At 58.4% G+C, this 55345-nt stretch carries 58 protein-coding genes and 3 pseudogenes (1 of these 61 cut by a window edge); 42 read left to right on the forward strand and 19 right to left on the reverse strand.

Translation table 11 applies throughout. From position 1 onward, the window contains the following. Positions 1 to 52 precede the first annotated feature (52 nt). The gene (locus GHO32_RS27215; RefSeq protein WP_153442850.1) at positions 53 to 682 is read right to left on the reverse strand and encodes a TniQ family protein; all 630 of its coding nucleotides are present in this window, start codon (positions 680 to 682) and stop codon (positions 53 to 55) included. 137 nt (positions 683 to 819) lie between these two features. Here GHO32_RS27215 and GHO32_RS13110 point away from each other — a divergent pair, with 137 nt between their 5' ends. The 3 genes from GHO32_RS13110 to GHO32_RS13120 all read left to right on the forward strand — a co-directional run bounded on the left by GHO32_RS13110 (position 820) and on the right by GHO32_RS13120 (position 2136). Beyond that, a complete protein-coding gene (locus tag GHO32_RS13110; protein WP_023048572.1) occupies positions 820 to 1332 on the forward strand; it encodes an antitoxin Xre/MbcA/ParS toxin-binding domain-containing protein in 513 nt (170 codons plus the stop codon). 145 nt (positions 1333 to 1477) lie between these two features. Next, positions 1478 to 1810: a DUF2790 domain-containing protein gene (locus GHO32_RS13115; protein ID WP_012316932.1), complete on the forward strand. Its 333-nt coding sequence runs from the start codon at positions 1478 to 1480 to the stop codon at positions 1808 to 1810. A 137-nt stretch (positions 1811 to 1947) separates the two neighbouring features. Continuing rightward, positions 1948 to 2136, forward strand: coding sequence for an AbrB/MazE/SpoVT family DNA-binding domain-containing protein (locus GHO32_RS13120; protein WP_153442852.1), 189 nt, complete (start codon positions 1948 to 1950; stop codon positions 2134 to 2136). A gap of 105 nt (positions 2137 to 2241) precedes the next feature. Here GHO32_RS13120 and GHO32_RS13125 read toward each other — a convergent pair whose 3' ends face one another. The 6 genes from GHO32_RS13125 to GHO32_RS13150 form a co-directional block, all read right to left on the reverse strand. After that, the gene (locus GHO32_RS13125) at positions 2242 to 2697 is read right to left on the reverse strand and encodes a DUF411 domain-containing protein (RefSeq protein ID WP_023048571.1); all 456 of its coding nucleotides are present in this window, start codon (positions 2695 to 2697) and stop codon (positions 2242 to 2244) included. Next, positions 2687 to 3469: a cytochrome c gene (locus GHO32_RS13130; RefSeq protein WP_012316930.1), complete on the reverse strand. Its 783-nt coding sequence runs from the start codon at positions 3467 to 3469 to the stop codon at positions 2687 to 2689. The genes GHO32_RS13125 and GHO32_RS13130 overlap by 11 nt, the downstream gene beginning before the upstream one ends. A gap of 10 nt (positions 3470 to 3479) precedes the next feature. Next, positions 3480 to 4595 (reverse strand): copper resistance protein B, encoded by a 1116-nt coding sequence (locus GHO32_RS13135; protein WP_012316929.1) that lies wholly within the window; start codon positions 4593 to 4595, stop codon positions 3480 to 3482. Continuing rightward, positions 4585 to 4908, reverse strand: a complete 324-nt coding sequence (locus tag GHO32_RS13140; protein ID WP_012316928.1) for a hypothetical protein — start codon at positions 4906 to 4908, stop codon at positions 4585 to 4587. The genes GHO32_RS13135 and GHO32_RS13140 overlap by 11 nt, the downstream gene beginning before the upstream one ends. A 14-nt stretch (positions 4909 to 4922) precedes the next feature. Next, positions 4923 to 6740 carry a copper resistance system multicopper oxidase gene (locus GHO32_RS13145; protein ID WP_012316927.1) on the reverse strand — a complete coding sequence of 606 codons (1818 nt, stop codon included), beginning with the start codon at positions 6738 to 6740 and terminating at the stop codon, positions 4923 to 4925. Between the two features lie 181 nt (positions 6741 to 6921). Further along, positions 6922 to 7128 carry a co-regulatory protein PtrA N-terminal domain-containing protein gene (locus tag GHO32_RS13150; RefSeq protein ID WP_012316926.1) on the reverse strand — a complete coding sequence of 69 codons (207 nt, stop codon included), beginning with the start codon at positions 7126 to 7128 and terminating at the stop codon, positions 6922 to 6924. Positions 7129 to 7293: 165 nt separating this feature from the next. Here GHO32_RS13150 and GHO32_RS13155 point away from each other — a divergent pair, with 165 nt between their 5' ends. From GHO32_RS13155 to GHO32_RS13175, 4 genes are all read left to right on the forward strand, one after another. After that, positions 7294 to 7971, forward strand: coding sequence for a heavy metal response regulator transcription factor (locus GHO32_RS13155; protein ID WP_012316925.1), 678 nt, complete (start codon positions 7294 to 7296; stop codon positions 7969 to 7971). Then, entirely contained in the window at positions 7971 to 9377 is a 1407-nt protein-coding gene (locus tag GHO32_RS13160) for a heavy metal sensor histidine kinase (protein WP_012316924.1), read from the forward strand. The genes GHO32_RS13155 and GHO32_RS13160 overlap by 1 nt, the downstream gene beginning before the upstream one ends. A 1347-nt stretch (positions 9378 to 10724) precedes the next feature. Next, positions 10725 to 11408: a hypothetical protein gene (locus GHO32_RS13170; protein ID WP_177336881.1), complete on the forward strand. Its 684-nt coding sequence runs from the start codon at positions 10725 to 10727 to the stop codon at positions 11406 to 11408. Between the two features lie 283 nt (positions 11409 to 11691). Then, a complete protein-coding gene (locus tag GHO32_RS13175) occupies positions 11692 to 11823 on the forward strand; it encodes a YHYH domain-containing protein (RefSeq protein WP_016489890.1) in 132 nt (43 codons plus the stop codon). A gap of 72 nt (positions 11824 to 11895) precedes the next feature. Here GHO32_RS13175 and GHO32_RS13180 read toward each other — a convergent pair whose 3' ends face one another. Genes GHO32_RS13180 through GHO32_RS13190 form a run of 3 tightly spaced genes read right to left on the reverse strand, consistent with a single transcriptional unit; the run spans position 11896 to position 13377 of the window. Beyond that, positions 11896 to 12627, reverse strand: a complete 732-nt coding sequence (locus GHO32_RS13180; protein ID WP_012316919.1) for a TraX family protein — start codon at positions 12625 to 12627, stop codon at positions 11896 to 11898. After that, entirely contained in the window at positions 12624 to 13064 is a 441-nt protein-coding gene (locus GHO32_RS13185; protein ID WP_012316918.1) for a YqaA family protein, read from the reverse strand. Before GHO32_RS13185 ends, GHO32_RS13180 begins: the two co-directional genes overlap by 4 nt. Before the next feature lie 4 nt (positions 13065 to 13068). Next, the gene (locus GHO32_RS13190) at positions 13069 to 13377 is read right to left on the reverse strand and encodes a metal-sensing transcriptional repressor (RefSeq protein ID WP_012316917.1); all 309 of its coding nucleotides are present in this window, start codon (positions 13375 to 13377) and stop codon (positions 13069 to 13071) included. A gap of 512 nt (positions 13378 to 13889) precedes the next feature. Here GHO32_RS13190 and GHO32_RS13195 point away from each other — a divergent pair. The 6 genes from GHO32_RS13195 (at position 13890) to GHO32_RS13215 (ending at position 17119) form a co-directional block, all read left to right on the forward strand. Next, the gene (locus GHO32_RS13195) at positions 13890 to 14627 is read left to right on the forward strand and encodes a HupE/UreJ family protein (protein ID WP_012316916.1); all 738 of its coding nucleotides are present in this window, start codon (positions 13890 to 13892) and stop codon (positions 14625 to 14627) included. Between the two features lie 11 nt (positions 14628 to 14638). Beyond that, positions 14639 to 15295 carry a hypothetical protein gene (locus GHO32_RS13200; RefSeq protein ID WP_012316915.1) on the forward strand — a complete coding sequence of 219 codons (657 nt, stop codon included), beginning with the start codon at positions 14639 to 14641 and terminating at the stop codon, positions 15293 to 15295. Positions 15296 to 15369: 74 nt separating this feature from the next. After that, the gene (locus GHO32_RS26870; protein WP_016489889.1) at positions 15370 to 15492 is read left to right on the forward strand and encodes a hypothetical protein; all 123 of its coding nucleotides are present in this window, start codon (positions 15370 to 15372) and stop codon (positions 15490 to 15492) included. A 170-nt stretch (positions 15493 to 15662) separates the two neighbouring features. Beyond that, entirely contained in the window at positions 15663 to 15938 is a 276-nt protein-coding gene (locus tag GHO32_RS13205; RefSeq protein ID WP_012316914.1) for a metal/formaldehyde-sensitive transcriptional repressor, read from the forward strand. Continuing rightward, positions 15935 to 16876, forward strand: coding sequence for a CDF family Co(II)/Ni(II) efflux transporter DmeF (gene dmeF, locus GHO32_RS13210; RefSeq protein WP_012316913.1), 942 nt, complete (start codon positions 15935 to 15937; stop codon positions 16874 to 16876). Before GHO32_RS13205 ends, dmeF begins: the two co-directional genes overlap by 4 nt. Positions 16877 to 16945: 69 nt before the next feature. Further along, a complete protein-coding gene (locus GHO32_RS13215) occupies positions 16946 to 17119 on the forward strand; it encodes a DUF1289 domain-containing protein (protein ID WP_012316912.1) in 174 nt (57 codons plus the stop codon). Between the two features lie 40 nt (positions 17120 to 17159). Here GHO32_RS13215 and GHO32_RS13220 read toward each other — a convergent pair whose 3' ends face one another. Next, positions 17160 to 18464 (reverse strand): MFS transporter, encoded by a 1305-nt coding sequence (locus GHO32_RS13220; protein WP_153442854.1) that lies wholly within the window; start codon positions 18462 to 18464, stop codon positions 17160 to 17162. A 190-nt stretch (positions 18465 to 18654) separates the two neighbouring features. On the opposite strand from GHO32_RS13220, the gene GHO32_RS13225 reads away from it, so the two are divergent. From GHO32_RS13225 to GHO32_RS13235, 3 genes and pseudogenes are all read left to right on the forward strand, one after another. Next, complete coding sequence (locus GHO32_RS13225; protein ID WP_012316910.1) at positions 18655 to 19596, forward strand: chromate resistance protein ChrB domain-containing protein; 942 nt, start codon at positions 18655 to 18657, stop codon at positions 19594 to 19596. Further along, on the forward strand, positions 19589 to 20959 hold the full coding sequence (gene chrA, locus GHO32_RS13230; RefSeq protein WP_043860740.1) for a chromate efflux transporter: 1371 nt from the start codon (positions 19589 to 19591) through the stop codon (positions 20957 to 20959). The genes GHO32_RS13225 and chrA overlap by 8 nt, the downstream gene beginning before the upstream one ends. Positions 20960 to 21028: 69 nt before the next feature. Continuing rightward, a pseudogene (locus GHO32_RS13235) lies at positions 21029 to 21481 on the forward strand (chromate resistance protein ChrB domain-containing protein). A 593-nt stretch (positions 21482 to 22074) separates the two neighbouring features. On the opposite strand, the gene GHO32_RS13240 reads toward GHO32_RS13235, so the two are convergent. After that, positions 22075 to 22986: a bifunctional GNAT family N-acetyltransferase/nucleoside diphosphate kinase regulator gene (locus tag GHO32_RS13240; RefSeq protein WP_153334514.1), complete on the reverse strand. Its 912-nt coding sequence runs from the start codon at positions 22984 to 22986 to the stop codon at positions 22075 to 22077. Between the two features lie 219 nt (positions 22987 to 23205). Here GHO32_RS13240 and GHO32_RS13245 point away from each other — a divergent pair, with 219 nt between their 5' ends. The 15 genes and pseudogenes from GHO32_RS13245 to GHO32_RS13315 all read left to right on the forward strand — a co-directional run bounded on the left by GHO32_RS13245 (position 23206) and on the right by GHO32_RS13315 (position 38029). Beyond that, positions 23206 to 23571, forward strand: coding sequence for a hypothetical protein (locus GHO32_RS13245; protein ID WP_153334512.1), 366 nt, complete (start codon positions 23206 to 23208; stop codon positions 23569 to 23571). Between the two features lie 168 nt (positions 23572 to 23739). Next, positions 23740 to 24240 carry an RNA polymerase sigma factor gene (locus GHO32_RS13250; protein WP_053225304.1) on the forward strand — a complete coding sequence of 167 codons (501 nt, stop codon included), beginning with the start codon at positions 23740 to 23742 and terminating at the stop codon, positions 24238 to 24240. A 62-nt stretch (positions 24241 to 24302) separates the two neighbouring features. Further along, complete coding sequence (locus GHO32_RS13255; RefSeq protein ID WP_123750607.1) at positions 24303 to 25295, forward strand: FecR family protein; 993 nt, start codon at positions 24303 to 24305, stop codon at positions 25293 to 25295. A 92-nt stretch (positions 25296 to 25387) separates the two neighbouring features. Further along, positions 25388 to 26068 (forward strand): class II aldolase/adducin family protein, encoded by a 681-nt coding sequence (locus GHO32_RS13260; protein WP_153334510.1) that lies wholly within the window; start codon positions 25388 to 25390, stop codon positions 26066 to 26068. A gap of 120 nt (positions 26069 to 26188) precedes the next feature. Next, positions 26189 to 28954: a TonB-dependent receptor gene (locus GHO32_RS13265; RefSeq protein WP_153334508.1), complete on the forward strand. Its 2766-nt coding sequence runs from the start codon at positions 26189 to 26191 to the stop codon at positions 28952 to 28954. Positions 28955 to 29013: 59 nt separating this feature from the next. Next, the gene (locus GHO32_RS13270; protein WP_153334506.1) at positions 29014 to 29892 is read left to right on the forward strand and encodes a hypothetical protein; all 879 of its coding nucleotides are present in this window, start codon (positions 29014 to 29016) and stop codon (positions 29890 to 29892) included. 46 nt (positions 29893 to 29938) lie between these two features. Continuing rightward, positions 29939 to 30184, forward strand: a complete 246-nt coding sequence (locus GHO32_RS13275; RefSeq protein ID WP_153442856.1) for a hypothetical protein — start codon at positions 29939 to 29941, stop codon at positions 30182 to 30184. 21 nt (positions 30185 to 30205) lie between these two features. After that, positions 30206 to 30814, forward strand: a pseudogene (locus tag GHO32_RS13280) (transporter substrate-binding domain-containing protein); the annotation flags it as partial. Next, positions 30811 to 31554, forward strand: a complete 744-nt coding sequence (locus tag GHO32_RS13285; RefSeq protein ID WP_048373535.1) for an amino acid ABC transporter permease — start codon at positions 30811 to 30813, stop codon at positions 31552 to 31554. The pseudogene GHO32_RS13280 and the gene GHO32_RS13285, both read left to right, overlap by 4 nt. Beyond that, positions 31551 to 32354, forward strand: coding sequence for an amino acid ABC transporter permease (locus GHO32_RS13290; protein ID WP_153338263.1), 804 nt, complete (start codon positions 31551 to 31553; stop codon positions 32352 to 32354). The genes GHO32_RS13285 and GHO32_RS13290 overlap by 4 nt, the downstream gene beginning before the upstream one ends. Then, the gene (locus tag GHO32_RS13295; RefSeq protein WP_218576898.1) at positions 32336 to 33088 is read left to right on the forward strand and encodes an amino acid ABC transporter ATP-binding protein; all 753 of its coding nucleotides are present in this window, start codon (positions 32336 to 32338) and stop codon (positions 33086 to 33088) included. Before GHO32_RS13290 ends, GHO32_RS13295 begins: the two co-directional genes overlap by 19 nt. 2 nt (positions 33089 to 33090) lie before the next feature. After that, the gene (metC, locus tag GHO32_RS13300) at positions 33091 to 34305 is read left to right on the forward strand and encodes a cystathionine beta-lyase (RefSeq protein ID WP_123750603.1); all 1215 of its coding nucleotides are present in this window, start codon (positions 33091 to 33093) and stop codon (positions 34303 to 34305) included. Between the two features lie 3 nt (positions 34306 to 34308). Further along, positions 34309 to 35367, forward strand: coding sequence for an amidohydrolase family protein (locus GHO32_RS13305; RefSeq protein WP_153334502.1), 1059 nt, complete (start codon positions 34309 to 34311; stop codon positions 35365 to 35367). Positions 35368 to 35397: 30 nt separating this feature from the next. Further along, entirely contained in the window at positions 35398 to 36471 is a 1074-nt protein-coding gene (locus tag GHO32_RS13310) for an ABC transporter substrate-binding protein (protein WP_153334500.1), read from the forward strand. A gap of 220 nt (positions 36472 to 36691) precedes the next feature. After that, positions 36692 to 38029: a serine hydrolase gene (locus tag GHO32_RS13315; RefSeq protein ID WP_153334498.1), complete on the forward strand. Its 1338-nt coding sequence runs from the start codon at positions 36692 to 36694 to the stop codon at positions 38027 to 38029. A 9-nt stretch (positions 38030 to 38038) separates the two neighbouring features. On the opposite strand, the gene GHO32_RS13320 is transcribed toward GHO32_RS13315, so the two are convergent. Continuing rightward, the gene (locus tag GHO32_RS13320; protein WP_178113891.1) at positions 38039 to 38659 is read right to left on the reverse strand and encodes a LysE family translocator; all 621 of its coding nucleotides are present in this window, start codon (positions 38657 to 38659) and stop codon (positions 38039 to 38041) included. A 146-nt stretch (positions 38660 to 38805) separates the two neighbouring features. Between GHO32_RS13320 and GHO32_RS13325 the strand changes: the two genes are divergently transcribed. The 6 genes from GHO32_RS13325 to cfaB all read left to right on the forward strand — a co-directional run bounded on the left by GHO32_RS13325 (position 38806) and on the right by cfaB (position 46657). Then, on the forward strand, positions 38806 to 39279 hold the full coding sequence (locus GHO32_RS13325; protein WP_048388257.1) for an Lrp/AsnC family transcriptional regulator: 474 nt from the start codon (positions 38806 to 38808) through the stop codon (positions 39277 to 39279). A 133-nt stretch (positions 39280 to 39412) separates the two neighbouring features. After that, entirely contained in the window at positions 39413 to 41350 is a 1938-nt protein-coding gene (gene hflK / locus GHO32_RS13330) for a protease modulator HflK (RefSeq protein ID WP_153334494.1), read from the forward strand. Positions 41351 to 41361: 11 nt separating this feature from the next. Beyond that, positions 41362 to 42393 (forward strand): protease modulator HflC, encoded by a 1032-nt coding sequence (gene hflC / locus GHO32_RS13335; protein ID WP_153334492.1) that lies wholly within the window; start codon positions 41362 to 41364, stop codon positions 42391 to 42393. Continuing rightward, positions 42390 to 43448 (forward strand): protease modulator HflK, encoded by a 1059-nt coding sequence (gene hflK / locus GHO32_RS13340; RefSeq protein WP_153334491.1) that lies wholly within the window; start codon positions 42390 to 42392, stop codon positions 43446 to 43448. Before hflC ends, hflK (GHO32_RS13340) begins: the two co-directional genes overlap by 4 nt. Continuing rightward, on the forward strand, positions 43445 to 45358 hold the full coding sequence (locus GHO32_RS13345) for a cation-translocating P-type ATPase (RefSeq protein WP_153334490.1): 1914 nt from the start codon (positions 43445 to 43447) through the stop codon (positions 45356 to 45358). Before hflK (GHO32_RS13340) ends, GHO32_RS13345 begins: the two co-directional genes overlap by 4 nt. 117 nt (positions 45359 to 45475) lie before the next feature. Further along, complete coding sequence (cfaB, locus tag GHO32_RS13350) at positions 45476 to 46657, forward strand: C17 cyclopropane fatty acid synthase CfaB (protein WP_153334488.1); 1182 nt, start codon at positions 45476 to 45478, stop codon at positions 46655 to 46657. Here cfaB and GHO32_RS13355 read toward each other — a convergent pair. The 3 genes and pseudogenes from GHO32_RS13355 to GHO32_RS27220 form a co-directional block, all read right to left on the reverse strand. Then, positions 46648 to 47130, reverse strand: a complete 483-nt coding sequence (locus GHO32_RS13355; protein ID WP_053225445.1) for a hypothetical protein — start codon at positions 47128 to 47130, stop codon at positions 46648 to 46650. The two genes, cfaB and GHO32_RS13355, sit on opposite strands and share 10 nt — an antisense overlap. Positions 47131 to 47265: 135 nt before the next feature. Next, positions 47266 to 48645 carry a cardiolipin synthase gene (gene cls, locus GHO32_RS13360; protein WP_227024798.1) on the reverse strand — a complete coding sequence of 460 codons (1380 nt, stop codon included), beginning with the start codon at positions 48643 to 48645 and terminating at the stop codon, positions 47266 to 47268. Continuing rightward, positions 48644 to 48724: pseudogene (locus tag GHO32_RS27220) on the reverse strand (hypothetical protein); the annotation flags it as partial. The gene cls and the pseudogene GHO32_RS27220, both read right to left, overlap by 2 nt. Positions 48725 to 48839: 115 nt before the next feature. Here GHO32_RS27220 and GHO32_RS13365 point away from each other — a divergent pair. Continuing rightward, positions 48840 to 49358 (forward strand): DUF3617 domain-containing protein, encoded by a 519-nt coding sequence (locus GHO32_RS13365; protein WP_153334486.1) that lies wholly within the window; start codon positions 48840 to 48842, stop codon positions 49356 to 49358. Between the two features lie 50 nt (positions 49359 to 49408). Here the strand turns inward: GHO32_RS13365 and folE2 are convergent, their stop codons facing one another. Continuing rightward, positions 49409 to 50305, reverse strand: coding sequence for a GTP cyclohydrolase FolE2 (gene folE2 / locus GHO32_RS13370; RefSeq protein ID WP_153334484.1), 897 nt, complete (start codon positions 50303 to 50305; stop codon positions 49409 to 49411). A 148-nt stretch (positions 50306 to 50453) separates the two neighbouring features. Here folE2 and zigA point away from each other — a divergent pair, with 148 nt between their 5' ends. The 3 genes from zigA to GHO32_RS13385 are packed head-to-tail and all read left to right on the forward strand — an operon-like array spanning position 50454 to position 53324. Beyond that, positions 50454 to 51662 carry a zinc metallochaperone GTPase ZigA gene (gene zigA / locus GHO32_RS13375; RefSeq protein ID WP_153334482.1) on the forward strand — a complete coding sequence of 403 codons (1209 nt, stop codon included), beginning with the start codon at positions 50454 to 50456 and terminating at the stop codon, positions 51660 to 51662. Next, on the forward strand, positions 51659 to 52309 hold the full coding sequence (locus GHO32_RS13380) for a DUF1826 domain-containing protein (RefSeq protein ID WP_153334480.1): 651 nt from the start codon (positions 51659 to 51661) through the stop codon (positions 52307 to 52309). The genes zigA and GHO32_RS13380 overlap by 4 nt, the downstream gene beginning before the upstream one ends. Before the next feature lie 40 nt (positions 52310 to 52349). Beyond that, complete coding sequence (locus GHO32_RS13385) at positions 52350 to 53324, forward strand: GTP-binding protein (RefSeq protein ID WP_153334549.1); 975 nt, start codon at positions 52350 to 52352, stop codon at positions 53322 to 53324. Positions 53325 to 53548: 224 nt separating this feature from the next. Here the strand turns inward: GHO32_RS13385 and GHO32_RS13390 are convergent, their stop codons facing one another. Then, positions 53549 to 53956: a DUF3301 domain-containing protein gene (locus GHO32_RS13390; protein WP_048373496.1), complete on the reverse strand. Its 408-nt coding sequence runs from the start codon at positions 53954 to 53956 to the stop codon at positions 53549 to 53551. Positions 53957 to 54069: 113 nt separating this feature from the next. Between GHO32_RS13390 and pdxY the strand changes: the two genes are divergently transcribed. Beyond that, on the forward strand, positions 54070 to 54942 hold the full coding sequence (pdxY, locus tag GHO32_RS13395; protein WP_048373495.1) for a pyridoxal kinase PdxY: 873 nt from the start codon (positions 54070 to 54072) through the stop codon (positions 54940 to 54942). A gap of 109 nt (positions 54943 to 55051) precedes the next feature. Here pdxY and GHO32_RS13400 read toward each other — a convergent pair whose 3' ends face one another. Then, positions 55052 to 55345 carry the 3' portion of an acyl-CoA thioesterase gene (locus tag GHO32_RS13400; protein ID WP_048373808.1) on the reverse strand. Its footprint extends 192 nt past the window's final position, so the window shows 294 of its 486 coding nt (coding positions 193-486); the start codon falls outside the window, past its right edge; it ends in the stop codon at positions 55052 to 55054.

Genomic DNA, 55345 nt, shown 5'->3' on the forward strand with positions numbered 1-55345 from the left:
AACCAATTACATAGCCAGGTGCTTGCTGAAGTCAGGAGGGTTTAGAAATCAGCTACACCCTTAAATGCGAAGAGCCATGTATCATCGGGCCGCGGTAGCCCAGAAGATCTGCGACAAATTTGGCGTACATATGACGGGTTGATCCGAATTCTCGCTTTTGACGTCTTGACCATTTGCCCTGCTTGCTGCACTTGGCTAGGTGACCAATCTCGTGCTTTTTCAGTGGCATTGAGCAGACCGGACATGTTTCGATTAGAGTGCAAGCATGAGTACTGCAAACCTGTACGGAACCCAACACGTGCCTGCAATGAATATAGGGGCTTCCGCAGTTATTCAAGTCTTCGAGAACGCAATCTGGACAAACTTTCTGCCAAGTCTTTGGTGTGACGATTGCGGTCGCTCGATGACGACCAAGCGCAGCTATCATAGGATACAAAGTGTGGTCGTTTAGGACTAGTTCGGAAATTTTGTGGTCGTCTAGCAGTTTTGGGTAATAAAATTCTTGATGCGGCCGCCACTCTGCTTGCACGGTGCTTAAGGTTTTACTAATCCCGAAGCCAACACGAGGTATCGGTTTTATATAGAAATCTTCAGTTTTTAGAGATTTAATACCTAGAAGCTCATTGCCTCGCTTAAGCGCTGATGCGACATATTCTCCAGGTAATGGTGCGAAAATTCTCATTAATTGAAGTGCTTGTACACGTTGCTAGACGGGCGGTATGCCATTTTAGTTAGAAGTCACCGGTATCGCATCCACATTGGTGACCGTATTGGGCTATTGTGAAGGTGGAAGGGCGCCGGACGTGCTTGGGAATCAAAATGGCTAGTCTGGCAGCCAACGCACAAGAGGAGGTCGATGCAGTGAATCCTACAAGCACTCGCCCACCTGTTGAATCGCAGGCCTTTCCACCAACGTTCCACCTGGTTCATACCCACCCCGACGGGTTGAGCCAGCTGGAGCTCCTGAGTCTAGTCCAAACAGGATTCTTTTTCAGCGACGTGAAGTGCATGGTCGAGTCATCGAGCCTGTTCAAGGCTCGTAACCTCGTCGGGCGAATCACAGGAAGATCGACCAGAAGCATTCACCGTCTGAGCCATCCCGCTCAGGCCCATCGTCTGGATGCCCAGCAGAGCGCGGTGGCGTTCCAGTATGCGAAAGGACTGGAGCTTGCATCGAAGGTATTTGGCTCTCAGATGCTCGCGGAGCAGTGGCTTTGTCGGCCGTGCGGCCGTTTGTTGGGGTTTGTACCCTTCGAGATGCTCGACACGTCGCTCGGGTTCAGCGTCGTAGCGGACTATCTTGAGCGTATACGCTTGGGTGTCTACCAGTAGCTTGCCTGAGGGCGAGGTTGGTATGCGGCGAGGAGGCAACGCTACCTCTTTTTACATGCGGGACTTACAACCTTGTAATTCCCGTATCACTCAATTGACAGCGATCAACCCCTAATCTTCAGTCACGTTTATTGGAGTGATTGAAATGAAAGTCATCAAAAGTATCACCGCTATCCTGGCCCTAGTGGCTTCGTCAGCCGTACTCGCCGAAGGAGGATCCGACCGTCTGCATGGAAAGATGATTCAGGCCAATGAGCAAGCTATGCGAGCTTATGCCGCTGCCAAGGGAAAGAACCCACCGGAGGTGATCCACTATCGCTACGGGATGCGGCTCGACGTGGCGAAGGTGATCAGCATGACGTCGACCAAGGCGAGCTGTGACGTGATGCCGGCACAGATGAATTACGAGGATTCCAACGGAGACGTGAAAATCCTTGAATACCGGACCGCTGGAGTCGGTTGCCGGGGCCAGAACTGAGCACTGAGCGAGTGGACAGGACTTACTCTGATAAAACGCCGGGTTGAAGCGTCAATTCCGGCAATAGATCGCCTGGTTACCGGCTTTCATGACTGGTGGAGTACGATGAGGACTGGTAGCTCAGGCAGGAGAGTCCAATGACTCAATCAGCGCGCACCACGGTAAAGTGCCTAGGTCCCGGCGACGGCTCCGGCGATGTGATTGTGGAATTACCCGATGACATTTTGCGCGAGCTCGGGGTCACGACGGGCGACAGACTCTCCATCGAGCTCATCAACGGCGATATCGTACTCAAGCCAGTCCGCGAGCGCCGTGAATCTGACTAGCTACCCTTTGTAGCCCCTCTCTGTCGTCCTGTTGAGCTGATGAAGCTTTCTAGCGGGGGAATAAGGGACGGCAGTCAGCCTACCGCCGTCCTCCTGGTAGGTGCGTTATTTGGCTGGATAGTTGGCGACTACTTGGTCCTCGCCGCTTTTGATTAAACCAATGACTTGGTAGGCATGGCTTACGCCATCAACCTCCATGCCTGGGGACCCAGCTGGCATTCCTGGTACGGCGATCCCGACTAGATCGTTCCGCCCCCTGAGTTCTCGAATCTGCTCAGCTGGCACGTGACCTTCAACAAACTTTCCGTCGATCACAGCTGTGTGGCAGGACGCTAACCGTGGCGCTACGCCCAGCTTCTGTTTCACTGCGCTCATGTCCGTCTCAACATGGTCGGTCACTTTGAAACCATTGGCTTCCAGGTGCGCGATCCACTTCTTGCAGCAACCGCAGTTCGCGTCTCGGTGAACGTCGATGGACAATGGCTCGGCAGCATAGGCCGCCGAGGTCACCAGAAGCCCAGCGATAGCGGCTAGCCGAACGAATATCCGGTTAGTTGGCATGAGTGTGCTCCTTACCGTCTTTGTGAACATGCGTCTTTGGCGACGATGTCGGGTGGGCATCCGAATGGGCCTCGGCCGCATTGTGGTCACCGTGATGATCTGCCGCTTGAGCGGAGCCTGCGGGTGCAGCTCCATGGTCGTGAGCTGCCTGGGCATGATCGTCGTCTGCCGCTTCATCGTGATCACCATGCTCGGCACGACCGCTCCCGCCGTGCTGGCCCTCATGGTTGTGCATATCGCTTTCACCGCCGCCGTGCTGGTGGCCGCCGCTCGTGGCCACCAAGGCCTTGTACTGCTCGGCATTCATCTGGGGCAGTTGATCCAGGAACGCGACGATTCCCCAGATGTACTCATCGCCCATGCTCTTGCCCCAGGCGGGCATGCCCGTGGCTTTGATACCGTGCTTGATTGTCCAGAATGCGGCGGCTGGATCGCCTCCGACACCCACCTTGGTGAGGTCGGGTGGCGACGGGTATAGCGCTTGGCTTAGCTCAGTCTTCCCAACGCCAGGGGCAAGGTGACAGCCTATACACATGGCGTTGTAGTTGCCCGCCCCCGCTTTGATCAACGCGGCTTCCTTCAGATCAGGGACTTCGATGTCTCGCGCTCGAACCTCAATAGACCGATCACGAGCCATGGCGAGAAAGGAATGGACTGCCGGGAAGTGAGGATCATCAGCGCCGACATTCACCAGACCGAAATAGGCTGTGCCCAATACCGCAGCACTTCCGACAGCACCGGCCCCAAGCAGCGTTGTAATTGTTTTTTTCATGTTGGAATTCTCAGAACCACATCCGGATACCGGCAACGAAGCGTGCCTCATCAACATCTCCACCCTCGTCTCGGATGAAGTCAGCGGTGTTGCCGTAGGAGCGGCTCCAGGTAACGCCTATGTATGGAGCAAACTGGCGGACAATTTCATACCGTAGGCGCAGCCCGACTTCGGTATTGGCAAGGCCCGAGCCAACGCCGCGCTCAGGATCGTTCTTGCCATAGAAATTGACCTCGGCCGTGGGCTGCAAAATCAAGCGATTGGTCAGCAGGATGTCGTATTCGCCCTCAAGACGCGCAGCAGTCTGACCGTTCTCGCCTATAAACGCCGTGGCTTCGGCCTCGAAGTCATACAGAGCCATGCCCTGAATACCAAAGGCTGCCCAGGTCTGTGGGGATTCCGGTTTGAAATCCTGGCGGACCCCGGCGACCACATCCCACCAAGGGCTGACCGAGCGCCCGTACAGGAGTTGCAGCTCAGCATCTTCGGTTACCCCATTGGTGCGCTCGCCTTCCGAACGAACCCAGAGGCGATTAATGTCGCCGCCTATCCAGCCTGATGCGTCCCAGGCCAGGGTGCTGCCCTCATCGGCGTCCTGGTATTCGAGCTGGTCCAACAGGAAGAAGCTGTTGATTCCGCTGTCGTGCACTTGGTGGCCACCCAGGGGCGGAAAGGCCGACTCGCGATCCGCATCAGTGAGCACTGGAATCGGCGTGCGGCTCGTCGTGGTCGGAGAAGTCGCTGAGCTATGGTTCATCTGGGAATGGTCCATGCCCTTCATAGAGCCGTGATCCATGCCCTGCATGTTTCCATGGTTCATTTTGCTGTGGTCCATCTTGTTGTGGTCCACCGGGCTGGATTTACTCTTGCTTTGAGCATGCCCCATCTGGCTGTGATCAACAGGGGCAGGCTTTTTCTGCTGTTTGCCCATCCCCATCTTGCTGTGATCCATCGCCGGCATCGATTCGGATGGAGCAGCATCCATTTGCATGGAGCCGTGCCCCATTTTCGAATGATCCATGCCCGAGTGATCCATTTCTTCAGCAGCGAAGCTGGGCGTTACGCCCAGCATGCTGATCGAAACGGTCAGAGCCAGCAGCGAAGGCCGCCCGAGGCTATTGGCCATCTTTCCCTGCCTTAGCTTTGTCGCTGCCATGCGATTTCATCATTTTGTCGTGGTCCATGCCTTCCATCGAGCCATGGTCCATTCCCTTCATCGAGCCGTGGTCCATACCTTCCATGGAACCATGGTCCATGCCTTCATGGTTCATCCCCTGGCCCTGCTTGTCCTGCGAGCCTTTGGCTTTGCCGGCCTCTGTGGTTTTCTGGGAATGCTGATCATGATTGTCGCTGGACCACGACGACGGGGCATAAACAGCCAGAATGCCTACCATCGCAGCAGAAAGGAAAAAGGCGCTTCGTTTCATTGGTTTGCTCATCTCAAATCTCCAGTTCATTCGTCCACACGTACTTCTCGGAACATGCCCATTTCCATGTGGAACAGTAGGTGACAGTGATAGGCCCAACGTCCCAAGGCATCTGCGGTGACGCGATAGCTTCGTTTTGAGCCAGGTGGCATGTCGATGGTGTGCTTGCGAACCATGAAGTTGCCGTTCTCGTCCTCCAGATCACTCCACATACCGTGGAGGTGGATGGGGTGAGTCATCATGGTGTCGTTGACCAAGGTGATGCGAAGACGCTCGCCATATTTCAACCGCAGCGGTTCAGCGTCGGAGAATTTGATACCGTCGAACGACCACGCGAACTTCTCCATGTGGCCGGTAAGGTGCAGTTCGATTGTCCGTCCAGGCTCTCGACCATCGGGATCGATGAAGGTGCTCCGCAGATCGGCGTACGTCAGCACTCGACGCCCGTTGTTGCGTAGGCCAATTCCCGGATCGTTCAGCTTTGGCGTTGGCGACATAGTCTGCATATCGACCAGTGGGTTGTTGGTCTCGGAAGCCGGATGGCTTTGCATTGCGCCGCTCATGCCGGCCATGCCTTCATTGCCCATCCCAGTCATCTTGCTGTGGTCCATGCCGGCCATGCTGCCGTGGTCCATTCCAGCCATCTTGCTGTGATCCATGCCGGCCATGCTGCCCTGGTCCATGCCAGCCATGCTGCCATGATCCATTCCGCCCATGCTGCCGTGGTCCATGCCCATATCGCTCATGGCGATGATCGGGCGTGGATCTACCGCCGGTACGGGCGCTTGCAAGCCTTCGCGAACTGCCAGGGTGCCTCGGGAATACCCGGTACGGTCCATGGATTGCGCGAAAATCGTATAGGCCTGTTCGTTTTCAGGCTCGACGATGACATCGTAGGTTTCAGCAACGGCGATCCGGAACTCATCGACCGATACGGGTTTGACGTACTGGCCGTCGGCAGCCACAACCGTCATCTTGAGCCCAGGAATCCGGACATCGAAATAGGTCATGGCCGAGCCGTTGATGAATCGCAGGCGGATCTTCTCGCCGGGCTTGAAGATACCCGTCCAGTTGCCGTTCGGAGCTTGGCCGTTCATGAGGTAGGTGTAGGTATACCCGCTCACATCTGCGAGGTCGGTGGGGCTCATCTTCATTTCAGCCCACATCTTCCGATCCGCTACAGCGGCCGACCAGCCTTTCTCGCTCACGTCGTCAACGAAGTCGCTGACCGTGCGTTTGTGGAAGTTGTAATAGTCGGACTGCTTCTTGAGTTTGGAGAGCACCCGCGCCGGGTCCTCATCCGTCCAATCGCTGAGCATGACGACGTAATCGCGGTCATATACAAACGGCTCGGGATCCTTAGCATCGATCACCAGTGCGCCATAGACCCCAGACTGCTCTTGGAGGCCTGAGTGGCTGTGATACCAGTAAGTGCCGTTCTGGTGGACCTTGAACTTGTATTCGTACATGCCATCGGGAGCGATGCCGTGAAAGCTCAAGCCCGGCACACCGTCCATATTGGCGGGCAGGATTATGCCGTGCCAGTGAATGGAGGTGTCCTGTTTCAACCGGTTGCGTACACGCAGCGTCACGGTGTCGCCTTCGCGCCATCGCAGGATCGGCCCAGGCACGGAGCCGTTGATGGCCATGGCCGTACGAGCTGCCCCCGTAATGTTGACGGGCAGTTCACCGATATACAGGTCGAATTCATTGCCGCTGAGCACGTTCGGTTGGCCAGGGCTGGTCACAGCCCAGACCGGCGCGCGCCACATGCCGAGCCCACCCAGAAGTCCGGTAGCGGCCAGGCCTTTGACGAATGATCGTCTCGTGGTTTTGCTTTGCATGCCGTTGCGTCCAGTCAGGTAGATCGCTGATATCCAGGCTGCTCGATGGCGCAGCCCTTGGGTTCGTTGGAGCTCTCACCAGTCTCGTAGACTTTCGCTACTGCGCGAGGCTGATGAGAGGCCGTAGTCTGAAACTGCCATAGTTCAGATTCCGGAGTGATTACATTTCTGTAAGCTCGGATCAGCAGCTCTCGTGGCCGACATGCTTGCTGGACTGTGCGGCGACCGGCGGCTGCTCTTTCTCCTGCTGCGCAACCTGATAGGCCTGCATGGAGTTTTGGCGAGCCGCTTCCATCCGCGCAAAGGTCCGGTCCGCGCCGCCCTCTGCCAGGGCGATGCCTGCCATGCCGAAGGTAACGACCACCACAATTGCTTTGACCATGTTCATCTGGAGATCCTCAGTGGGTTCTGCGCCTCATGGCGTCAGGTACAGGGTCAAATTAGCCTCGCGGTGCTGTCAGAAAACTGATCGCGACATTACTTTTCCGTCAGCTTCTGGTTGGGCGTCTTTTTTCCTGCAAACTGGAGATGCACTCCGCGTGGATGAGAGCAGATGAAATTACTCGTAGCCGAAGATGAGCCGAAAACCGGTGTCTACCTCCAGCAAGGCCTAACAGAGGCTGGCTTCACTGTAGACCGGGTGATGACAGGCACTGACGCCCTGCAACAGGCGCAGAGCGAAGCGTATGACTTGCTGATCTTGGACGTAATGATGCCGGGGCTCGATGGCTGGGAGGTCCTGCGCAAGATCCGGGCAGCGGGGAAAGACGTGCCGGTCCTCTTTCTCACGGCCCGTGATGGCGTAGATGATCGCGTTAAAGGCTTGGAGCTGGGTGCTGATGACTACCTTGTGAAGCCCTTTGCGTTCTCTGAGCTGTTGGCTCGGGTCCGCACACTGCTGCGCAGAGGCAACGGTGGTTCTGCTCAAACCACCATGAAGATGGCGGACCTTGAGGTTGACCTGCTCAAGCGCCGGGCTACGCGAAACGGCAAGCGGATCGACCTTACTGCCAAGGAGTTTGCCCTTTTGGAGCTGCTCATGCGCCGACGCGGGGAGGTGCTCCCCAAGTCGCTGATCGCTTCTCAGGTCTGGGACATGAACTTCGACAGTGACACCAACGTGATCGAGGTCGCGATTCGCCGACTGCGGGCCAAGATTGATGACGACTTCGCGCCAAAGCTCATCCATACCGCCCGAGGCATGGGCTACATGATGGATGTGGCAGAGTGATGCGCCCGCAATCATCGCTCGTCAAGCGACTGACCCTGATGTTCATGTTCGCGGTGACTGCTGTCTTGGTCGTTGCCGGCGTGGCTTTCTACGGGCTCAGCCAGCACCATTTCCGGATGCTGGATGAGCAGGCGCTCTCCGAAAAGCTGGAGTCAACGCGTCATATTCTGTCCATTTCAGCAGCGCGAGGCGAGCTCGGCGATCAGGAGCAGCAGCTGCGGGCATTGCTCGGCGCACATCAGGATCTTTCGGCGAAAATCACCAAGGCTGACGGAACGACCCTTTTTTCAGACTCCAAAGCCTCCCAAATTCCTCAGCGGTTCGAGCAGGCGCGCCAGGGTGCGGTCTGGGAGTGGCAGGATGAATCGCAGAACTTCCGCGGTATCACCGCCCAGTTGGCCATCGCGGGCGAGCCGGAACCTGTGACGGCGGTGCTGATGCTCGATGTCACCACTCATGCCCATTTCTTCCACACCTTGCAGTGGTGGTTCGGGATCGGCTTGGTGATCAGTGCAGTGGTGAGTGCAGGCTTGGGCTGGGTCGTGGCCAAAAGCGGGCTTCGGCCTGTCGGGCAAATCACCAAAGTGGCGACCGCGATGTCAGCAAGATCGCTCCGCGAGCGCATTCCCCTGAAGCCCGTACCGATTGAGCTTCAGGAGCTCATCCTGTCTTTCAACGGGATGCTGGGACGATTGGAGGATGCATTCGTTCGGTTGTCCAACTTTTCTGCCGATATCGCTCACGAGTTGAGAACGCCGGTCAGCAACCTACTGACCCATACTGAAGTGGTGCTCACCAAGAAGCGTGACCTGGATGCATATGAGGAAAACCTCTATTCGAACCTGGAAGACCTCAAGCGCATGTCGCGCATGATTGACGACATGCTTTTCCTCGCCAAGGCGGACAACGGTCTGATCGTGCCCGAGCAGATCGATGTGGACCTCTCCGAACTCGTATACAAGCTGTTCGAGTACTACCAGTTCCTGGCTGAGGACCGGGGCATTCAGCTGACCCTCCAAGGTCGTGGCAAGGTTCGTGGCGATCGCCTGATGATTGACCGAGCGCTTTCCAACATTTTATCGAACGCGTTGCGCTACACCCCGGAAGGCAACGAGATATCAGTGCAGATCGAGCAAACACGTGAAACCGTGACGCTATCCGTACGTAACAGCGGAGTAACCATCGATCCTCAGCACATTGGCAAGATCTTCCACCGGTTCTATCGGGCCGATCCAGCCAGACGCGAAGGCGGGCCAAGCAATGCAGGCCTAGGCCTGTCGATAACACGCTCCATCATCGAGGCTCACAGCGGACGAATTTGGTGTACTTCAGCGGAGGGTGTCACAACCTTCTTCATCAGTCTCCCAGCCTCCATGCGGTTGGTTGGTGCAGCCCCAACCCCTTAATGGTGAGTTCATCCCGGTAACCTATACTCGCCCATCCTGATTCTTATCGTGGCGCTTCCGCTTAACGGGATGGCGGGCATCGATTCGGCGACTGAACCTTGCCCAATGCAGACCATGGGCATGGAAATGATGGCGGGCATGGACCATGCCTGCTGCCAGGACCAAGACCTGGGAAAGACTGGTGACCATACCAATCCTGCAAGGTAGGCCAGGAGTGCAGGACTGCCAGCACAGTGCAGCCCAGCTTCCTAACGCCTGGACTGACTATGCCAAGCCACGACCTGCCGATACCTATGCTGTAGGCATAGCGACAGGTTCTCCCCCCCGATCCATGGCGTCCTCCCCGCGTCTGACTCCCTCTTAATTTCACACCATCGTTCTGCGTAGCAGCGGGGCGATGGCACGCGGCTGGGCGCTGATCTGTCGAGGAATCATTTTCATGACTCCACAACGTTTTCAGGGACGGATCCAAGCTGAGCCTGCACAGCTGAAGGGCTTGAACGTAGGAGACAAGGTGAAATTTGGGTTCCGTATGGGGGGAAGCGTCGCGAAATCGTGAGCATTCAGAAGCAGTGATTTTCCAGCCTTAAATGATCGGGCAGGCCTTCGCACCGAGATGCTGACCACTGTCAGCAATGCGCACAGGCCTGTATGACCTGCGCAGATTCCTGCGAAGCAATGACTGCGTAAGCGAATTTCGCCAAACCTCCGCCTGCTTTCCATGCGCCTGATAAAAGATTTGGGTACGTCGATAACCGGCGTGCCTAGGGAGACAGGTAGACCGCTTATGGGCATGCGTTCTGGCAGAGCCTAGCTTGGGCAGCTAGCCAACCAAAGGCGCTGCTGTACAGATCTGGTAGCAAAGAAGCCCGCCTCGGCGGCGGGCTATCAGATGTCTCCAAGGGGAGGCTGTAGGCCAACAAGTCTCGGAGCAAGCGCTTGTAGGATACGCCTCTTGGCTCACGCCCACCAGCCAGCTCGACGGGAGCGAATGGTCCTGCGTTCTGACGGCATTTGAAGCGGCTTATGTGGGCCACGTCAATCGGCAGGGCAATCCGCCAAGACAAAGCAAGCTGGTTATCCCCAGGCGGTATACCCTCAGGGAGAGTCAAAGGCAAAGCTAGGGGTAAATCTAGCGGGTACTCACATTTGAGGGCAGAATCACCAGCTTCGCCTACATTGCACTGGGTTGAGGGGAAGGTGGTGGGAGCAGAGCTAGATCGGGTAAAGGATCGCAAAAGGAGCAGAGCGTTAATCGAAGACCTCTACCTCGACGCGAACCGAGTTTACGTAATCCACTACTCCTGCGAATCGTTTTATCAGAACGATACGGGGGAGTCGAAACGTGTGACCTCCATCGCCACACGAAACCTAAAAACCGGCCAGACCAAATCATGGTCCATCCATAAAGAAGCAGAGCTCAGCAAACAGCTCTCCAGCATGCAAGCAGAGCTCAATAAATTCGAAAAGTCGATGCTCAAAGGCTTTTTCCAATGGCTTGATAAGCACAAGGATTGCCGTTTCCTGCACTGGAATATGCGAGACGAAAATTTCGGGTTCTTTGCGCTTGAGCATCGCTTCCGGGTACTCGGCGGCAAACCCGTAGAGCTGCCGGATGACAAGAAGGTTGACCTTGCGCGTGAGCTGGTTGCGTTGTATGGAAGAAATTATGCCCCGCATGCCGATAGCAAGGGAAGGAAAGGCAGGATCATGGCATTAGCTGAACTCAACAATGCCAGCGACCAAGACGCGCTGCCGGGCGCTGATGAGGCTGCCGCCTTTGTGAACGCTGAGTACATAAAAATGCATCAATCGACCTTGAGGAAGCTCGATATGTTTGCGAACTTCTTCGAACGGACACATGACAAGTCCTTGAAGACGAAATCCAAATGGTACGAGCGGAACGGGGTGCACCCTGTTGTGTTGATTGAAATCGTCAAAGACCATCCGATCTACACGACAGTTATCGTACTGAGTGGCCTTGCCATAGCTGCCGTCAATTTCAGCCGTTTCTTGGAGCTTTTCAACTAGCTCCCCATATCGGGTTCTGCGCTGTAGCGCAAGCGCCAGTTCACCACTCTTTGGGCCTCATTAGGAGGCCTGTAGGTGTATACGGGACTCGGGACGATTGGATTTAGAGAATTAAAACTCTCGCAGCGTTTAATTCCACGGGCTCCAGCCCGACGCCCGTAATTACCCCTTTCATTGGACCACACCTCGTCGGGGACGCAGCCGCTTGCCGTATGAAGGCAATTAGCCATAATCTTCGCCGGTGGCCGAAGCCACGTACAAAAACCAAGCATGGAGTAGCCTGATGAAAATCGTTTACCTCGTGATCGCAGCAGTCCTGTCGTTCTCCTCGGTCACTGCCTTCGCACATAGCGGCGGTACCGACTCCAAGGGTTGCCACACCAACCACAAAACGGGCGAGCGCCACTGTCACTAAGGCGGTCCGCAGGTCCTTCAGCGCTGGTGTTCTTGACCCTGAGGATGCCAGCCATAGAAGCAAAGCCAGCAGCTAAAGCAAGTTGCGAATACCCAGTAGCGCCACCAGGTGGCCGGGGTAGAACCAATAGCTCCACTGTTTGACAGGCACGACCTTGAACGGCAATGGGGCCCAGAACAGCGCCAAACCGAGCAGAGGTGCAAGAGCGGCGGTCGACAGTGCGAGGATGGCGAATGGTTCTAGTTGCGCTGCTTGCTCGAACAGGCCAGTTCGAGAGTTGGCAGCAGCACAGAGTGCGACGGGCAGTAACGCGAAAAGTTCGGGGCGCTTGATCGCGAGCACCAGAGCTGCCGGCACGAACACTCCATAAAAGCCGAACATCAACGGCTCGCTCAGCAAATAGGCAGCCAGAATCGCCCCGCCGGCCAGTACCAGGCTTTCGAGCGTCCGGTGCTGCACTCCCCAAGCGACCAGCAGACCCAACGCCAACGTGACCAGGACGTTGAATGTGCCTGAGGTGCTGACCATCCGGTATGGCACTTCTGATAGCGCCGCAAACAACACCAAAAGGGCGAGATACCGGCCATTACTCCGGATAAACAACTCACCAGGCTGGTTCCGCGAAACGTTGATGGCCACCGCCAAACAGAACAAAGGAAAGGACAGTCGGCCTAAGACAAACAGGTTACTGGTAGCCGGCCAGGCCAACCGCATGTGATCGAGCACCATCGTAATCAAGGCGATCCACTTGATCAGGTCCTGGCCCGTGTGCCGCTCTCTGTGACGGATGGGATCTGACGTCACGGCATGCTCCCGAGTACCAAAAGAGTCAGTAGCAAGTACCGCCCACCCTTGGCCAAGGTCACCAACAGTGTGAACCGCCAAAGTGGCTCGCGCATGACCCCGGCTACCAACGTAATTGGATCGCCGATAATGGGTACCCAGCTCAATAGCAGTGACCAGTATCCATAGCGCTGGTAGAAGACTTGTGCCTTCTCCAGCTTGGACTCCCTAATCGGGAACCAGCGCTTGTGCTTGAAGTGCTCGACGCCTCGACCCAAAAACCAGTTAACCACGGAACCCAGCACATTGCCGGCGGTAGCCACCGCGACAAGCGCCACGGGCAGGTACAGCTCAGACACTAGCATCGCGGCCAGCGCGGCTTCTGACTGCATGGGTAGCAGCGTGGCGGCCGCAAAAGCTGCCAGAAACAGGCCGAGGTAGCTGGTGAGCTCGAACACGGCCCTACAGGTACTTGGTAATTTGCTTGAATTCGTCCAGGGCCGATCGATCGCCCTTGCTCAAGGCTGCAACCGAGTCCTCAAGACAGTGGTCGATATGGTCCTGGATGAGCGTGCGCTTGGCCTGGCAGACGGCCTTTTCAACCGCATGCAGTTGCTGGGCAATGTCTACACACTCGCGCCCATCCTCGATCATGGCAATGATGCTGCGCAGATGGCCGTCTGCACGCTTCAGGCGCTTGATGATCGCCTCATGGCTCTGGTGAGTATGGGCATGGCCCTGTTCATCATCGTGCTGGTGATCATCGGACATATCTTGAGTCTCTGTCGGCGATACATTACGCTGGCGATGCTATCCCCCCCAGGGGGTTAGGTCAAACGTGCAACGTTGCTGTTGAATCAGCGTCATAGGCATCTGAATGTCCCGTCGTTTCCTGTCATCAGCCATCCTCGTGGCTTTGGCTATGGCCGTTATGCTGGCCTGGACGGGGCACGCCTATTCGTTGGCAGTACCGACTCAAGTCGCTGCCCAAGAAGCAGGGAACATGAAGCATGGGCATGACCATGGCGAGGCCTCATGGAGCTGCGCGCATTGCACTGACCACTATCATGCCCCGCTCACGCCCGACCACCAGCACGAGACCCCTCAGCTCTCTTCTGCTGCGCAACTGACACCTATCTTCGGCCCGTCCATGCCATTGGCCTGGTCAGGCAACTCGGTACCACACCCGCCTATCTTCCGAATCGAACGCCCACCTCGTCCTGCTTTTGCTTCCTGACCCTGGCCGCTTTGCGGCTCTCGATCACTGCAAAAAGGATTGATCCATGCGTTTACACTCGATAACGGGTGGGAGCTTGCTCGCTGTGCGTGCACGCCATCCCATCTGCCTCTTGTTCCTGTTCGTCGCGTCATTGCTTATCGGCATGCCGGAGGCATTGGCACACGCCGTAGCGGAAGGCGACAAGGGATTCATCCAGGAAAGCTCGGGGGTCATGCTGATCCCGTTCATCTACATGGGCGCCAAGCACATGATGACGGGCTATGACCACCTGCTGTTCCTGTTCGGCGTCATCTTCTTCCTCTACCGCCTCAAGGACGTGGGCCTCTACGTCACGCTATTCGCCGTTGGACATTCGGTCACGCTGCTGTTCGGCGTGCTTACTGAGATCAGCATCAGCTCCTACATCATCGACGCGATCATCGGTTTCTCGGTGGTCTACAAGGCGATGGACAACCTGGGGGCCTTCAAGCGCTGGTTCGGTTACCAGCCGAACACCAAAGCCGCGACGCTCGTCTTCGGCCTGCTGCATGGCTTTGGCCTGGCAACAAAGATCCAGGAGTACGAAATCTCGGCCGACGGCCTGATCCCCAACCTCATTGCTTTCAATGTCGGGGTTGAGATCGGTCAGTTGCTCGCGCTGAGCGCCATCCTGATCGTGATGGGCTTCTGGAGAAGAACCGGTGGTTTCTGGCGTCACGCCTACACCGCCAACGTTGCCATGATGAGCGCCGGTTTCCTGCTGATGGGTTATCAGCTGACTGGCCTGATTGTTACCGCTTGAGGATTCTGAACATGTTCAACTCCCCACTTCCTTCGGCAAACGAACTGCCGAGCAGCCGTCAGCTCATTCGATCCACCGCCATCGCCTTCGCTGCCGCGATGGGCCTTCTGGTCACCGTGGTCATGCCTTCGGAGTATGCCGTCGACCCAACAGGTCTGGGCCGAGCCATGGGTCTTACCCAGATGGGCGAGATCAAGATCTCCCTCGCCCAAGAAGCCTTGGCCGATGAGGCCGCTACGAAAGCCGCTGTACCTGCGCCGGCAATACCGGCACCGGTTCCCGAGGCTGCTCCCGCTCCGGCTCCACAAGTTGCAGCGGTGCAGCCTGCCCAGCAAGCAGTGCAGCCAGCGGCAAAAACCGACGAGGTCAGTTTGACCCTCAAGCCAGGCGAAGGGCGCGAGATCAAGCTCGAAATGCGTAAGGGAACTGTCGTTGCATATGAGTGGAATGCTTCGGGACCGGTCAACCACGACACCCACGGTGAAACCTATGACGCGGCCCAGGGCGACTTCCACAGCTACAGCAAGGGTCGTCAGGTGCAAAGCGACAAGGGTGAGCTGACTGCGCTCTTCGACGGCACCCATGGCTGGTTCTGGCGCAACCGTACCACGGGTAACGTCACCATTGTGCTGAACACGACTGGCGACTATCTCAACCTGAAGAAATGACGCGTGGTCGAGGCTCACTAGAAGTGAGCCTCGACCTATCAATTTTTTGATCTCACCACTGTGGAACCTACGACATGACCATCAAACTGCTACGTTCGCTCGCTGTAATCGGTCTCCTCGGCCTGCTCGTCGCATGCGGCGATGCCGAGCCAGAGGTGTCGAACGATAGCGCGGGCCATGGCCACGCTCACGACTGATACCCCGGTTAGAGCCAAGGAAGGCTCTATCTACCGCTCCTCAGGATGACGGTTGATACGTTCGCCAGTCATCCCGCTCGTCTCAAAAATCGCCTGCTGATTACTGGTCTCTTGTATAGGGGGGTGGGGTATGACAATCTCCGCGCCAATATACATAGGGGGAGTATGGTATGGGCCATCTCGCATCGAACAAAGAGGCGCTGCTCAAGCGCGTCAAACGCATTGCTGGGCAGGTGCAGGCAATTGAAAAAGCCCTTCAGGAAGAAGAGGACTGCGCCAAGACCCTGCTACTGGTGGCATCGGCCCGTGGAGCGATGAATGGGTTGCTGGACGAAATCATCAAGGATCACGCCAGGGCGCACGTAGCTCACCCGTCACTTACTGACGAAGAGCGCAGCAAGGGCGTAGAAGAACTCCTGGAAGCCATTCAGCGGTACTCAAAATGACTTCGGACATCCAAGCTATGAGCACGACGGCAACCACCCATGACCATGTTTTTCTCGGTGCCTCCCATGAAGAGAATGCGAAGCGCACGCTCTGGGTCGTGTTGCTGACCGTTGTAATGATGGTGGGTGAGATTGCCGCAGGCTACATCACCGGATCGATGGCCCTACTCGCCGACGGCTTCCACATGGCCACACACGCTGGTGCGCTCGGCATCGCGGCCGCTGCATACGCGTATGCCAAGCGACACGCCACCAACTCTGGGTTCAGTTTTGGTACGGGCAAGGTCGGCGATCTGGGTGGGTTTGCTTCGGCGCTGATCCTGGGACTCGTTGCCCTGGCAGTGGGTGCTGAGTCGATCGTCCGTTTGTTCCAACCGAATGAAGTGCAATTCAGCATCGCGATTGGTATCGCGATAGTTGGCTTGCTGGTGAACATCGTGAGTGCGTTGCTGCTGGGCCACGGGCACAACCATGATCACGGGCATGACCACCACCATCACCACGATCATGGCCACGGGCACGGCGACAACAATCTGCAATCGGCCTATGTGCATGTCCTGGCCGATGCACTGACCTCGGTCCTTGCGATCGTCGCACTGCTGGCGGGCAAATACCTTGGATGGGTCTGGCTCGACCCTGTGATGGGCATCGTCGGCGCCGTTGTTATCGGGCGCTGGTCCTGGAACCTGATGAAAGTGACTGCCGGCGTCCTTCTGGACAAAACTGATGATCACGTAGCGCAGGAAATCCGCGAGTTCATTGAGCAACCGGGTGACGTCCGCATCTGCGATCTTCACGTTTGGCGCGTAGGCCCCGACGCCCACGCCGCTATCGTCAGCGTTGTTGGCAAAGCCGCAACCAGTGTTGAAAGTATTCGTGAGCGGCTGTTGCCGGTTCATGAAATTCGGCACCTGACCGTCGAAATTCACCAAGCCTAATCTGTGGATGCGGGCCGCTGAGGCGGCCTGCACTCACGCGCCACAATCCTGCCCACAGGTAACTCATCCATGGCTTCGCAGATCGAGAACCCTTGTATTTCACTCTGTCAGTTGAAGGGCGATCTCTGTGTAAGCTGCGGACGGTCGAAAGATGAAATCCGCAAGTGGAAGCGCATGAAACGTCCGGAGAAGATGGCCGCCGTACAGAAAGCCAGTGCGCGGCTGAAGGCGCTCAAGAAATAGCACCGACCCAGCGACTCTCCACCGCCCTGGATGGAGGGCGCTATCGCCGTGGCCATTTCCGGTGGAGCTCATCAATGACAAACGAGTGCGCATGAGATTTTCCATCAGCGACATGAGGATGATCTTCCGAAAGATCGTCGTGCTGATGCGACACAACCTCGTGCTCATGGTCGGGATGCCAGATCCATTTGCTCAGTGTCCACGCAAACCCAGCGAGTAGACCTAGGCCAACGAACGCAGCAGTGAGGCTGACGCTGGCTCCCAGCCACCCGGCCAGCGGGTAGGTAATCAGCCAACAAGCATGAGACAAGGCGAACTGCGCCGCGAACAGCGCTGGTCGATCCTGAGCCGAAGAAGATCGACGCAAGATCCGCCCCGACGGCGTTTGTGCCAGGGAATATCCAGCGCCCAGTACCACCCACAGAACAACCAAGGCCGAATAACTGGAGACGAAAGCCCCGATCAGCAAACCAGCCACCAGGATCGCTCCGCCGGCAAGCATGGCCTTACGATCGTCCAGACGCTCAAGAAGTCGCGGAAGCAGCAGGGCCACCACCATCGAACCGCCACCGAAAGCCATCAACGCCATGGCCATCGCGCTCTGATCCAGCCCAAGCTTCGCCTGAACCAACACGACCGTATTCACGATAACCATCGCGCTGGCTGCAGCAATTGCGAGGTTCAAGGCCAGGAGGCCGCGCAGGCGCGGGGTACGCAGGAAGATCCGTAGGCCTTTGGTCGTCCGCTCGTAGATGCTCCGCTTGGGCCCGCGAACGGCTACCGGCAATACCGCTGAAACCACCATCGCAGCTGACACGAGGAAACCCACGACGGTGCCACCGAACAGGCTGTGGAAGCTGACCACGGTCAACAGGGCTGCCGCGAGCATCGGGCTAATAACACTCTCCAGGTCATAAGCCAGGCGCGAAAGTGATAGCGCCCGGGTGTACTCACGCTCGTCAGGGAGGATGTCAGGAATGGTGGCCTGGAACGTTGGCGTAAACGCGGCAGATGCAGACTGCAGCACGAAAATCAGCACGTAGATCTGCCAGATCTCGGTGACAAACGGGAGTAACAGCGCCACGGCTGCCCTGACCAGGTCGAGGGAGACCAGCATGGCTTTTCTGGGTAGGTGTTCGGCAAACGCACCGGCAATCGGCGCCACGCCAATGTAGGCCACCATCTTGATCGCGAGCGCAGTGCCCAAGACGGCGCCGGCCTGCGCGCCGGCTAGATTATAGGCCAGAAGCCCAAGCGCTACGGTCGCCAGGCCGGTGCCGATCAAGGCAATCACCTGAGCAATGAACAGGTGCCTGTAAGTGCGGTTTTTCAGGACAGATAGCATGGCACCTCCGTGCACGGCTGGAGGCGATCTCTATCGCCTGAACTTCATCAGATCGACAACAGCGTATCCCCCCCAGGGGGATATGGTCAACGCGATTCCATACGGCTCGACACGCTCGATGAATACCCGTTGCATTTGGACGAAACTGGCTTAATGTAGGAAAAGATACATTTTATGTTGAGTTTTCTACATGATTAGCTGGTCGCTATTGATTTTGGGACTGCCGACAGCAAACGCCACCGAACGAATGCGCGCCTGGAGAACGCTGAAGGCCTCTGGCGCCGCCGTGCTACGCGATGGTGTGTACTTGCTGCCGGAACAAAGCGCGGGCCGCGAAACGTTCGAAGCCGTGGAGCGAGATGTGCTAGCCATCAACGGCACGGCATTTCTGCTGTCGTTGCCAGAACGCGAGGAGCGCTTCAGCGGGCTATTCGACAGAAGCGATGAATACGCCAAGCTGATGGAAGAAATTGCAGGCTGCCGAGCTGACCTATCCCCGGATAATGCGTTGCTGACAGCCCGACAGGTGCGCAAGCTCAGGAAGGCCTTCGGCCAGTTGGCAGCGATCGATTTCTTCCCAGGTGTACTCAAGACCCAAGCCGACGCGGCCCTGCAGGAGCTTGAGACCGCGATTAGCCGCGCTCTGTCTTCTGATGAGCCGAGTGCGCACGATGAGGCGATCAACCAGCTGGAGCGCAGCGAATACCAAGGTCGCCGATGGGCAACGCGAAAACGTCCTTGGGTAGACCGGTTGGCCTGTGCCTGGCTGATCCGTCGCTTCGTTGATGCCGATGCCCAATTCATTTGGTTGGACAGTCCCAGCGACTGCCCAAGCGATGCGCTCGGCTTTGATTTTGATGGGGCCCGATTCAGCCACGTTGGCCAGCGGGTTTCCTTCGAAACCCTCATCGAGAGCTTCGCCTTTCAGCAGCCAGGCCTGGCACGCCTGGCGGGTGTCATCCACTACCTGGATGTGGGAGGCGTACAACCTTCCGAAGCACCCGGTATCGAGCGTGTCCTCGCCGGATTGAGAGAGAGCATTGGCGATGACGATCAACTGACAATGGTCGCAGGAGGCATCTTCGATGGCCTGCTGACGGCTTTCGCAAGCGAGGAAGCCCAAAATGGTTGATACCACCTCCGCAGTAAGTGAACAGCCGCCATCGCAAGCGTCTCAGCAGCCGATCGGTCTGTATGAAGCCTTCCTGTTCTGGCTCAAGTTAGGCTTCATCAGCTTTGGCGGGCCTGCCGGACAGATCTCAGTCATGCATCAGGAGTTGGTCGAGCGTAGGGGGTGGATCAGCGAGAAACGGTTTCTACACGCGCTGAACTACTGCATGTTGCTGCCCGGCCCCGAGGCTCAGCAGCTCGCAACGTATATCGGTTGGCTCATGCACCGCAGCTGGGGTGGGGTAATTGCCGGCGCATTGTTCGTGCTGCCTTCACTGTTCATCCTGATCGGTTTGTCCTGGGTCTATGTCGCCTTTGGCGAGGTGCCGGTAGTCGCGGGCATTTTCTATGGCATCAAGCCGGCGGTCACCGCCATTGTCGTCCACGCTGCACACCGGATTGGTTCACGAGCCCTCAAGAACGGCTGGCTGTGGGCTATGGCCGGCGCCTCGTTCGTCGCTATCTTCGCCCTCAACGTGCCGTTCCCGCTGATCGTGCTGGTGGCCGCCATCATCGGCTATGTGGGGGGCCGCTTCGCACCCGGCAAGTTCGTGATCGGCGGCGGTCATGGGGCCGCGAAGAACAGCTTCGGTCCGGCGCTGATCGATGACGACACCCCAACCCCTGAGCATGCCCGTTTCAGCTGGGGACATCTGGTACACCTGCTGCTGGTCGGTGGAGCGCTGTGGGTGCTGCCCATGGGGTTGCTAACGCTGTCGTTTGGCTGGGACGGCAGCCTGACGCAGATGGGCTGGTTCTTCACCAAGGCTGCACTGATGACGTTTGGCGGGGCGTACGCGGTGCTGCCTTATGTCTACCAGGGCGCTGTCGGTCATTACGGGTGGCTGACGCCAACCCAAATGATCGATGGCCTCGCTTTGGGGGAAACCACGCCAGGGCCACTGATCATGGTGGTTGCCTTCGTCGGATTCATCGGTGGGTACGTGCATCCGATGTTCGGTGCGGAGCACCCGTTCCTTGCCGGTGCAGTCGCGGCGAGCCTCGTGACCTGGTTCACCTTCCTGCCTTCCTTCATCTTCATCCTTGCCGGTGGCCCAGTGGTGGAGTCGACTCACAACGAGATGAAATTCACTGCACCGCTGACAGGCATCACCGCGGCTGTGGTGGGGGTGATCCTGAACCTCGCCATGTTCTTCGGCTACCACGTACTTTGGCCAAAAGGCTTCAGTGGGGCGTTTGACTGGCCTTCAGCGGTGATAGCGGTTGCTGCAGCAATTGCCCTATTCCGCTTTAAGCGGGGTGTCATTCAGGTTCTATTCGCTTGCGCCCTGGCAGGCCTGGCAGTCCACATGTTGCGTGGTTGAAACCAACTGCCGGCCGACATCATCGGCCGGTGTTTCATGACCCATCGCCTGCCGGCGGTGGGGTGTCCAATGAAATGGGTAACGCGTGAACGTCCAAAGATCGATCGGATCGCCTGTCCTTGGCTCATCCAGCGCTTCATCGATACAGTCCCGGTTTTCCGCTACGTCCCCAGCAGCGAGGTCTTGCGCGTGGCAAGTGATGAAGGTGCCACGCTCTATGACATTCTAGGGGTAGACCTGAGCCATGTCGGGCCGTTAAGCAGCTTCGACGCCTTCCTCAAGAAGTACCAGCTCGATGATCCCACTCTGGCCAAGCTCGCCGAAATCGTCCGTGGCGCGGACACGTCCAGGCTGGATCTCACGCCCCAGTCGGCGGGGCTTTACGCCATTTCTTTGGGGCTGTTTCGCTGCTACACGGATGACCACGAAATGCTCAAACATGGCCGGATTCTGTAAGACGCCCTCTTTGCATGGTGCCGTGACTGCCACGGTGAAACGCACACCAGGCCACCGCAGATGTAAGAACTCAGCTTGCCGGGCAATGGAAATTTCTTTTGATGACGTATCGGTGGGGCTGCGTCATGAGCTCGCTGTACTGGCCCTTTGCTTGTTTCGCCGCGCAGCCGAGAATCGCTTCCAACCGGACTGTAAGGCCCGATCTAGGACTGTGTGCTGGCAGAGTGAAGAGGGGGCATGAGACAGACTTAGTACCTGTGAACAGGAGAAGCTCGTACCGATTACCTCTGTGTACAAAGATACCATCATAATTTTTCCGGGGTTTTTGCACGATATATCCTTGTGATTTTTCTTTGGCTGAACCTTTGCTGTGACAACCTTTACTGTTGTGACGACCTTTATTAAACGGAAAAGCCCAAGAATTTTTGAAAGATTATGCTTTGTGACAACCTTTATTCTCTCTTCTCCAGGATCAGCGCCCCCGCTCGGCCGCGGAATCCAAGAGCTTTTGTGACAAAGTTTATTAATCCGTAACAGAACACATTCAACCCGCACCCAGCGGGTTGAATGTTGAGCATTTAAACTTCCACGAGCCAGCCAGGCCCGAAGCGTGTGTAAACCTTCGCGCCTGATGGATCAACACGCAGTAAAAGCCCCAATTAAAGGTGGAAGTGGCCCGCAGCCTCCGGCTGGTAAAGCACTTTCCTGATCTCTATTCGGCGGGTCCTGTCAGATATTCGCCAGTCAATGGCGTCCCCTTCCTGATAACCCAGGATGGCGGCACCGATGTCGGAGTAAACAGAATGTTTTCCGCTGTTGCTGTCGGCGTCTTCGGGGTAGACCAAGGCCACTTCGATCTCTTCGTCGTCCAATTGCAGCAAGGCTCTGGAGTTCATCGTGACGACATTGGACGCCACCTGCTGCGGCTTGACGACAATCGCACGCTCAAGCTCATGTTCGAGCTCAACGACGGCGGGGCCTGTTTCGAGCGCGATCAGTTGTTCGAGCCGGGCCTTGTCGATTTCAGTGATGAAGATTTTGGTGGCGTTACTCACGGCCCCTTCGCGCAAGAGCTGGAGATAGCGTCCCGCCGCCATGGAAAATGACTTCAATGTCGGCGTTTCGCTCTCAAGCACAAAGCCGCTGCGCACAAAGGCTTTGAGCGAGCGCGTGTTGTCCGGATGGATCTTGGCGATGAGCTTCTTGGCCCGCATGTCGAGGAAGGCCAGTTTCATGCCTTCCAGGATCGTGCGGGCGCCAAGGTTGCGGCCCCATTTGTCGCTGTCTCCAATGACCAGGACTATCTCGCAATCCGGGCCGGTTTTGATCAGACGGACAAAGCCGACCGGGGCGTCATGCCTGTCAAAGGCCATGAAAAAACGGCCGCCCTGGTTGAATAGATGAGTCAGGATCGGCAGTTGTGTCCGATCAATGGCGTGCCCAATGGAGCGCGAAACATGACGAGAATCGCTCAGGTAGCAGGTGACACGTTCATCCTCCAACCAATCCATCAACGTCAGCGCGTGCGCCCGAGTAATTTCAGGGCACAGCGAAATGAAAGGCTTGTTCATCTTGACCACACTTATTTGTTAAGGATGGAAGCCCTTCATGGCCAGAGTCATGACGGTTCTTCGGCAACCGGCCATTTTATGGCATGACGCCTGTAAAGCCGAATCCAAAGCCGCTTTTGGGGGATGGCTACGGTTTTTTGGTTGTTTTACACAATTCTCAAGTTCAAACCCTTCGACCCACTTTATGCAGACCGCAGGCAATCAGGAGCTCGAAAATTGATGGACAGCACCTTTAAAAACATCAGCCAACGCATGAACAATCGCCGGTTCGCCGTGGCGAGTAACGCCAGCGGGTTATCCGACGCCAGCACGGTGTTTCACTACCACGTCGATGGCAATGCGATCACCGGGACTTACCAGGGCGGGCATATCCGCACGGGGCATTTGGTCGGTCGCGCTACCGGCCCCGACAGCATCGAGTTGCTGTACCACTGCCTGACCGCAGAGGGCGAGTTGCTGGCCGGTTGGTCGCGGGGCACGGTCGGTGTGGATCACGCCGGGCGCACCACACTGGAGTTTGTCTGGGGCTGGTTATCGGGTGCGACCGGGGGCGGGGAGTCGAGTTACGTTGAGCTGGATGCGTGAAGCGTTATGAGCTAAATCAACACGTCTAGGCCAAACAGTTATTTCATATCTAAAAAAATGCTCGTTAGGCTATAAAAACCGGGCCGCCGGATATGCACTTTTCATTTTCCGATGGCCGGTTCTGCCTGCTCCAGCAGGAGCCGCATCGCACTGACGATGCCGTGATTAATGAGCAATAAACTCTTAAAAAATATAAATCCGATTTACACCGACTTTTATAAATCCATGGACCGTGACAGCAGCTCTCGCCAGGATGCCGGGGATATTGCGCAGGCCAGTGTTGAGCGGTTGCTCAAGTTGCCCGCTGAGCAAGAGGTTCGATCACCTGCGGGGTTGCTTCGGCAAATCGCCCGTAATTTGAAGATCGACCTTGCGCGGCATCGTCGGCGCTTGCCTATGGAATCTTTGGAGTCGCGGGTGGATGCCGAGTCGTTGCCGGCGCTGTCCCACGACATCGACCCGGAGCGCATAGCCCTGGGCCAGGAGCGGGTGGAGCTATTGTCCAAAGCCATCGACAGTATGCCGGCGCGCTGCCGCGAGGCGTTTATCCTCTCGCGCATCCACGGTCTGGCGCACAACGAGGTTGGCGCCAGCATGGGCATTTCGCCCAGCATGGTAGAGAAGCATGTGGCGCTGGGTTTAAAAATTTGCCGGGAGTTTATGGATTAATGCGCGTGCTGAGGTGGGTTACTTGTCTTTCATTGCTGCTTTGCTAGCACTCTAATCAGGCGATGAACTTGCCTTTAAATGACTCGGATTACGTTAATCGCTTACTGGCGCGCAGCCGTTGCGGCGACCCACAACGCGAAGCGGACGCTCGCCTGGAATTAGAGCAGTGGGTGGCCGTGAGTGACGACAATCGGCGCTGCTATGAAGCCCAGCGGCAAACCGTCATCGCGCTGGATGCCTCACTCGACAGTTTGCGCCAGCGTTACCCGCGCCACCTGGCCCCGGCGTCTGCTGCGCAAGCCCCGGCATTGGCAGTTCGCACACCCCGCCGTGGCTGGGCCTGGCCTACATGGAGCAGTGCGCTGGTGTTGCTGCTCGGGGTTGGCCTGACCTTGTGGTGGGTCAATCCGGTGTTGTCCCAGGGCGAATACGTGACCGGTTTGGGCGAGCACCGTGAGGTATCTCTCAGCGACGGCAGCCGGGTGCAGCTCAATACCAATACCCATCTGGATTTTGTGCGCAGGCTGCGCTCGCGAGAGGTGCAACTGGTCCAGGGTGAGGCGCTGTTCGAAGTCACTCACCAGGTCAATATCCCCTTCGAAGTCACGTCTTTGGACACCCGGGTGCGGGTGCTTGGCACGGTGTTCAACGTGCGTCAGTGGCAGGAGGGTAACCAGGTCACTGTGCTTGAAGGGCGGGTTCGGGTGACGCCGGACCACGAAGCCGATTCGTTGCAAATCACCCGTGGCCAGCAGTTGCGCACGCGGCATGGATTGTTTGTCGATGGCATCCGCGATGTGGACGCCACCCAGGCGGTGAGCTGGCGTGACGGGCGTCTGGTGTTTTCTGGCGAGACCCTGGCCGAAGCGGTGACCGAACTGCAACGCTACCGCAGCGGGCGTATTCGTATTCATGACAGCAAGCTGGGGGCGTTGCGCATCAGTGGGTCGTTCTCATTGGCCAAGCCTGATGAGCTGCTGCATTTGCTGCCTGAGTTGTTTGCGCTGAATCTGGTTATCAATCCAGACCAGAGTGTGGATATCCGCGCCCGCTAAGAGTTTGTGCAGCCGACCTGAGGCAATCCGCTGATTAAACGTCCCTGAATCAAGGGGGGTAATTTCACCCCTCTGAACCTTCAGGAACCGCTATGACCCTTCAAGAATCCCGGCCTGTCTCTGACCCTTTGCTGGCGTTGCAACAATTTGAGCAAGCCTTCGCCCAAGCGCGCCAATTGCTGATCGATACGCACACCCTTTCGCCGACCCATGCGGGCAATATCAGCCTGCGTGTAGGGGATCAAGAGAAGCTGTTGATTGCTTCTCTGGCTGGCCCTGACGCGGGCACGGCGGTCCTGCTGGATTTCGATTTGCGCACGCACCAAGGCACGTTGTCCGCCAATCTGCAGGAAGTCGCAGCGCTGCACGTGGCCATTTTGCGCGAGCGTCCACAGGCCACGTCAGTTATCCACACCCACTCGCTGTACCTCACTGCTCATGCCATTGCCCGCCGCCCGTTGCGCCCGTACAGCTCAGGCCTGTTGGGCCTGCTGCGTGAAGACCAGCAGATCCCGGTGAGCGAGTGGGGCCCGCGTTATGCCTCGCAGCCGGTGATCGATTTGCTGCGCGACGACACCACCGCGCCAGCGGTCTTGCTCGCCAACCACGGCCCGTTTGCCTGGAGTGAGAAGGGCGTGCTGGGGGCTGCGCGTTTGCTGGTCGCTCTGGAAGATGCCGCCCACCTGGCACTGCTCGCCGAACAACTGGGTGGCGCCCAGGCATTGCCCGCAGGCGCTGCCGAGTTGGCCCGTCGCGGTTGGCACGCGCCCTGAGCACGGGCATATCTAAAGATCAAAATGATCTTATTGATTGTTGTTTTATAACCTGAGGCTGTTTGCGACCTGGACGTCATTTGTTTCGAGGACCACAAATGATGGCCAGGGAGCTCATAAATGTTTCAACCTCAATTAACGCTGTTAAGTACTGCGATTCTGTCTGGTGGTCTTCTGTTCGGGAGTGTCGCCTACGCCGCGCCGCAAGCCGGTGACGCTGTCACCGTGGCGCAGAGCATCGACCTGCCCGCACAACCTCTGCAACAAGCACTCAACCAATTGGCGGAACAAACCGGCACCAACGTGCTGGCGCCCCAGGCATTGGTGGCGGGCAAGCAGGGCCGTTCGGTGCGCGGCAGCCTGTCGGTGGAGCAAGCCCTGAACAAGCTGCTCGAAGGCTCGGGGCTGGCCGCACGCCAGACCGCCCAAGGCAGCTTTGTGATTTATGCCCTGGCGCCTTCGGCAGCGCAGGTGCCTCCGCAGCTGGATCAGGTCGTGGTGGTGGGGACCCGACGCACTGACCTGACCGCGCTGCAAAGTTCTTCGCCTGTCGACACCATCAGCGCCAACGCGATTCAGGAAACCGGCTTCACCAACTTGAGCCAAGCCCTGCAAGCGCTGGTGCCGTCGTTCAACTACCCGCTGGTCAACGGCGTGGATGGCTTGTCGAGTTTCCGGGCTGCCGCCTTGCGTGGGTTGTCGCCTGATCAGACGCTGGTGCTGATCAACGGCAAGCGCCGGCACGTTTCGGCCTTCGTGAACAACAAACCGTTTTTTGGTCGCGGTTCGAACGCCGCCGACCTCAACACCATCCCGATCAGCGCCATCGAGCGCGTCGAAGTACTGCGTGACGGTGCGTCGGCGCAATACGGTTCGGACGCGATTGCCGGGGTCATCAACGTCGTGCTCAAGGAGCGCGACAGCGGCGGCGAAGTCAACACGACGATGGGCAAGTTCACCAAAGGCGATGGCTTCAGCAAAAACGTCGAGACCTGGAAAGGCTTCACCTTGCCGGGGGATGGTTTCCTCACCCTGAGCGGCGACTGGAGCAACAAGAAGCGCACCTACCCCAGCGGCAAGACCGATGACAGCGTGTACTTCTGGAATGCCAACGACCCGCGCGAAGCCACGGCCAACCGCGAATACGCCACCGGCTCGCCCGCGCTGGATGATTACAACCTGGCGCTCAACGCCGAAAGCAGCGTGACCGATCAGGTTCAGCTCTATGGCTTCGCCACCTACGGGCACCGCATCAGCCATTCGCAAAACGCCTATCGCTACCCGTATGACCAGCAAGGCCGTAACTGGCTGTCGGTGTACCCGGAAGGCTTCCAGCCGTGGCTGGACCTCAAAAGCGAAGACTACGAGGCCACCTTCGGTTCGCGCTTTGGCGATGACGATATCGGCAAGTTTGATTTGGCCGCCAGCTACGGGCGCAGCGACATCGAATACATCCTCAACAACTCCATCAACCCTTCATTTGGCCCCGACAGCCAGCGCCGTTTTCACGCCGGCGGGTATACCTCCGACCAGACCAGCCTGACCCTCGACTACGTCAAGGATCTGCAATGGTCACTCACGGACTTCCCCGTGACCCTCGCTGCGGGGGCGGCCTGGCGCAAGGAAAACTATGACGTTAACTCCGGTGAGTACCAGTCTTGGGCCCGTGGGCCTTACGAGTTTACCGACGTGCCTCGCCGTGGTCCTGGTGTAGACCCGGGCCCAAATCCCAACGCCGGCTTCGGCCCTGCGGCGCCGGGTTATGACGTGCGGGCGGGCGTCGGCTCACAGAGCTTCCCCGGCTACCAGCCAGGGGATGCCGGCAGCTACGACCGCAACGTCAAGGCGCTGTATGTCAGCCTGGAAAACAACCTGACCGAAAAGCTGCAAATGGGCGTAGCGGCGCGCTACGAAAAATATTCCGACTTCGGTTCGACCCGCACCGGCAAGGTGTCGGCGCGCTATGAGTTCAACCCGATGTTTGCGTTGCGCGCCACTGCCAACACGGGGTTCCGCGCCCCCAGCCTTGGGCAGATCGGCCACTCCTACACCCAGAGCACCTGGAACGGCAGCGTGATGTACGACAGCCGTACCTTCCCGGTCGACCATCCGGTTGCGCGTCTGCTTGGCGCCCAGGACCTCAAGCCCGAGAAGTCGACCAACTTCTCGTTGGGCGCGGTGTTCACCCCGTTGCCCAATGCGTCGCTGACTGTGGATGTTTATCAGATCAAGTTGCGTGACCGCGTCACCCTGTCCGAGAACCAGACCAACCTGGGCGGTTTCCTCAACCCTCTGGGCTATGACGTGAGCGCGGCGAGCTTCTACACCAACGGCCTGGACACCAAAACCAAAGGCGTCGACGTGGTGGGCAACTACGTGTTCGACCTCAAGCAATACGGTCGGTTGGCCTTCAGCGGCGGTTACAACTGGAACGACACCGAAATTCTCAAGCTGCCGCAAACGCCTTCGCAGTTGCTGGCCATCAACCCCAACGCGGTGTTGGTCAACCGCGAGACGGAGTACCTGATCACCGACGCCGCGCCCAGCTCCAAGCTCAACCTGACCGCGCATTACAGCTACGGCGACTGGGGCCTGCGCATCTCGGAAACACGTTTTGGCGAGTTCAAATCGGCCGATTCGCAGAAGCCGCCACGCCCCGGATACGACCAGACGTTCGGCGCCCAATGGGTGACCGACGCCAGCGTCAGCTACCAGGTGACCAAGAACGTACGGGTGGATGTGGGTGGCAACAACATCTTTGACAGCTTCCCGGACAAGGTCAACAAACAGCGGCTGAACACCAACAGCCGGACCGTTTACTCGCTGCTGTCACCCGGTGGATACGAAGGCGCTTATTACTACGCCAACCTCAACGTGAAGTTCTGACGCCCCCTTTTCAATGCGCCGTCCGAGCCGATCGGACGGTGATGCATGGAGCCTGAGTAATGTCTTTGATTCATCAACGTGCCACCGCCGTTCGCCACACTCTCGACGCTGTACGTGCCGCAGGCCTGGGCGCCGGGCACAACACTGCCGAGCAGATAGACGCCGCCCGCGAGGCGTTGCGTAATCTCGCCGCACAGCCCGAATTGTTCCCGACCGAGCAGTATCCGTTTCGCAGCGAACTGGCCAGCGGCTTCTACCGTCTGGGCGAAGACGCCGACCGGCGCAACGCCTTGTACGTGCTGGTGGGTAAAGCACGCGCCAGCAATGCGCCGCATCGGCACCCGTCGTGGGCGCTGATTGCCGGGGTGTCCGGCAACGAACACAACGTGCTGTTTGAGCGCATCGACGATGGCTCGGAGCCGGGCAAAGGCAAACTGCGCAAGCGCGGCGAGCACTCGATCGTGGCGGGGGATGTGCTGTACATGCCCGCAGGCGATTACCACACCATCCAGGTCGACGGTGATGAGCTGGCCGTTCACCTGCACATCTACGGCATCGGCGTCGACGGCCCAGAAAACCGTGGCGCGCCGGTGTTTCGTGGCCCGGACAGCGAAGCCTACGACGTGAACAACCGTGGCCCGCTGAGCCTTGGGGTACAGCAGGTGTCACTGGCGCAAGTCGTCGAGGCTCACCAGGCCAAACCGCTGGCCTTTTTCGCGGTGGACCACGCCGTGCAATTGCCAGAAGAGTTGCCCCCAGCCGTGCCTGTGAGCAGCGCCGAGGGCGCGGTTTTGCCCGCCAGGCTGCCTGCGGACACGCATCAGGTGCTGGTGCTGATCGGCGACGCCGAGCCTGTGGAAGTGGTCGCCGAGCGCCTCGCCCGCGCCGGGTATGCCACGGCCTTGCGTCTTGACCCCGCCGAGCTTGCGGCGGGCTAACCCTCGCCAATTCTCCTTCACCCACTTCTTTAGCGAGGGCCTCAACATGCACCAGGTGTGCGCTGTACTCGAGTTTCTATCCGTTCGCCGCACGTTGCTGCGCCTGAGTTTTGGCCTGTTGGCACTGCTCGGCTGGAGCGTGGCACAGGCCGAGGTGCTGCTGGAGCGGGCGGTGTCCCGTGGCAGCCTGAGTGTTTGCACCGGCGAGGAATTTCCGCCTTTCAAGTTCATCGATGCCGAGGGCAACCACAGCGGCCTGATCTACGACCTGGTGCTGGATCTGCAACACTAGCTTCAGCAGGCCACCGGCAAGGACCTGGGCCTGCAACTGGTGTTGGTCACCCCGGTCAACCGCTTGGCGTTTCTCAATCAGGGGCGCTGTGAACTGTTGGTAACGTCGTTGCTGGACACCCCGAGCCGTCGCCGGGAAGTGGACTTTGTCGAGCCGGGTTATTACAGCTCGGCGGCCACGGTTTTCGCTCCCAAAACCACTCGCCTCGAACACTGGGAAGACCTGCGCGGCAAGGTGCTGTGCTCCAACCCTGCCAGCGTTTGGGTGCGCCCTTACGAGGAACGCTACGGCGTACGTTTTGCCTCTTACACCGGCAACGCCGAAGTGCGCAAAGCCGTGGCCGACGGGCGTTGCCTGGGCACCCTTGCCGATGACGTGTTTTACCGCGAGCTGGCCAAAGACCCGAACTGGCAAGACTACGAAATCAAATTGCCCAGCCAGGATGCCGCCCCTTGGGGCATCGCCCTGCGCAAGGGCCAACCTGAGCTGCAAGCCTTGCTCGGCAAAGTGGTTGAAGGCTGGCATCGCTCGGGGCTGATCATCGAGCTTGAGAAAAAATACGGCATCGAAGCCAACCCTTGGGTGGCCGAGCAGCACGCCCGTTATGCGCAGGGGAGTGCAGGCCAGTGATTGAACGCTATGTGCGGCCGTGGCTTGAAGGCCAGGGCTTTCACCTGAGTATTCTCTGGGACCCGACGGACGCCCAGCGCTTTCTGTTGGGGCTGGGTTTCACCCTGGGCCTGGCGATTGCCAGCGTGCTGCTGTCGCTGGTGATCGGCGTGCTGGGCGTGGCGTTGAAGTCTTCACCGTGGCGGCCAGTGCGTCAGGCGGTCACCGCCTATGTCGAGCTGTTTCGTAATACGCCCTTGCTGGCCCAGTTGTACTTCTTCTACTTCGGCCTGGGTTCGCTGTTGCCGATGGTCGAGGACGCCGACGGCCATGCGGTGCGCATGATCGGTAACTTTCAGTGGGCAGTCATTGTGCTCGGGCTGCACTCGGGCGCCTTCCAGATCGAGGCGCTGCGCGGCAGCATCGACGCCGTGCCGCGCTCGACCATTGAGGCCGCGCAAGCCCTGGGCTTGCACGGGCGCAAACTGTTTCGCCACCTGATCTTGCCGCTGGCGCTGCGCAACAGTTTGCCTGCGTTGGGCAACAGCCTGGCGCAGGCGGTCAAGTCCACCTCGGTGGCCTACGCCATCGCGGTGCCGGAGTTGCTCTACGCCTGTAACCGCATCTGGACTGACAACTTCAACGTCGCCGAGATGATGCAGGTGTTGCTGCTCATGTACTTCATCCTGCTCGGCGGTTGTGCCTTGCTGATGTCGCGGATCGAAGCGCGCTTTCGCCTGCCGGGGTATCACAGCCGATGAGCCCTTTGACTCTGTTGTCTCAACGCATCCGCCCACCGCTCAACGCCTCGCGCTTTATCGCGCTGGGTGTGTTGTGGCTGGCGGCGGGTGTCGGCGTGGGGGCGGTGGCCTGGGCCTATCGCGACATCATTGCGCTGTTGCTGAACTGGACGCCCGCGCTGGCCCGCGGTTTTGCCCTGAACATTGTGATGGGCGTGGTGGCGATGCTGGCAGCGACAGTGTTCGGCACGCTGCTGGGGTGCTTGCAGGTCTCGCTGCATCGCGGGTTACGCCAGATGGCGGTGCTGCTGACCCAATTACTGCGCAATGCGCCGTGGCTGGTGGTGGTGTTTTTGGTGATGAACCTGCTGCCGTTTGAGTTCCAGGCGCTGGACCGCTGGTGGCAGATTCCCGATTGGCTCAAGGCTGCCTTGGGGCTCGGTTTGGCGGGCAGCGGTTACGTCTCGGAAATTGTGCGTGGCGGCATTCGTTCGATCCCCGTGGCCCAGTGGGAAGCCGCCGCCTCGCTGGCGCTGCCCCGGCGCAAAAGCCTGCGTTTGGTGATTCTGCCCCAGGCCCTGCGCAGCATGGTACCGCCATGGATGAGCCTGTACTGCGCCGTGACCATGGCCACCTCGCTGGCCAATTTGATGGGCGTAGAAGAACTGATGACCAGCCTGCAACTGCGCCTCACCGGCCAGACCCGCCCGGACCTGCTGCTGCCTGCCTACCTCTACGTGTTCGTCGCCTTCTTTATTTATATCTACCCGATCTCCCGTTACTCACGGTACCTGGAGCGCAAATGGAGCCTGTACTCATGAGCCAGCCGCTGCAAATCCAGTTGGAGGACGTGTACAAATCCTACGGTGACCAGCCCATTTTGCAGGGCATTTCACTGTCGGTTCGGCGCTCGGAAATCGCCTGCCTGATTGGCCCGTCCGGCTCGGGCAAGTCCACCCTGTTGCGCACCCTCAACGCCTTGACCCCGGTGGACAGCGGGCGCATCGAGGTCTGCGGGATCCGCGTCGATGATCCGCAACTCGACGTGCCCGGCCTGCGCCGCCACGTCGGCATGATCTTTCAAAGCTACAACCTGTTCCCGCACCTCAGCGTGCTGGACAACATCACCCTGGCGCCGATTCAAGTGCTCGGCCAGTCACGGCAAGAGGCCGAAGCCTACGCCATTGAGCTGCTGGCCAAGGTGCGTCTGGAAAACAAACAGGCTGCCTTCCCCGGGCAATTGTCCGGCGGCCAGCAGCAGCGCGTGGCGATTGCCCGCAGTTTAGCGATGCGCCCCGACGTGATGATGTTTGACGAAGTGACCGCGGCCCTCGACCCGGAGACGGTCAAGGAAGTGCTCAACACCATCCGCGATGTTGCCGCCAGCGGCATGACCTGCCTGATCGTCACCCACGAGATGCGCTTCGCCCGCGAAATCGCCGACACGGTGTATTTCACCGATGGCGGGCGAATCGTCGAAAAGGGCGACCCCGAGCTGATTTTCAGCCGCCCCGCCGACCCCCGAACCCAACGTTTCCTCGAACGAGTACTGTGAAGATGTCCACAAGAGAATCGCGTAGTCATTGGCTGGCCGACACCCAGCTGACCCATTTGGGGCGTAATCCGGCGAGCCACGAGGGCACGGTCAACACCCCGGTTTATCGCGTGTCGACTTACGTCTGGGAAAACACCCAGGCGCTCGCCGAGTTCCGGCGCAAGTCGGCCGATCCGGAGTTTCGTGGCAATGCCTACGGGCGCAACGGCAACCCCACCACCGCAGCGTTTGAAGATGCGGTGGCCGAGCTGGAAGGCGGCTATCGCGGGCTGATCATGCCGTCGGGGCTGGCAGCAATCACCGGCGCGGTGTTGGCCGTGGCCAAGGCCGGTGACCACGTGCTGGTTACCGACAATTGCTACTGGCATGCGCGCAAAGTCTTCGACGACGTGCTGTCGCGCTATGGCATTGAAACCACCTATTTCGACCCCGAGCTGGGCGCCGACATCGCCGGCCAACTGCGCCCCAACACCAAAGTGGTGTTTGTCGAGGCGCCAGGTTCCACCACTTTCGAAGTCCAGGACATCCCGGCCATTGCCAAGGCCGCCCATGCCCACGGCGCGCTGGTGTTGATGGACAACACCTGGGCCACGCCGCTGTTCTTCCGGGCTTTTGAGCATGGTGTGGATATCTCCATTCACGCGGCCACCAAGTACCTGGTGGGCCATTCCGACGCGATGCTCGGCGTCATCGTGACCACCCAGCCGCTCTATGCCCAGGTGCGTTCAGTGGTGCGCGACCTCGGTTATATCGCCAGCGCCGACGATGCGTATCTGGGCCTGCGCGGCCTGCGCACTCTGGGCGTGCGCCTGCGTCAGCATCAACAGTCGGCGCTGCGCGTGGCGCACTGGTTGCAGCAACGCAGCGAGGTGCTTGAAGTGCGCCACCCGGCGCTGCCCGGCAGCCCCGGGCATGAGATCTGGAAGCGCGACTTTTTGGGTTCGTCAGGCCTGTTTGCGTTCGTGCTCAAGCCGCTGCCCGACGAGGCGGTCAATGCCTTCCTCGACAGCCTCAAATTGTTTGCCATGGGCGCCAGCTGGGGCGGCTTCGAGAGCTTGATTGGTCGCCAGACACCGCAGCGGGCGGTCACGCCGTGGCAGGTGCCGGGCGTGCTGTTTCGCATTCATGTCGGCCTTGAAGCGGTGGACGATTTGCTCGCCGATCTCGATCAGGGGCTGGCCGGTATTGCCCATCACTTTTCACCTGAAGAGGCCTGAACCATGAGCCAAATCCAACCTTCTGTGCAGGGTGTGATCGACCTGCACAGCCATTGGTTTTCACCCAGCTCGCTGCGCTTTTTGAGTGAGCGCCAGAGCAGCCCGCGCCTTTTACCGGGCGCCGATGGCGCACCGAATTTGCACCGCTCCGGGGCTGGCACCACGGCCCAACCGTTTGCGCTGGGCAACCACTGGTTTGATCTGGACGCGCGCATCGAGCACTTCGATCAGGTCGGGGTGGCGCATCAATTGCTGTCCTGGCCGACCACTTTGGGCATCGACGCGGCGCTGTCTGCCAGCGAATCGTTGGGCCTGTGGCGCGACTACAACAATGAACTGGCGGGCGTAGTGCGCCAGTACCCCACGCGGCTCAGCGCCGTGGCGGCGTTGTCGACCTCCGACATTCAGTGGTCGGTGGGCGAGTTGCAGCGCGCCCATGAAGAGCTGGGGCTGATCGGTGCGGTATTGCCGGTTAACGCCTTTGCCAGCCTGGCCGCCGCTAGCCGTTTTGAGCCGTTGCTGGCCAAAGCCCAAGAGCTGGGCAGCCATATTTATTTGCACACCGGTTACGCCCACCCGCAGGTGCCGGGCCAGCCACCCGTGCTGTTGCACAGTGACGCCATCGAAGCGCGGCGGGTGCTGGACATCGCCTGGCAGTTTGCCTCGGCCACCATCACCTTGGCCCACAGCGACCTGCTGGACCGTTACCCCGACGTCACGGTGCAAATCGCCATGCTCGGCGGCGCCGGCATCATCGCCAACCTAGTGGAACTCAGCCAGGTGCCCGGCCACTTCGATGCGGTCGGCCACAGCCCGCGTTATCAGCGCTTGTTATTCGACACCGGCGCCGCTGGCCGAGGAGCCCAGGCCATCGCCCTGGCAACCCGCGTGCTGGGCGCCGAGCAACTGGTGTTTGGTTCTGACTATGCCCCGGTGCCTGACATCGCGCCGGGTATCGCCCAAGTGCTGGCCGCGCCGATTTCGGCGGCCGAGCGCGAGTTGATCCTGCGAGGCAACGGGCAGCGCCTGTTGGCCAGCAAAGGTATTTCCCTGGGTAGCTAAGGCTACCTCTCTGCCCCAAGGAGTGTCGCAATGAGTACCGTACTGCATGAAAAACCGCGTCTGGTCGCTGACCCGGTAGAGGCCTACTACACCATCTGCCCGGTGTTGGTCGCGTCCAATATTGCCGTGGAGCTGGGTTGGCTGGATGAAGAGTTCAAGCGCGCTGGCGGCAAGGCCACCTTCCTGCGTTCGTTGCCTGAAAATGGCGGCTGGCTGCCGCATTACCGTCACTCGTTCAACCCACTGTTCCGCGATGGCGGGGCGATTCCGACCCTGTGGGCCAAGGCGGATCTGACCGACACCACGCTGATCGCCACCACCGCCAGCCAGCGCGCCGGCCAAGTGGTGGTGCGTGCAGGTTCCGGGATCCGCCGCGTGCAGGATCTGGCAGGGCGTCGTATCGGCCTGTTCAAAAGCCAGAATGACGACAAGATCGACTTCGCCCGCGCCACGGCCCAGCACGGTTTGCTGCTGGTGCTGGAACTGGCCGGATTGAGCACCGAGCAGGTGCAGTGGGTGGATCTGGCCGACGACGATGACCCAAGCTTCCTGCAACCGTCGCAGCGCCCGGTTGAACTCTGGACGCAAATCAAGGCTCATCGTGGTCAGCCGCCGGTGGACATTCAGGCCCTGGCCGATGACCGCGTCGACGCGATTCTGGTACAGGCCAGCACCGCCGCATCGCTGGTGGCGACAGGCAAATACACAGTGATCGAAGACCTGGAGCGCTACACCGACTGGACCCTGAAAATCTCCAACGGGCCATACACCACTGCGGTTAACACTGACTTCGCCCGCCAGCATCCTGAACTGGTGGTGGCCTTCTTGCGCGCCGCGATTCGGGCCGGTCGCTGGATCAACGCCAACCCCGACGCTGCCGCTGAACTGTTCACCCGAGTGACCTTCAACAGCGACCCGGCGCTGGTGCGTGCGGCCCTGCACGGGCGTGATTTTGTGCCACAACTGTCGGCGCAAAACCTCGCTGCACTGGAGTTGAAAAAGTCATTCTTGCGCGAGCACGGCTACATCAAAGGCGACTTCCGCGTGACCGATTGGGCTGATGCGAGCTTCCTGGAACAGGCGCACGCGTCGTTGCAGGACTAATCTGCAACACGTGGGAGCGGGCTTGCTCGCTCCCACCGTGATTTCCATCAATTCGAAACCTTGATTGACGCCATTTACCTCTAATCTCAGCCAGGTAAAAAACACGCACGGGTATACAAGCTAACCTCTCATACCGCAGGGTAGTGCGCGGCTATGGGTTGGTAATGGAACAATCAACTCAGCGCTTGGCCGGGTCTCGTTCCTTTATTGAGGCGTTTGTATGCTTAAGCAATTGTTCAAACCCGCACGCACAAGCGTGGTGTTCTTGCTGTCTTGCCTGGCAGCGTCCATCGCCTGTGCGGGCGATAAAACGACATACCCCGATGCCGCCGCCAGTGACCCCAAGACCCTGGGCTGGATGGTCGGTGCGCCTCCGCCGCCTGACCGGATTGTGCGGTTTGCCGATGGCAGTTATTTCAAGTTTCCGGCCATGCGCTGGAGCGTTTCCAACTTCCGCCAATTGATGCCTACCACCAATGTGTCCCGTGGCTTGGGCGCGCCCGTGCCGTTGGCGCAGGCGTTGCGCAGCGATATCGATGCCCTGACGTTTACGCCCCTCGGTGGGCAAAAACCGATGACCTGGGAGCAGTCGCTGGCGGCCAATTACACCGACGGCATTGTGGTGCTGCACCGCGGCAAAATTGTCTATGAGCGGTATTTCGGCGTGTTGAGCCCCCAAGGCCAGCATGCTGCCATGTCCATGACCAAATCGGTGGTGGGCACAATGGGCGCCATGCTGGTGGCCGATGGCACGCTGGACGCCAATAAAAAAGTGGCGGATTACGTGCCCGAGTTGGCCAAGTCCGCCTTTGGCAGCGCGACGTTGCGCCAGGTGCTGGACATGACCACCGGGCTTAAATACAGCGAAGACTATGCCGACCCCAACGCTGAAGTCTGGAAGCACGCACAGGCGGGTAACCCGCTGCCCAAGCCCAAGGATTACACCGGCCCGCAAACGTACATGGAGTATTTGCAGACCGTGCAGCCTGAGGGTGAACACGGCAAAGCCTTCGCCTACAAAACGGTGAACACCGATGTGCTGGGCTGGGTGATCGCCCGGGTCACCGGGAAAAACGTGGCGCAACTATTGTCAGAAAAAATCTGGCAGCGTTTGGGCGCAGAACAAGATGCGTACTTCTCTGTGGACTCCATCGGTACGCCCTTTGCCGGTGGCGGGTTAAACACCGGGCTGCGGGACATGGCGCGGTTTGGCGAGATGATCCGCAATAACGGCCATTACCTCGGTGAGCAGATCGTGCCCAAGGCCGTGGTGGATGATATTCGCGCCGGTGGCGATAAAGACGCGTTTGCCAAGGCCGGTTATGACCTGCTCAAAGGCGGCAGTTATCGCGACATGTGGTGGGTGACGCACAACGCCGATGGCGCCTTTATGGCACGCGGTGTGTATGGGCAGCGCACCTACATCGACCCTAAAGCCGAAATGGTGATCGTGCGCTATGCGTCCAACCCGATTGCCGGCAACGCGGCAAACGACCCGGTGACCATCCCGGCATTCGAGGCGCTGGCCAAGCACTTGATTGCCCACCCGCAGCCGTAAACCTGCGGCTCAGGCCTGTTGAACGAACGCCAGGCGCAAGGCGAAACCGATCAACAGGCTGCCAAATAACCACTGTTGAACACGCTGTGCCCGGGGGCTGTTGTTGAGCCATTGACCCAACGAGGCCCCGGCCATGGCGTAAAGGCTGTCAAACATCAGGCCGACGATCACCAGCACCACGCCCAAGCCAAAAAACTGCGCGCCCACGGTGCCTGCCTGGTTGTCGATAAATTGCGGCAGCAGCACCGAGCAAAACAGCAAAGCCTTGGGGTTGAGCAGGTTGGTCAACAAGCCACGTCGCAGCGCGCCAGCCCAGGTCAATTCAGGTTCTTTGACCACGCCGGTGGCGAGGGTCAAGTGGGTGAGCATGCCGGGTTTGAGCATGCGCACGCCCAGCCACACTAAATAAGCCGCGCCGATCAACCGCACACCATCAAAGGTCCAGGGCGCTGTTTTAAACAGTGCAGCCAAGCCCACGGCGGCCAGAAAAACATGGCAGGCCCGGGCAATGCCCAAGCCCAACGCGGTGCTGAGGGCCAACGCACGCCCATGTCGGGCACCGGTTTGCAGCAGCAATATCATGTCCGGCCCGGGCATCAGGTAAATCACAACCAGCGCAATCAGAAACATCCCCATGGCGACCCATCTCGATAGCAGGTGAGCCACGATTTTAGGGGCGAAGGCACGCGCAGGTGGTTGCGTATTCAGCCTCAAGAAGGTCTAGTCTTGGCAGAAACCACCTTTTTGATCATCAAAAGAATTTGAATATGCCGAAAATAAAACTGGATGCTTTTGACCGACGCATTCTCGACGCCTTGCAGCGTGATGGGCGCTTGAGCAATGTGGACTTGGCCGACGAAATTGGCCTGTCTGCGTCGCCGTGTTTGCGTCGAGTTCGGTTGCTGGAAGAGGCGGGGGTGATACGCGGGTACCAGGCCAATCTGGATCGCGATGAGGTCGGTTTGGGTTTAACGGTGTTTATCGGGATCAAGGTTGAGCGCCATCACGAAGATGAGGCGGAGGCGTTTCGTGTCGCTGTAACGGCATTGCCAGAAGTGATTTCGGCTTTTTTAGTGTCAGGAGAATCTGATTTTTTACTGCAGGTTGTAGTGCCAGATTTACGCGGGTACGAGCGATTTTTAACCGGCGTGCTGCTCAAGTTGCCGGGTGTCAGTGATATTCGCAGTAACTTTGCAATTCAGACGGTCAAGGCGCCTGCTGTCCTGCCGCTCAATCATTTACCGGTTTAGCCGCTTTAAATACGGCCCACGTTTGGGACTGTTTATCTCCGGCTCCGCGCCAAGATGAAGATCGCTGGCCGCCCGCAGAAGTTTCACACTGTTTGTTATATCGTAACTATATTCATCAAACAGTGGAGCTTCCATGCGTGTCGATTTAGATGCCGAGGAGGGTGGCCTTGAGTCTTTGTCTCGTTTTCAAAGTGCCACCGTTCAGGCGCGTCAACTTTTTCAGTTAGGCGTTGGACTGGCCGCCCTGGCAATCATGCTCTGGACGGTCGGTTTTTTTATTGGTCTGTTTGCCCCGAGTTCGTTGTGGCCTGCGCTGCTCAATAACAACGTCGCCGCGTTGTTAGTGGTGGCGGCAGGGGCGCAATCGGCGTTTTGGGTGGCGGACTGGCGCAAGGCAGCGCTCAATCCTGCACCTGAATTGATCGAAGAACAGCCCGCCGAGCCGCTCAGTGCCTACGAGCGTTTTTGCCAACGGTTGAGTCGCGGGTCGCATCGGTTTTTGGCCTCGATCGGTGCGCCAGTCTTTTGGTTGGCGGGCGTCGGTGGCTTGGCCGTGTGGTGTGTACAGCACAGTTGGGACGCGTCGCTGGCCGGTGCCGATTTAGGCACCAGCGGGCGAGTGGCCGCCGGGGTGGCGGTGTTGCTGGCATTTGTATTGCTGGTGTTCGAACGCTACCTGGCGCAGCAACCCGAAGCACGCTGGCCGGAAGCCCGCTTACTGGCGCCGCTGGTGCGTGTGCCGATCCTCACTTTTTTGCTCAGTGCGTTATGTCTGCTGTTCAGCAGCGCCGAGGCCGAATGGCCCGCTCGCCTTGCGGTATTGCTGGGCGTGCTGCCCGCGGCGGTGGCGATTGAGTTAATCCTTCGGGCCGTGGCGGCGATTTTCAGTCCACGCCGCGACCGGCTTGAACCGCGCATGATTGCGCAGAGTTTTATTGCCGGGATGCTGCGCTGGCCACCGCAACCGCTGCTGGCGCTGCAGCACGAATTGCATAACCGGTTTGGCATCGACCTGCGGCAAATCTGGGCGTTCAGCTACATGCGCAAAGCGTTCCTGCCGGTGCTGGCGGTGATCGTCGCGGTGGGCTGGATACTCAGCGGTGTGAATGAAGTCCCGCTGCAAGGGCGCGGCATTTATGAACGTTTTGGTAAGCCGGTTGAAGTATTCGGGCCGGGTTTGCACGCAGGGCTGCCTTGGCCATTGGGCCGGGTGTTGATGGTCGAAAACGGGGTGGTGCATGAACTGGCGACCAGCACCGAGTCGGCGGCGGATCCCGTGCTGGCGTCGGCTGACGGCCTGCCACCGTTGACGGCCAACCGCTTGTGGGACGCGACGCATGTGAACGACAAATCCCAGGTCATTGCCAGTGGTGGCGGTGACAAGCAGGGCTTTCAGATCGTGAACATGGACGTGCGTTTTGTGTACCGCATTGGCTTGAGCGATCAAGCCGCGATTGCCGCGACGTACCACAGTGCCGATGTGCCGACGCTGATTCGCAGTACCGCGAGTCGCATCCTGGTACACGACTTTGCCTCGCGCACCCTCGATGATTTGCTCGGCGAACAACGTACCGAGTTGGCCAATGACATTGGCCACGCGGTGCAGGCCGATCTGGATTCGTTGGGCAGCGGCGTCGAGATTCTGGCCACGGTGGTTGAGGCTATCCATCCGCCTGCCGGGGCGGCCAACGCGTATCACGCCGTTCAGGCTGCACAAATCAGCGCCCAGGCCTTGATTGCCCGCGAGCGTGGCGCGGCCAGCGAGCAAGCCAACGTTGCGCAATTGCAGGCCAGCATGGCGCTGGACCAAGCCAATGCCTCGGCGCGTGAAGTGAACGCGACGGCGCAGACCTCGGACCTGCGTTTTGGCGCCGAACAAAAAGCCTACCGCGAAGCCGGTCACGCCTTTGTTCTTGAGCAGTATTTGAGCCAGCTCAGCCAAGGCATGAACAACGCCAAACTTTTGATTCTCGACCACCGCCTTGGGGGCAACGGCAACGCGCCGACCCTCGATCTGCGTTCTTTCACGCTGCCGGCCGATCCTGTCGCGCCGCGTAAAGCTGTTCAGTAAGGAGCTTTGTTTTGAGCCACTCACACGATCATCACGCGCACGGCGGCCACCACCACGGCCACGCGCATCACGGCCATCATCACCACCACCATCATGGTGATGAACATGAGCCGAGCCCGTTCCCATGGCGGCGCATGGGCTGGGCCGCCTTGCTGGTTTTATTTGCCGTGGCAGCCGCCAGCCTGGTGCAGGTGCGTTCCGGCGAAGCCACAGTTATTACTCGTTTCGGTAACCCGGCGCGGGTGCTGCTGGAGCCTGGGTTGAGCTGGCGCTGGCCCGCACCGTTTGAAGTCAGCGTGCCGGTAGACCTGCGTTTGCGCACCACCTCCAGCGGTCTGCAAGACGTTGGCACCCGCGACGGCCTGCGCATTATTGTGCAGGCCTACGTGGCCTGGCAGGTGCAGGGCGATGCCGAAAACGTGCAGCGTTTTATGCGCGCGGTGCAGAATCAGCCCGATGAAGCTGCCCGGCAAATTCGTACTTTTGTCGGCTCGGCGCTGGAAACCACTGCCGCCAGTTTTGACCTGTCCAGCTTGGTCAACACCGATGCCAGCCAAGTCAAAATTGCCGATTTCGAAGCGCAACTGCGCCAGCAAATCGAACAGCAATTGCTCAGCACCTATGGCGTGCGTGTGCTGCAAGTGGGGGTTGAGCGGCTGACGTTGCCGTCGGTCACGCTCACCGCCACGGTCGACCGCATGCGCGCCGAGCGTGAAACCATCGCCACTGAACGCACTGCGGTGGGCAAGCGTGAAGCGGCGCAAATCCGTTCGGCGGCCGAGCGCGATGCGCGCATTCTGCAAGCCGATGCCAGTGTGAAAGCAGCGGACATCGAAGCGCAGTCGCGGGTCGAGGCGGCGAAAATTTATGGTCAGGCGTACGCCAGTTCGCCAGAGCTGTACAACATGCTGCGCTCGCTCGACACGCTGGGGACCATGGTTAACCCCGGCACTAAAGTGATTTTGCGCACCGACGCGGCGCCGTTCCGGGTCTTGGTCGACGGCCCGCCGTCGATGGATAACAAGGCTGGGTCGCATCCATGAGTGGCTCATCTGAAGACACGCCACGTGTCAGCAGCCCGTGGCAACAAGCGGGGCGTTTAGCGTTTTTGGGCTTGTATGCCGTGACGGTGTTCGCCGCCGTGGCGTGGGGTGTGTCGAATGTGCGGCAGATCGATCCGCAGAACCGTGCAGTGGTGCTGCGCTTTGGCGCGCTGGACCGCATCCAGAATGCCGGCTTGCTCCTGGCCTGGCCGCGGCCTTTTGAACAAGTGGTGATTGTGCCTGCCGCCGACCGCGTGAGTGAGCGCCGGATCGAAAACCTGCTGCGTTCGGACAGCGCCCTGCAGGCGGATAGAGTGGCCACTTTTGCCACGCCCATTAACGATGCACTGGCCGGTTCCGGGTATTTGCTGACCGGTGATGCGGGCGTTGTGCAACTGGATGTGCGGGTGTTTTACAACGTCACCGATCCTTATGCCTACGTGCTGCAAGCGGAGCATGTGTTGCCAGCGCTGGATCGTGTGGTCACCCGCAGCGCAGTGGCGCTGACCGCCGCACGGGATCTGGACACTATTTTAGTGGCGCGCCCGGAGCTGCTCGGCAGCGATAAACAGTCGGCGGAACGCCGTGAGCGTTTGCGCGGTGATTTGGTGCAAGGCATCAATCAGCAACTGGCGGCGCTCACGGCAACGGGGCAGGGCATTGGTCTGGAGGTGGTGCGGGTCGATGTGCAATCGAGTTTGCCGGGCCCGGCCGTCAACGCGTTTAACGCGGTGCTGACGGCCAGCCAGCAAGCCGACAAAGCCGTGGCCAACGCGCGCAACGATGCCGCTAAAACGACCCAAAACGCCACCCAGGAAGCCGACCGCACGGTTGAGCAAGCCCATGCCCAAGCCAGTGAACGATTGGCCTTGGCGCAATCGAACACGGCGGCCATCGTCAATTTGGCCAAGGTACAACAGGCCGGTAATGACCCTGGTTTGTTGCTGCGTTTATACCGCGAGCGGGTGCCAAAAATTCTCGGGCAGGCGGGCTCTGTCACCACCGTTGATCCTAAAGATGATTCCCGTCTGATTATTCAGGGAGCCGAACAATGAGTACGTCTGCAACGCAACCCGTGGTCAGCATGCTGAGCAGCGCCGAGCAACGCAGCGCTGCGCGGCAACTGACGCTGGCGATGCTGGCGCTGGGGTTGCTGGCCTTGGGGCTGGTGTGGCGCTGGTTCATGCCCCTGCAAGTGGGCACCAGCCAGTTGTTATTGGGGTTTGCCTCGTTGTTGGTGGCGGTGCCGGTGATGCGTTCGGCGTGGTACAGCCTGCGTTATCCGAGCCTGCACGGCATCACCGATCAACTGATTGCCCTGGCGATGCTGGGCGCGTGGGCCACCGGCGATTTACTCACCGCTGCACTGTTGCCGATCATCATGATTTTTGGCCACGTGCTGGAAGAGCGCAGCGTGATCGGTTCGCAAGAAGCCATTCATGCGCTGGGCAAACTGACCCGCAGCCAGGCGCGGTTATTTCAGGCCGACGGCCGTTTGCTGGAGGTCGACAACAGCACCCTCAAGACCGGGGACCAGGTTGAAGTACGCGCCGGGGATCGTGTACCGGCCGATGGTGTGGTGTTGTCGGGCCAGGCCAGCCTCGACACGGCGTCGATCACCGGGGAGTCGGTGCCGCTGGAAGTCAGCGTAGGCATGCCCATTTACGGTGGCGCGATCAACCTGGACGGCCTGCTGCGTGTTGAAGTGACACGCACCGGTGAAGAGTCGACACTGGGCAAAGTCATTGCCCTGATGCAAAACGCTGAGCGCGCCAAACCGCCGATCACCCGTTTGCTCGAACGCTATGCGGGCGGCTACATGGTGCTGGTGTTGATGATCGCCGCCGTGACCTGGTTTATCACCAACGATGCCCAAGCCATGCTCGCGGTGTTGGTGGCGGCGTGCCCGTGTGCGTTGGTGTTGTCGGCACCGGCCACCGCGATTGCCGGGATCGCCGTGGCAGCGCGTCACGGGATCTTGATTCGCAGCTCGGCGTTCCTTGAAGAACTGGCGGATTTAACCTCCCTGGTAGTGGATAAAACCGGCACCCTGACCTACGGCACGTTGCGCCTGCAAGCCATCGAAACACCGCTCACGGAGCATCAGCCGTTGCTGCAACTGGCCGCCAGTTTGGGCGCTGCCAGCAGCCACCCGGTGAGTCGGGCGTTGGCCGGGCTGGTCAGCCATGACCAATTGCTGACGCTGGAGGATGTGCGCGAGCGCCAGGGTTTGGGCGTCGTGGCCAGAACCGAGCAGGGCGAAGCGGCGTTGGGGCGGCCGGAGTTATTCGACCAATTGACTATTACCACAACCCCGGTGCCGGACCATGATGGCCCTATTGCAGGTCTTTCATTGGACACACAGTTTCTTGGCTGGTTATTGTTGGCAGACAGCGTTAAGCCCGAAGCCCAACAGGCGTTGCGCGATTTGCGTGAGCTGGGGCTGGGGCGCCAGGTCTTGCTGACGGGTGACCGGCAAAGTGTGGCGGACCATTTGGCGCAGGCGGTGGGCATCAGTGAAGTTCAAGCCCAAGCCTTGCCCGAAGATAAATTGAAACGTGTATTGGGCGAAATCGACAGTGGCTTCAGACCCATGGTGGTCGGTGACGGGATCAACGATTCGCTGGCACTTAAAGCCGGCGTGGTGGGTGTGGCGATGGGGGCGGGCGGTGCGGACATTGCCCTGGCGTCATCCGACATCGTGTTGATCGGCAGTGACTTGCGGCGTTTGGGGACGTGTGTGCGACTGAGTCGTGAATGCCGCCACACCTTGCAGGTCAATGTGGTCATCGGGCTGGGCTGGACATTGGCGATTGTTGCCGCCGCTGCGTTTGGTTGGTTGGGGGCGGCTGGCGCCATGATTGCCGCGCTGCTGCACAACTTGAGTACGTTATTGGTGTTGGGGAATGCTGGACGTTTGCTTCGTTTTCATGAGCCGTTGGTGGCGTCAGAAACGCCGCAGTAAGGGTCTGAAAACGCATCACGCACGCTCTGGCTTCTGGCTGTCAGCTCACTGAGCTGACAGTTTCGGTTAATCGACTACCCTATAGTTTCGATGTCTGAATTGAAGGAGGACTTACTGATGCTCGCGCAACTGCCACCGGCTTTACAGAAACTTCATCTTCCATTACGCCTTAAACTTTGGGATGGAAACCAGTTCGATCTAGGGCCAGAGCCTAGTGTCACGATTGTGGTCAAAGACCCGCAACTGGTTGCCGAGTTTACCCACCCCAGCCTTGACCTGCTGGGCACCGCTTTTGTTGAGGGGAAGCTTGAGCTGGAAGGCTCCGTCAAAGAAGTGATTCGTGTGTGTGATGAGTTGAGCCAGGCGCTGGTGGAGGAAGAGGACACTCGACCTACGCGTATTCACCACGACAAAGAAATCGACGCCGCTTCCATCTCTTACCACTACGACCTGTCCAATGAGTTTTATCAGCTGTGGCTTGACCGCGACATGGCCTATTCGTGTGGCTATTTCGAGACCGGTGAAGAAACCCTTGATGAAGCTCAGCAAGCCAAGTTTCGCCTGCTGTGCCGTAAGCTGCGCCTGAAACCGGGTGAGTATCTGCTCGACGTTGGTTGTGGCTGGGGCGGGTTGGCGCGTTTTGCCGCACGCGAGTACGGGGTCAAAGTCTTTGGCATTACCCTGAGCAAAGAGCAACTGGCGCTGGGCCGTGAACGCGTCAAAGCTGAAGGCCTGCAAGACAAGGTCGACCTGCAACTGCTCGACTACCGCGATCTGCCGCAAGACGGCCGCTTCGACAAAATCGTCAGCGTGGGCATGTTTGAGCACGTGGGTCACGCCAACCTCAATGAGTACTGCAACATCCTTTTCAATGCAGTGCGTGAAGGCGGCCTGGTGATGAACCACGGCATTACCGCCAAGCACACTGATGGCCGCCCGGTAGGTCGCGGGGCCGGTGATTTTATCGACCGCTATGTGTTCCCGAACGGTGAGTTGCCGCACCTGTCGATGATCACCGCCGAGATTAGCGAAGCCGGTCTGGAAGTGGTCGACGTCGAAAGCTTGCGTCTGCATTACGCGCGCACGCTGGATCACTGGAGTCAGCGTCTGGAAAACAATCTGGAGACTGCGGCGAAAATGGTCCCGGAGAAAACCCTGCGTATCTGGCGCCTGTACCTGGCGGGTTGTGCGTACGCGTTTGCCCATGGCTGGATCAACATCGACCAGATTCTGGCAACCAAACCGCATGCCGATGGCTCCATTGAATTGCCACCGACACGCGCCGATATTTATCGCTGACCGTGTGAATCCCACGTAATTGCAACGGGGCTTACTTCAGGGTTTATTTCCTGAAGGTAAAGCCCATGTTGCAGTGGGATGTTTTGATCCACCTGTGCCACGGCCTTCTGTTCGAAGGTCAGCCCCTTCTTTTTAAACACAAGATCATGACGCGCTACGTTTCCTCCCCAGTCAGCTGAGGGCAAGGAGATGTAGCTGATCTTGTATTCCTCATCGGTAAACGCCCCTTCAACTACATAGGCGCCGTAGTGGTTTTCGCCTGGGGAAATGATCTTGTACAAGCCATTGTCGTAGTAGTACAGGATGGCTTCTTCAAACGGTTTTTCGCTGTACATCTTCTTGTAGTGCAATCGATGAATGTACGTTGGCTTGCCGAACTCGACGGTAATGGCGGGGACGACGGGCGGCGGGGTGGTTTCAGCCTGGGCCAGCGAAGTGATGCTGAACAGCAAACCCATCAGCGAAAATTTCATGCGTGTTGATCCTTATAGTGAGTAGCTCGGCATTGCACCGAGCTACGCAGCTTAAGGAGAGGCTAAGAGACTGTCTCAACGCGGGAGGCTTTTCAGACATGGCCGATCGCAGGTTCAGACATGTCTTACGTGGATTTATAAAACCGGTGAAACCAGACGCGCCACTCGCATGCCCAGTTGCTGCAGGCGGTGAGTCGACTTGATGTCTTCACTGGTGATTTCGCGGCTCAACGCGAAGTCGTCCATGAGCATGTGTTCCACATCGGCGGCGAACGCCTGGTCTACCGTGAGCAGCATCACTTCGAAGTTAAGACGGAACGAGCGGTTGTCCATGTTGGCGCTGCCAATTGCGCTGATCTCGTTGTCTACCAATACGGCCTTCTGATGGATAAAACCGGGCTGGTAACGGAACACCCGCACCCCTGCGCGAACCGCTTCGAAGGCATACAGGCTGGACGCGGCGAAGACGATTTTATGGTCGGGGCGCGACGGTATCAGGATGCGCACATCTACGCCGCGTAACACCGCGAGGCGCAAGGCGGAGAACACCGCTTCGTCGGGCACAAAGTAGGGGCTGGTGATCCACACCCGTTCATTGGCGGCATGGATGGCTTCGACGAAAAACAGCGAGCAGGTTTCGTAAGGATCAGCCGGGCCGCTGGCCATGAATTGGCAGAGCACCCCCGTCTCAGGGTAACTCTTGGGCAGGATCAACGGCGGCAATTGCCGCGATGCCCAGAACCAGTCTTCAGCAAAAGATTCCTGCAAGCAGGCAACCACCGGGCCGCTAACTTCGACGTGGGTGTCTCGCCATGGCGAGAGCGGAGGCTTGGCGCCGAGGTATTCATCGCCGACGTTGTGCCCGCCAACAAAACCCAACAGGCCGTCTACGACCACCACTTTGCGGTGGTTGCGGAAGTTGATCTGGAAGCGGCTGATCCAGCTGCCGCGTGTGGCAAAGGCGTAGGTTTGCACTCCACCGGCACGCAGTGTTTCGCCGTAACTTTTGGGCAAGGCGTGGCTGCCGATGCTGTCGTACAGCACATACACCGCGACGCCTTCGGCAGCTTTTTCCAGTAAGAGCGCCTGGAGTTTTTTGCCAAGGTCGTCGTCGTGAATGATGAAGAACTGCACCAGCACGACTTTTTCAGCGGCGCGAATGGCTTTGAAGATCGCGTCAAAAGTGGCGGTGCCATTGATCAGCAACCGCACGCTGTTATTCGCCAGGCACGGCATCCGCCCCAATCGAGGCATGGCGCGCAACGAGCCATAGGCTTTGGAGTTTCGAGCGGTGAGAGCTTCTTCAACCCAGGGGCGCCAGTTCAAGTCACTGATGGCCTCACGCATTTCTTGGTTGGCTTCGCGGCGCGCTTTGATGTAATCGTCAAAGGTGCTGCGGCCAAAGATCAGATACGGGATGAGCGTCACGTACGGAATAAAGAACAATGACATGGCCCAGGCAATGGCGCCTTGTGCTGTTCTGACGGTTAACACTGCGTGCACGGCGGCAATCAAGCCTAAACTGTGGAGCAGTAAAATCAGGTATCCAATGACGTGCGGGCCTAAAAAATCCATGCGTATCCTTACTCCTCAATGTCCAACGCTAAGTACAACAGACCGTGTTCTGATGCGAATGTGCTATTTCGGTTCTAGTGCAACACTCGCGATCATTCGGCGTCTAACGCTGACAATTCCATAGGAGTGACTTAATGAATGTTCGTCTGCTAGGGGTGTTACTAGCGTGTGGTTTTTCGATCCCTGTGGCCCAAGCGCAAATGCTGCAGCCGGGCCTCTGGGAAGTGACCTCGAGCAATATGCAGGTAGACGGCCAACAGTTGCCAGACCTGCAGGTAATGTTAGGACAGTTTCAGAACATGATGACCCCAGAGATGAAAGCTCAGCTGGAAAGCCAAGGCGTCACCCTGGGCGGTAAAGGTATCCGTGTATGCCTGACACCCGAACAGGTGCAGTCGGATGATATTCCGCTGGCCGATCCCAAGTCCGGGTGCAATCAGCAGATCACTGAGCGTAGTGGAAATCAGTGGAAGTTTCGCTTTAGTTGCCCAAATGCTCAGGGGGCTGGAGTCGCCACATTTGCCAGTGACCGTGAGTTCACCACCGCGGTGATCGGCTCATTCAATGCAACGGGCGTTGCGCAAAAAGGCAGCATGGACACGCGTGCTGTGTGGCTGGGGCAAAACTGCGGCGCCGTTAAACCCCGCACATAATTCAGAAGGGCCGCGCAACGTGTTCCACGCGGCGCGGCTCTTCCATTGGTTTAACGCGCTTTCCAGTTCCAGCGACTCTCTGCCACAGCGTCATGGCTGTGCAGACTCTCAGCGTGAACCACCTTCAGATTAAAACCCTGCACCCCTGGCACTGCCTTTAGTGCCACATTCAATCGCCGCGCCGCGTCCTCACAAAACATCAAGTTCTGCCCGTTGGCCAAGGCGAAGGCTTGTTCGTCAGCACGTTTCACAGCGGTTTGTACGGCGGTGCCCAACGCCGCTTCGGCCTGATTAATGATCACTTCAATCGGCAGCGCTCGCTGATCGTTGCTGAGCTGGGTTTGCAAAATTGCTGTGCTTCTTTGGCTGTGAGGCGTCGCCACAATGCCCTGCGAACTGCCTAGCCAAGCTAAAACATCGGCGTGTTCTAACGGCTTATTGGCGAAGTCATTCACGAATTGCTGCTGAATAAGTTGGCGAGCCAGGGCCGCCGAGCAGGGGCAAGTCGATGAGTAGTTCACTTCAATTTTTAGTTCCACGTGGAACATTCCGTTTTTCAGAGACGCATCGATGCTCACCGGGTAGGTCTTCCAGCCACTCAATGGGCTGACCAACGCCGGACGTTTCAATAGCATCTGGGTGTGGATTCGCAGGTAGGCACAGATCGATAAATCATCGTGACTGTCGAGAAATTGCTGCAAAACTTTTTTCAAAAGTAGCGGGTTCAGGTCCTGCGACTCGAGCATTTCGAGCGCTAAATAAAGTCGTGACATATGAATACCACGCGCCTCGCCATCGTCCAGACTCACGCCGGCGTCGGCTGTTGCCGTGAGCCGCTGACCTTCAATAACAATCGGCAAGGCAATGCCACACATCCCGACCCAGTCGAGTGGAACAATTTGTCGGGCGTTTTGTGAAGCAATGTCGGGAAGGGTTAAAGCATTCATAAAGGTCTTCCATCGAGAGGTTGGCTTAATGTTACAAGATAACAATTCTTATGCTTTGTATTGTTATAATGTATCATTATCGGCAGGCCCGAATAGGGTCAGTCGTCAAGCGGGCGCTTTGACCTGCCAACCCTGATGAGGAAGTCCCATGCGTAAACGTCTACCAGTGACCGTGTTGTCTGGTTTTCTCGGTGCAGGAAAAAGCACCCTGTTGAATTACATTTTGCGAAACCGCGAAGATTTGCGCGTGGCGGTCATCGTCAATGACATGAGTGAAATCAACATTGATGGTGGCGAGGTTCAGCGAGACGTCAGCCTGAACCGAGCCGAAGAAAAATTGGTTGAAATGAGCAACGGCTGCATCTGCTGCACCTTGCGTGAAGACCTGCTGGAAGAGGTCAGCAAGTTGGCCAATGACGGCCGCTTTGACTATTTATTGATCGAATCCACAGGCATTTCAGAACCGTTGCCAGTGGCTGAAACCTTTACCTTCCGCGATGAGTCGGGCCAAAGCCTGGCTGATATCGCCCGCCTGGATACCATGGTGACGGTGGTCGATGGCCTGAATTTTCTGCATGACTATCAAGCCGCAGAAAGCCTGGCGTCCCGTGGCGAGACCTTGGGCGAGGACGATGAGCGCTCGATCACTGACCTGCTGATTGAGCAAATCGAGTTCGCTGATGTGATTTTGATCAGCAAAATTGACCTGATCAGCAGTGTTGAGCGCCAGGAATTAATCGCCATTCTTGAGCGTTTGAATGCACACGCCGAAATCATCCCGATGGTGATGGGCGAAATCCCGCTGAAAAAAATCCTCGATACCGGTCGTTTTGACTTTGAGCGCGCGGCTCAAGCACCGGGTTGGCTGCAAGAACTACGCGGTGAGCATGTGCCTGAAACCGAGGAATACGGCATTGCTTCTACGGCTTATCGCGCGCGCCGTCCGTTTCATCCCGAGCGTTTTTTCAACTTTATTGACCGCCCCTGGACCAACGGCAAATTGCTGCGTTCCAAGGGCTTTTTCTGGCTGGCCAGCAAGTATCAGGAAGCGGGCAGTTGGTCGCAGGCCGGAGGTCTGATGCGCTACGGATTTGCCGGGCGTTGGTGGCGATTTGTGCCCCGTGAGCAATGGCCGCAAGACGCAGAAACCAAGGCCGAAATTCTTAAAAAATGGCTGCCGGAGACTGCCGATTGCCGTCAGGAACTGGTGTTTATCGGTCAGCACATCAACTTTGCCCTGCTTTCGGCCGAGCTGGATGCCTGCCTGCTCACGGACCAGGAAATGGCCCTCGGCGTAGAGGGCTGGCAACAACTGAATGATCCGTTCGGCGACTGGTATGAAGAGGTGGCGGCATGAGTAACGTTGTACGACTGATTCGGCCGTTGGTCGGACATGTCAGTGGGCAAACGCCTGAAACCATGACGCGGATCCTCGACGATGAGGTCAATCTGGCTGTTTGGCAGCGCCAATTACCGGTGCACATCAGCCATTTTGCAGAACTGTTGCTCTCGCTCGGTGAGCCGCTGGCGGATGCCTTGGTGCTTGAGATGGCCGATGAAAATGCCCAGCCCAACCTCAAGGGCCTGGCCTCCCGGTTTAACGATCTGGACGGCTATGAGGGCTTCATTGCTGATATTTCCTGGCTGGTCAGTGCCTACGCCTGTTTATTAGGCGCAAAACGCGTGGGCCTGCGTCTCAGGGCCCTGGATAAGGCCATGTGTCCACGGTTTCACGTCGACCATGTGCCTGTCAGGCTTATTACCACGTACGCAGGGCTTGGGAGCCAGTGGTTGCAGGAAGGCGTGATGAACCGTCGTCATCTCGGTCAGGCCCAGGCAGAACCCGCCGAGCCATCGCGCATTGAGCAGGTGAACACCGGTGCTGTGGCGTTGCTCAAGGGCGAAAAATGGCAGGGTAACGAGGGCGCGGGGTTGATTCATCGTTCGCCGGCCCTGGCAGAGGGTGAACGGCGACTGATTTTGACCCTGGATTGGCTGGCCTGAGGCATATTGCTGCTTTCGATCAAAACAGAAGCTGGCGATGATGTTGCAGAACATTCCTACCCACGTAATTGCCGGGCCGTTGGGCGCCGGCAAAACCAGCCTGATTCAACACCTGATGACGCAAAAGCCCGCCGACGAGCGCTGGGCTGTACTGGTCAATGAGTTCGGCCAAATCGGCCTGGATGCGGCCCTTATGGGCGCTGGAAGCGACGCCATAGCCATTGCCGAAGTGGCCGGTGGTTGTGTGTGTTGCGTCAACGGTGCGCCGTTTCAAATCGGTTTGAGCCGTCTCTTGCGCAAGGCCCGCCCTGATCGCTTGTTTATCGAGCCGTCGGGGTTGGGGCATCCCGCGCAAATTTTAAAACAGCTCAGTGAAGCGCCCTGGTTGGGCGTGTTGGCGTTGCAGCCGTGCGTGATGGTGCTCGATGCACAGGCGATGGCTCAGGGAAAAACGCTCCCCGAAACCCAGCAAACAGCCCTGAAAAGTGCCGGTTTATTGGTCATGAATAAATCTCATAGTGTGCAAAAAGAGCAACGTGAGCAGATTGCATACGGCCTGCCAAAGTGCCCGATTTTATGGGTAGAGAATGGCCGAATCCCTTTAAAATCGCTGTCTGTAGCCGACATGAAAGATATTCATCCTGTGGATAAGTTATTGATTTATAAGGATATTATTCAGATTGGCAGTGTTTTTACTGACCCCGGAATCCCTATTCTGCAGGCTCAGCTTCAACCTGAAGGCTGGAGTGTGGGGTGGCGCTGGCATGCCTCGCGGCAATTTGATGTGAGTCGCTTGCAGCAGTGGTTGAAAAGCCTCGATTGGCGGCGCGCCAAGCTGGTTGTCAGGGCTTCGGAGGGCTGGTTTTCAAGTAATTCTGTGGATAACTCGCTGCAATCGTGGAAGCCCAGCGAGTGGCGCCAGGATTCACGCCTTGAACTGATCTTTGAGCAGCCGCAAGACCTGGAGGTGCTCCGCGCCGGGCTGCAAAGTTGCCTGATGAAGGAAGGGGGCTGAGCCAAGAAGGGCCTGAAACCCAGTGTTTACGGGGATTTTGTGCTGGTAAAATTGTCTTACAATTTAAACTGTGTGCAGCCGTTCTGACGCTTAAAAATCTGCGCGAGGCGTCTAAATCAAGGGTTTCAGCGGAGTTATCCACAGGCGTACTTAACTCGCGATTTTCTGGACAACCAGAAGATCGCGAGGCAAGCGCAGACAGGTGTGGGCGTTATAGAGGCGGCTCAGTGCCGGGTCTTGCTGTGTTCCTGGCGCCATTGGCTGAGTTCAATCACCTGAGCGCTGTGCACGACCGCTGGCTCAGGTTCTTCCTCGGCCCTGACCGGGTAGGGCGGCAGATCAATTTTGGCGCTGTGGGCGCCGAACTGAGTGATGGTCCCGGTATGGCGCTGATCGCCGGTGACTGTAAATTCGAAGTTATACACACGGGCCAAGCGCTTTTGCCCATTGGCATCAGCGATAAAGCCAATTTTTTTCAGCGCCACGTTGTCATCGAGCAACTCGATATCGAGTTTTCGACAATGCTGTTTGACCCGTTCGAGCGCACGCTCACGCAGGCCGTGGTTGTGCCACAGCCAGGCAGCGCCCGTTGCCAGCAGCATCAGCACAAACATATTTCCCAGGGTCAGCATTCAATGCGCTCCAACAGATTGGGTTCAGCTTAACTGTGTCTTCAGCCTGTCGTACAGGTCATGTTTAGTCGCATACTGCGTGGCTTGAATCCACTAGCAGTCTGGAATCCGGCATGAAACGTACACCTCACTTACTCGCCATCCAATCCCACGTGGTTTTCGGCCATGCCGGCAACAGCGCAGCTGTGTTTCCTATGCAGCGTGTTGGCGTGAATGTCTGGCCTCTGAACACGGTGCAGTTCTCTAACCACACTCAGTATGGTCAGTGGGCGGGCGAAGTGTTGGCCCCAGAACAAATTCCTGCACTGGTTGATGGCATTGCCGCGATTGGCGAGCTGGGCAACTGTGATGCCGTGCTGTCGGGCTACTTGGGCAGCGCCGCGCAAGGGCGGGCGATTCTGCGCGGTGTGGCCCGTATCAAGGCCACCAACCCGCATGCGCTGTATCTGTGCGACCCGGTGATGGGGCACCCGGAGAAGGGCTGCATCGTGCCGCAGGAGGTGAGTGATTTTCTGCTCGACGAAGCGGCCGCCGTCGCTGACTTCTTGTGCCCTAATCAGTTGGAACTGGACAGCTTTTGTGGCCGTGCGCCGCAATCACTCTTCGATTGTCTGGCGATGGCGCGCAGCCTGTTGGCGCGTGGGCCAAAAGCGGTGTTGGTGAAGCATTTGTCGTATCCCGGCAAGCCTGCAGAAAGCTTTGAGATGCTGCTGGTGACTGCCGAGGGCAGTTGGCATCTGCGCCGCCCGCTGTTGGCCTTCCCGCGTCAGCCAGTGGGTGTGGGCGATCTGACGTCCGGGTTGTTCCTGGCGCGCGTGCTGCTGGGTGACAGCCTGGTGGCGGCCTTTGAGTTCGCGGCGGCAGCGGTGCATGAAGTGCTGCTCGAAACCCAGGCCTGTAGCAGCTATGAGTTGCAACTGGTGCGTGCCCAAGACCGCATTGCCCATCCGCGTGTGCGGTTTGAGGCGGTGCCGATCAGTTTGTAAGCTGCCACTTTAGCCAATGCCCTGTAGGAGCGAGCTTGTCTCGCGATCTTTTTGATCGTTTAAAAGATCGCGAGACAAGCTCGCTCCTACAGAGGTTGGTCGGTGTGGCTTACAGCGTTTCGTCTTTCAATTCGCGATAGCGTTGCTCCAGTTCCTGACGGATCTGGCGACGTTGCTTGCCCTGGATAAAGCGGCGTTTATCTTCGCTGTTCAGTGGCTGCAAAGGTGGTACAGCCGCCGGTTTACGGTCGTCATCAACCGCCACCATGGTGAAGAAGCAGCTGTTGGTGTGGCGCACTGAACGTTCACGAATATTTTCGGTGACCACTTTGATCCCGACTTCCATCGAGGTGTTGCCGGTGTAGTTGACCGACGCCAGGAAGGTCACCAGCTCGCCGACATG

Source organism: Pseudomonas sp. FSL R10-2189 (assembly GCF_009600325.1).
Lineage (GTDB): Bacteria > Pseudomonadota > Gammaproteobacteria > Pseudomonadales > Pseudomonadaceae > Aquipseudomonas > Aquipseudomonas helleri.

Excerpts from the sequence above, each read along its gene's own strand:
- pdxY (WP_048373495.1), top strand. The coding sequence starts at position 54,070 with ATGAAACGTACACCTCACTTACTCGCCATCCAATCCCACGTGGTTTTC.
- GHO32_RS13275 (WP_153442856.1), top strand. The coding sequence starts at position 29,939 with ATGCACCAGGTGTGCGCTGTACTCGAGTTTCTATCCGTTCGCCGCACG.
- GHO32_RS13295 (WP_218576898.1), top strand. The coding sequence starts at position 32,336 with ATGGAGCCTGTACTCATGAGCCAGCCGCTGCAAATCCAGTTGGAGGAC.
- GHO32_RS13310 (WP_153334500.1), top strand. The coding sequence starts at position 35,398 with ATGAGTACCGTACTGCATGAAAAACCGCGTCTGGTCGCTGACCCGGTA.
- GHO32_RS13155 (WP_012316925.1), top strand. The coding sequence starts at position 7,294 with ATGAAATTACTCGTAGCCGAAGATGAGCCGAAAACCGGTGTCTACCTC.
- hflK (WP_153334494.1), top strand. The coding sequence starts at position 39,413 with ATGCGTGTCGATTTAGATGCCGAGGAGGGTGGCCTTGAGTCTTTGTCT.
- GHO32_RS13115 (WP_012316932.1), top strand. The coding sequence starts at position 1,478 with ATGAAAGTCATCAAAAGTATCACCGCTATCCTGGCCCTAGTGGCTTCG.
- GHO32_RS13265 (WP_153334508.1), top strand. The coding sequence starts at position 26,189 with ATGTTTCAACCTCAATTAACGCTGTTAAGTACTGCGATTCTGTCTGGT.
- GHO32_RS13245 (WP_153334512.1), top strand. The coding sequence starts at position 23,206 with ATGGACAGCACCTTTAAAAACATCAGCCAACGCATGAACAATCGCCGG.
- GHO32_RS13150 (WP_012316926.1), bottom strand. The coding sequence starts at position 7,128 with ATGAACATGGTCAAAGCAATTGTGGTGGTCGTTACCTTCGGCATGGCA.
- zigA (WP_153334482.1), top strand. The coding sequence starts at position 50,454 with ATGCGTAAACGTCTACCAGTGACCGTGTTGTCTGGTTTTCTCGGTGCA.
- GHO32_RS13345 (WP_153334490.1), top strand. The coding sequence starts at position 43,445 with ATGAGTACGTCTGCAACGCAACCCGTGGTCAGCATGCTGAGCAGCGCC.
- GHO32_RS13145 (WP_012316927.1), bottom strand. The coding sequence starts at position 6,740 with ATGCAAAGCAAAACCACGAGACGATCATTCGTCAAAGGCCTGGCCGCT.
- GHO32_RS13290 (WP_153338263.1), top strand. The coding sequence starts at position 31,551 with ATGAGCCCTTTGACTCTGTTGTCTCAACGCATCCGCCCACCGCTCAAC.
- folE2 (WP_153334484.1), bottom strand. The coding sequence starts at position 50,305 with ATGAATGCTTTAACCCTTCCCGACATTGCTTCACAAAACGCCCGACAA.
- GHO32_RS13175 (WP_016489890.1), top strand. The coding sequence starts at position 11,692 with ATGAAAATCGTTTACCTCGTGATCGCAGCAGTCCTGTCGTTCTCCTCG.
- GHO32_RS13120 (WP_153442852.1), top strand. The coding sequence starts at position 1,948 with ATGACTCAATCAGCGCGCACCACGGTAAAGTGCCTAGGTCCCGGCGAC.
- GHO32_RS13260 (WP_153334510.1), top strand. The coding sequence starts at position 25,388 with ATGACCCTTCAAGAATCCCGGCCTGTCTCTGACCCTTTGCTGGCGTTG.
- GHO32_RS13250 (WP_053225304.1), top strand. The coding sequence starts at position 23,740 with ATGAGCAATAAACTCTTAAAAAATATAAATCCGATTTACACCGACTTT.
- dmeF (WP_012316913.1), top strand. The coding sequence starts at position 15,935 with ATGACTTCGGACATCCAAGCTATGAGCACGACGGCAACCACCCATGAC.
- GHO32_RS13380 (WP_153334480.1), top strand. The coding sequence starts at position 51,659 with ATGAGTAACGTTGTACGACTGATTCGGCCGTTGGTCGGACATGTCAGT.
- GHO32_RS13200 (WP_012316915.1), top strand. The coding sequence starts at position 14,639 with ATGTTCAACTCCCCACTTCCTTCGGCAAACGAACTGCCGAGCAGCCGT.
- metC (WP_123750603.1), top strand. The coding sequence starts at position 33,091 with ATGTCCACAAGAGAATCGCGTAGTCATTGGCTGGCCGACACCCAGCTG.
- GHO32_RS13190 (WP_012316917.1), bottom strand. The coding sequence starts at position 13,377 with ATGTCCGATGATCACCAGCACGATGATGAACAGGGCCATGCCCATACT.
- GHO32_RS13255 (WP_123750607.1), top strand. The coding sequence starts at position 24,303 with ATGAACTTGCCTTTAAATGACTCGGATTACGTTAATCGCTTACTGGCG.
- cfaB (WP_153334488.1), top strand. The coding sequence starts at position 45,476 with ATGCTCGCGCAACTGCCACCGGCTTTACAGAAACTTCATCTTCCATTA.
- chrA (WP_043860740.1), top strand. The coding sequence starts at position 19,589 with ATGGTTGATACCACCTCCGCAGTAAGTGAACAGCCGCCATCGCAAGCG.
- GHO32_RS13160 (WP_012316924.1), top strand. The coding sequence starts at position 7,971 with ATGCGCCCGCAATCATCGCTCGTCAAGCGACTGACCCTGATGTTCATG.
- GHO32_RS13125 (WP_023048571.1), bottom strand. The coding sequence starts at position 2,697 with ATGCCAACTAACCGGATATTCGTTCGGCTAGCCGCTATCGCTGGGCTT.
- GHO32_RS13205 (WP_012316914.1), top strand. The coding sequence starts at position 15,663 with ATGGGCCATCTCGCATCGAACAAAGAGGCGCTGCTCAAGCGCGTCAAA.
- GHO32_RS13110 (WP_023048572.1), top strand. The coding sequence starts at position 820 with ATGGCTAGTCTGGCAGCCAACGCACAAGAGGAGGTCGATGCAGTGAAT.
- GHO32_RS13195 (WP_012316916.1), top strand. The coding sequence starts at position 13,890 with ATGCGTTTACACTCGATAACGGGTGGGAGCTTGCTCGCTGTGCGTGCA.
- GHO32_RS27215 (WP_153442850.1), bottom strand. The coding sequence starts at position 682 with ATGAGAATTTTCGCACCATTACCTGGAGAATATGTCGCATCAGCGCTT.
- GHO32_RS13220 (WP_153442854.1), bottom strand. The coding sequence starts at position 18,464 with ATGCTATCTGTCCTGAAAAACCGCACTTACAGGCACCTGTTCATTGCT.
- hflK (WP_153334491.1), top strand. The coding sequence starts at position 42,390 with ATGAGTGGCTCATCTGAAGACACGCCACGTGTCAGCAGCCCGTGGCAA.
- GHO32_RS13135 (WP_012316929.1), bottom strand. The coding sequence starts at position 4,595 with ATGGCCAATAGCCTCGGGCGGCCTTCGCTGCTGGCTCTGACCGTTTCG.
- GHO32_RS13355 (WP_053225445.1), bottom strand. The coding sequence starts at position 47,130 with ATGAAATTTTCGCTGATGGGTTTGCTGTTCAGCATCACTTCGCTGGCC.
- GHO32_RS13215 (WP_012316912.1), top strand. The coding sequence starts at position 16,946 with ATGGCTTCGCAGATCGAGAACCCTTGTATTTCACTCTGTCAGTTGAAG.
- GHO32_RS13385 (WP_153334549.1), top strand. The coding sequence starts at position 52,350 with ATGTTGCAGAACATTCCTACCCACGTAATTGCCGGGCCGTTGGGCGCC.
- GHO32_RS13365 (WP_153334486.1), top strand. The coding sequence starts at position 48,840 with ATGAATGTTCGTCTGCTAGGGGTGTTACTAGCGTGTGGTTTTTCGATC.
- GHO32_RS13240 (WP_153334514.1), bottom strand. The coding sequence starts at position 22,986 with ATGAACAAGCCTTTCATTTCGCTGTGCCCTGAAATTACTCGGGCGCAC.
- GHO32_RS13140 (WP_012316928.1), bottom strand. The coding sequence starts at position 4,908 with ATGAGCAAACCAATGAAACGAAGCGCCTTTTTCCTTTCTGCTGCGATG.
- GHO32_RS13225 (WP_012316910.1), top strand. The coding sequence starts at position 18,655 with ATGATTAGCTGGTCGCTATTGATTTTGGGACTGCCGACAGCAAACGCC.
- GHO32_RS13305 (WP_153334502.1), top strand. The coding sequence starts at position 34,309 with ATGAGCCAAATCCAACCTTCTGTGCAGGGTGTGATCGACCTGCACAGC.
- GHO32_RS13320 (WP_178113891.1), bottom strand. The coding sequence starts at position 38,659 with ATGTTTCTGATTGCGCTGGTTGTGATTTACCTGATGCCCGGGCCGGAC.
- GHO32_RS13390 (WP_048373496.1), bottom strand. The coding sequence starts at position 53,956 with ATGCTGACCCTGGGAAATATGTTTGTGCTGATGCTGCTGGCAACGGGC.
- GHO32_RS13270 (WP_153334506.1), top strand. The coding sequence starts at position 29,014 with ATGTCTTTGATTCATCAACGTGCCACCGCCGTTCGCCACACTCTCGAC.
- GHO32_RS13315 (WP_153334498.1), top strand. The coding sequence starts at position 36,692 with ATGCTTAAGCAATTGTTCAAACCCGCACGCACAAGCGTGGTGTTCTTG.
- GHO32_RS26870 (WP_016489889.1), top strand. The coding sequence starts at position 15,370 with ATGACCATCAAACTGCTACGTTCGCTCGCTGTAATCGGTCTCCTCGGC.
- GHO32_RS13130 (WP_012316930.1), bottom strand. The coding sequence starts at position 3,469 with ATGAAAAAAACAATTACAACGCTGCTTGGGGCCGGTGCTGTCGGAAGT.